At 52.9% G+C, this 57671-nt stretch carries 49 protein-coding genes and 3 pseudogenes (1 of these 52 running past the window's edge); 25 read left to right on the top strand and 27 right to left on the bottom strand.

Annotation, left to right across the window (positions count from 1 at the left end; translation table 11 throughout):
* Window positions 1–974, top strand: the 3' portion of a protein-coding gene (thiP, locus tag ACJHWK_RS06280; protein ID WP_170886333.1) for a thiamine/thiamine pyrophosphate ABC transporter permease ThiP. The gene continues 637 nt to the left of window position 1, outside the view; 974 of the gene's 1611 nt are visible here — the last part of the coding sequence; its start codon lies off the left edge, out of view; it ends in the stop codon at window positions 972–974.
* Window positions 958–1656 (top strand): thiamine ABC transporter ATP-binding protein ThiQ, encoded by a 699-nt coding sequence (thiQ, locus tag ACJHWK_RS06275; RefSeq protein WP_000916278.1) that lies wholly within the window; start codon window positions 958–960, stop codon window positions 1654–1656. Before thiP ends, thiQ begins: the two co-directional genes overlap by 17 nt.
* A 113-nt stretch (window positions 1657–1769) precedes the next feature.
* Here thiQ and ACJHWK_RS06270 read toward each other — a convergent pair whose 3' ends face one another.
* Window positions 1770–2534 (bottom strand): DedA family protein, encoded by a 765-nt coding sequence (locus tag ACJHWK_RS06270; protein WP_170886332.1) that lies wholly within the window; start codon window positions 2532–2534, stop codon window positions 1770–1772.
* 85 nt (window positions 2535–2619) lie between these two features.
* The gene (gene araC, locus ACJHWK_RS06265; protein ID WP_001300811.1) at window positions 2620–3498 is read right to left on the bottom strand and encodes an arabinose operon transcriptional regulator AraC; all 879 of its coding nucleotides are present in this window, start codon (window positions 3496–3498) and stop codon (window positions 2620–2622) included.
* A 338-nt stretch (window positions 3499–3836) separates the two neighbouring features.
* On the opposite strand from araC, the gene araB reads away from it, so the two are divergent.
* From araB to ACJHWK_RS06230, 7 genes and pseudogenes are all read left to right on the top strand, one after another.
* The gene (gene araB / locus ACJHWK_RS06260) at window positions 3837–5537 is read left to right on the top strand and encodes a ribulokinase (RefSeq protein ID WP_001520467.1); all 1701 of its coding nucleotides are present in this window, start codon (window positions 3837–3839) and stop codon (window positions 5535–5537) included.
* 10 nt (window positions 5538–5547) lie between these two features.
* The gene (gene araA / locus ACJHWK_RS06255; protein ID WP_001520466.1) at window positions 5548–7050 is read left to right on the top strand and encodes an L-arabinose isomerase; all 1503 of its coding nucleotides are present in this window, start codon (window positions 5548–5550) and stop codon (window positions 7048–7050) included.
* Between the two features lie 168 nt (window positions 7051–7218).
* Window positions 7219–7914, top strand: coding sequence for an L-ribulose-5-phosphate 4-epimerase (araD, locus tag ACJHWK_RS06250; protein ID WP_000888679.1), 696 nt, complete (start codon window positions 7219–7221; stop codon window positions 7912–7914).
* 74 nt (window positions 7915–7988) lie between these two features.
* Window positions 7989–10340 (top strand): DNA polymerase II, encoded by a 2352-nt coding sequence (gene polB, locus ACJHWK_RS06245; protein WP_001520465.1) that lies wholly within the window; start codon window positions 7989–7991, stop codon window positions 10338–10340.
* Between the two features lie 163 nt (window positions 10341–10503).
* Window positions 10504–13410 (top strand): RNA polymerase-associated protein RapA, encoded by a 2907-nt coding sequence (rapA, locus tag ACJHWK_RS06240; RefSeq protein WP_001117011.1) that lies wholly within the window; start codon window positions 10504–10506, stop codon window positions 13408–13410.
* Window positions 13411–13421: 11 nt separating this feature from the next.
* Window positions 13422–14081, top strand: a complete 660-nt coding sequence (rluA, locus tag ACJHWK_RS06235; protein ID WP_000525176.1) for a bifunctional tRNA pseudouridine(32) synthase/23S rRNA pseudouridine(746) synthase RluA — start codon at window positions 13422–13424, stop codon at window positions 14079–14081.
* 212 nt (window positions 14082–14293) lie between these two features.
* A pseudogene (locus tag ACJHWK_RS06230) lies at window positions 14294–14472 on the top strand (transposase DNA-binding-containing protein); the annotation flags it as partial.
* Window positions 14473–14488: 16 nt separating this feature from the next.
* Here the strand turns inward: ACJHWK_RS06230 and espY1 are convergent.
* Window positions 14489–15232: a T3SS effector EspY1 gene (espY1, locus tag ACJHWK_RS06225; protein ID WP_248520425.1), complete on the bottom strand. Its 744-nt coding sequence runs from the start codon at window positions 15230–15232 to the stop codon at window positions 14489–14491.
* A 294-nt stretch (window positions 15233–15526) separates the two neighbouring features.
* Window positions 15527–16342, bottom strand: coding sequence for a co-chaperone DjlA (gene djlA / locus ACJHWK_RS06220; RefSeq protein WP_001200573.1), 816 nt, complete (start codon window positions 16340–16342; stop codon window positions 15527–15529).
* Between the two features lie 254 nt (window positions 16343–16596).
* Here djlA and lptD point away from each other — a divergent pair, with 254 nt between their 5' ends.
* Genes lptD through apaH form a run of 6 tightly spaced genes read left to right on the top strand, consistent with a single transcriptional unit; the run spans window position 16597 to window position 23332 of the window.
* Complete coding sequence (gene lptD / locus ACJHWK_RS06215; RefSeq protein WP_000746156.1) at window positions 16597–18951, top strand: LPS assembly protein LptD; 2355 nt, start codon at window positions 16597–16599, stop codon at window positions 18949–18951.
* Between the two features lie 52 nt (window positions 18952–19003).
* Window positions 19004–20290 carry a peptidylprolyl isomerase SurA gene (gene surA / locus ACJHWK_RS06210; RefSeq protein ID WP_000800457.1) on the top strand — a complete coding sequence of 429 codons (1287 nt, stop codon included), beginning with the start codon at window positions 19004–19006 and terminating at the stop codon, window positions 20288–20290.
* Window positions 20290–21279: a 4-hydroxythreonine-4-phosphate dehydrogenase PdxA gene (pdxA, locus tag ACJHWK_RS06205; RefSeq protein WP_001520462.1), complete on the top strand. Its 990-nt coding sequence runs from the start codon at window positions 20290–20292 to the stop codon at window positions 21277–21279. Before surA ends, pdxA begins: the two co-directional genes overlap by 1 nt.
* A complete protein-coding gene (gene rsmA, locus ACJHWK_RS06200; protein WP_001065381.1) occupies window positions 21276–22097 on the top strand; it encodes a 16S rRNA (adenine(1518)-N(6)/adenine(1519)-N(6))-dimethyltransferase RsmA in 822 nt (273 codons plus the stop codon). Before pdxA ends, rsmA begins: the two co-directional genes overlap by 4 nt.
* A 2-nt stretch (window positions 22098–22099) precedes the next feature.
* Window positions 22100–22477, top strand: coding sequence for a Co2+/Mg2+ efflux protein ApaG (apaG, locus tag ACJHWK_RS06195; protein WP_000610901.1), 378 nt, complete (start codon window positions 22100–22102; stop codon window positions 22475–22477).
* Between the two features lie 6 nt (window positions 22478–22483).
* Window positions 22484–23332: a bis(5'-nucleosyl)-tetraphosphatase (symmetrical) ApaH gene (gene apaH, locus ACJHWK_RS06190; protein ID WP_000257196.1), complete on the top strand. Its 849-nt coding sequence runs from the start codon at window positions 22484–22486 to the stop codon at window positions 23330–23332.
* On the opposite strand, the pseudogene ACJHWK_RS06185 reads toward apaH, so the two are convergent.
* The 10 genes and pseudogenes from ACJHWK_RS06185 to ACJHWK_RS06140 form a co-directional block, all read right to left on the bottom strand.
* Window positions 23329–23643, bottom strand: a pseudogene (locus ACJHWK_RS06185) (CcdB family protein). The gene apaH and the pseudogene ACJHWK_RS06185 sit on opposite strands and share 4 nt — an antisense overlap.
* Before the next feature lie 2 nt (window positions 23644–23645).
* Window positions 23646–23879, bottom strand: coding sequence for a type II toxin-antitoxin system CcdA family antitoxin (locus tag ACJHWK_RS06180; RefSeq protein ID WP_410234806.1), 234 nt, complete (start codon window positions 23877–23879; stop codon window positions 23646–23648).
* Between the two features lie 85 nt (window positions 23880–23964).
* On the bottom strand, window positions 23965–24444 hold the full coding sequence (gene folA, locus ACJHWK_RS06175; protein WP_000624375.1) for a type 3 dihydrofolate reductase: 480 nt from the start codon (window positions 24442–24444) through the stop codon (window positions 23965–23967).
* Between the two features lie 191 nt (window positions 24445–24635).
* A complete protein-coding gene (kefC, locus tag ACJHWK_RS06170) occupies window positions 24636–26498 on the bottom strand; it encodes a glutathione-regulated potassium-efflux system protein KefC (protein ID WP_000377113.1) in 1863 nt (620 codons plus the stop codon).
* Window positions 26491–27021, bottom strand: coding sequence for a glutathione-regulated potassium-efflux system oxidoreductase KefF (kefF, locus tag ACJHWK_RS06165; RefSeq protein WP_000600723.1), 531 nt, complete (start codon window positions 27019–27021; stop codon window positions 26491–26493). Before kefF ends, kefC begins: the two co-directional genes overlap by 8 nt.
* Window positions 27022–27128: 107 nt before the next feature.
* Window positions 27129–28460, bottom strand: a complete 1332-nt coding sequence (locus ACJHWK_RS06160; protein ID WP_001520455.1) for an MFS transporter — start codon at window positions 28458–28460, stop codon at window positions 27129–27131.
* 58 nt (window positions 28461–28518) lie between these two features.
* On the bottom strand, window positions 28519–28806 hold the full coding sequence (gene fixX / locus ACJHWK_RS06155) for a ferredoxin-like protein FixX (RefSeq protein ID WP_000203747.1): 288 nt from the start codon (window positions 28804–28806) through the stop codon (window positions 28519–28521).
* Entirely contained in the window at window positions 28803–30089 is a 1287-nt protein-coding gene (locus ACJHWK_RS06150; protein ID WP_001520453.1) for an FAD-dependent oxidoreductase, read from the bottom strand. Before ACJHWK_RS06150 ends, fixX begins: the two co-directional genes overlap by 4 nt.
* A gap of 50 nt (window positions 30090–30139) precedes the next feature.
* Entirely contained in the window at window positions 30140–31081 is a 942-nt protein-coding gene (locus ACJHWK_RS06145) for an electron transfer flavoprotein subunit alpha/FixB family protein (protein WP_001091480.1), read from the bottom strand.
* 14 nt (window positions 31082–31095) lie between these two features.
* The gene (locus ACJHWK_RS06140) at window positions 31096–31866 is read right to left on the bottom strand and encodes an electron transfer flavoprotein FixA (protein WP_000692204.1); all 771 of its coding nucleotides are present in this window, start codon (window positions 31864–31866) and stop codon (window positions 31096–31098) included.
* A 472-nt stretch (window positions 31867–32338) separates the two neighbouring features.
* On the opposite strand from ACJHWK_RS06140, the gene caiT reads away from it, so the two are divergent.
* The 6 genes from caiT to caiE all read left to right on the top strand — a co-directional run bounded on the left by caiT (window position 32339) and on the right by caiE (window position 39478).
* Window positions 32339–33853 (top strand): L-carnitine/gamma-butyrobetaine antiporter, encoded by a 1515-nt coding sequence (caiT, locus tag ACJHWK_RS06135; RefSeq protein ID WP_000787109.1) that lies wholly within the window; start codon window positions 32339–32341, stop codon window positions 33851–33853.
* 30 nt (window positions 33854–33883) lie between these two features.
* Window positions 33884–35026, top strand: a complete 1143-nt coding sequence (gene caiA, locus ACJHWK_RS06130; protein ID WP_000347117.1) for a crotonobetainyl-CoA dehydrogenase — start codon at window positions 33884–33886, stop codon at window positions 35024–35026.
* A gap of 117 nt (window positions 35027–35143) precedes the next feature.
* A complete protein-coding gene (gene caiB / locus ACJHWK_RS06125; RefSeq protein ID WP_000349954.1) occupies window positions 35144–36361 on the top strand; it encodes an L-carnitine CoA-transferase in 1218 nt (405 codons plus the stop codon).
* 73 nt (window positions 36362–36434) lie between these two features.
* The gene (gene caiC, locus ACJHWK_RS06120; protein ID WP_170886342.1) at window positions 36435–37988 is read left to right on the top strand and encodes a crotonobetaine/carnitine-CoA ligase; all 1554 of its coding nucleotides are present in this window, start codon (window positions 36435–36437) and stop codon (window positions 37986–37988) included.
* A 108-nt stretch (window positions 37989–38096) separates the two neighbouring features.
* The gene (gene caiD / locus ACJHWK_RS06115) at window positions 38097–38882 is read left to right on the top strand and encodes a crotonobetainyl-CoA hydratase (RefSeq protein ID WP_020233797.1); all 786 of its coding nucleotides are present in this window, start codon (window positions 38097–38099) and stop codon (window positions 38880–38882) included.
* A 5-nt stretch (window positions 38883–38887) separates the two neighbouring features.
* Window positions 38888–39478, top strand: coding sequence for a carnitine operon protein CaiE (caiE, locus tag ACJHWK_RS06110; RefSeq protein WP_001520450.1), 591 nt, complete (start codon window positions 38888–38890; stop codon window positions 39476–39478).
* A gap of 118 nt (window positions 39479–39596) precedes the next feature.
* Here caiE and caiF read toward each other — a convergent pair whose 3' ends face one another.
* The 11 genes from caiF to ACJHWK_RS06055 all read right to left on the bottom strand — a co-directional run bounded on the left by caiF (window position 39597) and on the right by ACJHWK_RS06055 (window position 53110).
* Entirely contained in the window at window positions 39597–39992 is a 396-nt protein-coding gene (gene caiF, locus ACJHWK_RS06105; protein ID WP_000333125.1) for a carnitine metabolism transcriptional regulator CaiF, read from the bottom strand.
* A 260-nt stretch (window positions 39993–40252) separates the two neighbouring features.
* Window positions 40253–43474: a carbamoyl-phosphate synthase large subunit gene (gene carB, locus ACJHWK_RS06100; RefSeq protein WP_001126371.1), complete on the bottom strand. Its 3222-nt coding sequence runs from the start codon at window positions 43472–43474 to the stop codon at window positions 40253–40255.
* Window positions 43475–43491: 17 nt separating this feature from the next.
* On the bottom strand, window positions 43492–44640 hold the full coding sequence (gene carA, locus ACJHWK_RS06095; protein WP_000597260.1) for a glutamine-hydrolyzing carbamoyl-phosphate synthase small subunit: 1149 nt from the start codon (window positions 44638–44640) through the stop codon (window positions 43492–43494).
* A gap of 455 nt (window positions 44641–45095) precedes the next feature.
* Complete coding sequence (gene dapB / locus ACJHWK_RS06090) at window positions 45096–45917, bottom strand: 4-hydroxy-tetrahydrodipicolinate reductase (protein ID WP_170886329.1); 822 nt, start codon at window positions 45915–45917, stop codon at window positions 45096–45098.
* Window positions 45918–46083: 166 nt separating this feature from the next.
* The gene (gene rihC, locus ACJHWK_RS06085; RefSeq protein WP_001239142.1) at window positions 46084–46998 is read right to left on the bottom strand and encodes a ribonucleoside hydrolase RihC; all 915 of its coding nucleotides are present in this window, start codon (window positions 46996–46998) and stop codon (window positions 46084–46086) included.
* Window positions 46999–47063: 65 nt separating this feature from the next.
* Window positions 47064–48014, bottom strand: a complete 951-nt coding sequence (ispH, locus tag ACJHWK_RS06080; protein WP_001166395.1) for a 4-hydroxy-3-methylbut-2-enyl diphosphate reductase — start codon at window positions 48012–48014, stop codon at window positions 47064–47066.
* Window position 48015: 1 nt separating this feature from the next.
* Window positions 48016–48465 carry an FKBP-type peptidyl-prolyl cis-trans isomerase gene (fkpB, locus tag ACJHWK_RS06075; protein WP_000004655.1) on the bottom strand — a complete coding sequence of 150 codons (450 nt, stop codon included), beginning with the start codon at window positions 48463–48465 and terminating at the stop codon, window positions 48016–48018.
* Between the two features lie 124 nt (window positions 48466–48589).
* A complete protein-coding gene (gene lspA / locus ACJHWK_RS06070; protein WP_000083372.1) occupies window positions 48590–49084 on the bottom strand; it encodes a signal peptidase II in 495 nt (164 codons plus the stop codon).
* Window positions 49084–51900, bottom strand: coding sequence for an isoleucine--tRNA ligase (gene ileS, locus ACJHWK_RS06065; RefSeq protein ID WP_001286835.1), 2817 nt, complete (start codon window positions 51898–51900; stop codon window positions 49084–49086). Before ileS ends, lspA begins: the two co-directional genes overlap by 1 nt.
* Before the next feature lie 42 nt (window positions 51901–51942).
* On the bottom strand, window positions 51943–52884 hold the full coding sequence (ribF, locus tag ACJHWK_RS06060) for a bifunctional riboflavin kinase/FAD synthetase (RefSeq protein ID WP_000767329.1): 942 nt from the start codon (window positions 52882–52884) through the stop codon (window positions 51943–51945).
* A gap of 7 nt (window positions 52885–52891) precedes the next feature.
* On the bottom strand, window positions 52892–53110 hold the full coding sequence (locus ACJHWK_RS06055; RefSeq protein WP_001300728.1) for a DUF2575 family protein: 219 nt from the start codon (window positions 53108–53110) through the stop codon (window positions 52892–52894).
* Between the two features lie 102 nt (window positions 53111–53212).
* On the opposite strand from ACJHWK_RS06055, the gene rpsT reads away from it, so the two are divergent.
* From rpsT to ACJHWK_RS06040, 3 genes and pseudogenes are all read left to right on the top strand, one after another.
* Window positions 53213–53476: a 30S ribosomal protein S20 gene (rpsT, locus tag ACJHWK_RS06050; RefSeq protein WP_001274021.1), complete on the top strand. Its 264-nt coding sequence runs from the start codon at window positions 53213–53215 to the stop codon at window positions 53474–53476.
* Between the two features lie 306 nt (window positions 53477–53782).
* A protein-coding gene (locus tag ACJHWK_RS06045; protein ID WP_223566431.1) for an IS1-like element IS1A family transposase occupies window positions 53783–54480 on the top strand; the annotation gives its coding sequence in 2 pieces (ribosomal slippage) (window positions 53783–54032 and window positions 54032–54480; 699 coding nt in all).
* 15 nt (window positions 54481–54495) lie between these two features.
* Window positions 54496–54633 (top strand): annotated as a pseudogene (locus ACJHWK_RS06040) (fimbrial family protein); the annotation flags it as partial.
* A gap of 37 nt (window positions 54634–54670) precedes the next feature.
* Here the strand turns inward: ACJHWK_RS06040 and nhaR are convergent.
* Window positions 54671–55570 (bottom strand): transcriptional activator NhaR, encoded by a 900-nt coding sequence (nhaR, locus tag ACJHWK_RS06035; RefSeq protein ID WP_001338226.1) that lies wholly within the window; start codon window positions 55568–55570, stop codon window positions 54671–54673.
* A 65-nt stretch (window positions 55571–55635) separates the two neighbouring features.
* A complete protein-coding gene (gene nhaA / locus ACJHWK_RS06030; protein WP_000681354.1) occupies window positions 55636–56802 on the bottom strand; it encodes a Na+/H+ antiporter NhaA in 1167 nt (388 codons plus the stop codon).
* A 585-nt stretch (window positions 56803–57387) separates the two neighbouring features.
* Between nhaA and mokC the strand changes: the two genes are divergently transcribed.
* The gene (mokC, locus tag ACJHWK_RS06025; protein WP_000809168.1) at window positions 57388–57540 is read left to right on the top strand and encodes a type I toxin-antitoxin system toxin MokC; all 153 of its coding nucleotides are present in this window, start codon (window positions 57388–57390) and stop codon (window positions 57538–57540) included.
* The last annotated feature ends 131 nt before the right edge of the window (window positions 57541–57671 follow it).

Raw genomic sequence — 57671 nt, 5'->3', positions numbered from 1 at the left:
CCGTGCTGTCGCTGGGCGGCGGTCCGCAGGCGACCACTATCGAGCTGGCTATTTATCAGGCGCTGAGTTACGACTACGATCCTGCCCGCGCGGCGATGCTGGCGTTGATCCAGATGGTGTGTTGCCTCGGGCTAGTGCTGTTGAGTCAGCGATTGAGTAAGGCCATTGCGCCCGGCACTACTCTGCTGCAAGGCTGGCGCGACCCGGACGATCGTCTGCATAGCCGCATTTGCGACACGGTGTTAATTGTGCTGGCGCTGCTGCTGTTGCTACCACCGTTACTGGCGGTGATCGTCGATGGGGTAAATCGCCAGTTGCCGGAAGTGCTGGCACAACCGGTGCTGTGGCAGGCGCTGTGGACCTCGTTGCGTATTGCGCTGGCGGCAAGCGTATTATGCGTAGTGCTGACCATGATGCTGCTATGGAGCAGTCGCGAACTGCGGGTGCGGCAAAAAATGCTGGCGGGTCAGGCGCTGGAGATGAGCGGCATGTTGATCCTCGCCATGCCGGGGATTGTGCTGGCTACGGGCTTCTTTTTACTGCTCAACAACACTATCGGCCTGCCGCAATCTGCTGACGGCATTGTGATTTTCACCAATGCGTTAATGGCGATCCCTTATGCGCTGAAGGTGCTGGAAAACCCGATGCGCGATATCACCGCGCGTTACAGTATGTTGTGTCAGTCGCTGGGCATTGAAGGCTGGTCACGCTTAAAAGTGGTGGAGCTGCGCGCCCTGAAACGCCCACTTGCGCAGGCACTGGCCTTTGCTTGTGTGCTATCGATTGGTGATTTTGGCGTGGTGGCGTTGTTCGGTAACGATGATTTCCGCACCCTGCCGTTTTATCTCTACCAGCAAATTGGCTCCTATCGCAGCCAGGACGGCGCGGTCACCGCGTTAATTCTGCTGCTACTCTGTTTTCTGCTGTTTACCGTGATTGAAAAACTACCGGGGCGAAATGTTAAAACTGACTGATATCACCTGGCTTTACCACCATTTGCCGATGCGTTTTAGCTTAACGGTGGAACGGGGCGAGCAGGTGGCGATCCTCGGGCCAAGCGGCGCGGGTAAAAGTACCCTGCTGAATTTGATCGCCGGTTTTCTGACGCCAGCCAGCGGTTCGCTGACTATCGACGGCGTTGATCACACCTCTACGCCGCCGTCACGCCGTCCGGTGTCGATGCTGTTTCAGGAGAACAACCTGTTCAGTCACCTGACGGTCGCGCAGAACATCGGGCTGGGGCTTAATCCAGGATTGAAGCTGAACGCGGCACAACAGGAGAAAATGCACGCTATCGCCCGCCAGATGGGGATTGATAATTTAATGGCGCGATTACCGGGCGAGCTTTCTGGCGGTCAACGACAGCGCGTGGCGTTAGCGCGTTGTCTGGTGCGCGAACAGCCGATTTTATTGCTCGATGAACCGTTCTCTGCGCTCGATCCGGCGTTACGTCAAGAGATGTTGACGCTGGTGAGCACGAGCTGCCAGCAGCAAAAAATGACGCTATTGATGGTGTCGCACAGTGTGGAAGATGCGGCGCGGATCGCCACACGCTCGGTGGTGGTCGCCGACGGGCGCATCGCCTGGCAGGGTATGACCGATGAGTTGTTGAGCGGTAAGGCGAGTGCTTCGGCACTATTGGGGATTACGGGTTAGTATGCACTGTCGGATGCGGCGTGAACGCCTTATCCGACCTACGGACAGTGCGTTTTGTAGGCCTGATAAGACGCGGCAAGCGTCGCATCAGGCAACCCGCACAAGGCTATCCCCTAACCCCCAACCACTTTACGCAAAATATCGATATACATCGGCATCAACGGGTGGCGAATTAACACCACCAGCGCCACTACACCGACGGCAGAAATCAACGGCGTCAGCCACAACAAACGACCGCGCGACAAATAATGACTTAAACGATCGGTTGCTTTACCGCTGCGCCATAACCGCCAGCACAGCCAGCCACCAACCCACAAAAATACCGCCGTCGCCAGCAGCAACCATTTAAACTCGCCGCTCTGCATTCCGGCTGGAATATCGATCGCCGCACCCGCCAGAATCCCCGGCAGGAAGTAAAACGGTGGCCACAGCAGGCAGCCGATAATATTCGGCGTAATAAATTTTGCCACCGGGAGATCCAGCATTCCCGCCACCATTGGCACCAGCGGACGCGTCGGGCCAACAAAACGACCGACCAGAATGGTGAACATGCTGTGTTGATGCAACGCATGTTCAGTTTTATCAAGTAGTACTTTGTTTTTCTTCAGAAATGACCAGCGATGCAATGGCTTTTTAAAACGCCAGCCCAGCCAGAAGGAGATCCAGTCGCCCAGCAGGCAACCGACGATCCCTGCCAGCCAGGCGTGCCAGAAACTTAACTCGCCGCTGCCAATCAGCGCCCCCAGCCCCGCCATCAGCACCGTACCGGGTAGAATCAAACCGACCAGCGCCAGCGACTCCAGAAAGGCCACCAACACCACCGCTATCAATGAATACACGGTGGATTGGGTAATAAAGTGTTCCAGCAATGCTTGCATAATGTGCCTGTCAAATGGACGAAGCAGGGATTCTGCAAACCCTATGCTACTCCGTCAAGTCGTCAATTGTCTGATTCGTTACCAATTATGACAACTTGACGGCTACATCATTCACTTTTTCTTCACAACCGGCACGGAACTCGCTCGGACTGGCCCCGGTGCATTTTTTAAATACTCGCGAGAAATAGAGTTGATCGTCAAAACCAACATTGCGACCGACGGTAGCAATAGGCATCCGGGTGGTGCTCAAAAGCAGCTTCGCCTGACTAATGCGTTGGTCCTCGCGCCAGCTTAAGACGCTAATTCCTAACTGCTGGCGGAACAAATGCGACAGACGCGACGGCGACAGGCAAACATGCTGTGCGACGCTGGCGATATCAAAATTGCTGTCTGCCAGGTGATCGCTGATGTACTGACAAGCCTCGCGTACCCGATTATCCATCGGTGGATGGAGCGACTCGTTAATCGCTTCCATGCGCCGCAGTAACAATTGCTCAAGCAGATTTATCGCCAGCAGCTCCGAATAGCGCCCTTCCCCTTGCCCGGCGTTAATGATTTGCCCAAACAGGTCGCTGAAATGCGGCTGGTGCGCTTCATCCGGGCGAAAGAAACCCGTATTGGCAAATATTGACGGCCAGTTAAGCCATTCATGCCAGTAGGCGCGCGGACGAAAGTAAACCCACTGGTGATACCATTCGCGAGCCTCCGGATGACGACCGTAGTGATGAATCTCTCCTGGCGGGAACAGCAAAATATCACCCGGTCGGCAGACAAATTCTCGTCCCTGATTTTTCACCACCCCCTGGCCGCGTATGGTGAGATTGAGAATATAACCCTTCATTCCCAGTGGTCGGTCGATAAAAAAATCGAGATAACCGTTGGCCTCAATCGGCGTTAAACCCGCCACCAGATGGGCGTTAAACGAGTATCCCGGCAGCAGGGGATCATTTTGCGCTTCAGCCATACTTTTCATACTCCCGCCATTCAGAGAAGAAACCAATTGTCCATATTGCATCAGACATTGCCGTCACTGCGTCTTTTACTGGCTCTTCTCGCTAATCCAACCGGTAACCCCGCTTATTAAAAGCATTCTGTAACAAAGCGGGACCAAAGCCATGACAAAAACGCGTAACAAAAGTGTCTATAATCACGGCAGAAAAGTCCACATTGATTATTTGCACGGCGTCACACTTTGCTATGCCATAGCATTTTTATCCATAAGATTAGCGGATCCTACCTGACGCTTTTTTTCGCAACTCTCTACTGTTTCTCCATACCCGTTTTTTTGGATGGAGTGAAACGATGGCGATTGCAATTGGCCTCGATTTTGGCAGTGATTCTGTGCGAGCTTTGGCGGTGGACTGCGCCACCGGTGAAGAGATCGCCACCAGCGTAGAGTGGTATCCCCGTTGGCAGAAAGGGCAATTTTGTGATGCCCCAAATAACCAGTTCCGTCATCATCCGCGTGACTACATTGAGTCAATGGAAGCGGCGCTGAAAACCGTGCTTGCAGAGCTTAGCGCCGAGCAGCGCGCAGCTGTGGTCGGGATTGGCGTTGACACAACCGGCTCGACGCCCGCACCGATTGACGCGGACGGTAATGTCCTGGCGCTGCGCCCGGAGTTTGCCGAAAACCCGAACGCGATGTTCGTATTGTGGAAAGACCACACCGCGGTTGAAGAAGCGGAAGAGATAACCCGCTTATGTCACACGGCGGGCAACGTTGACTACTCCCGCTATATTGGCGGTATTTATTCCAGCGAATGGTTCTGGGCAAAAATCCTGCATGTGACTCGCCAGGACAGCGCCGTGGCGCAATCTGCCGCATCGTGGATTGAGCTGTGCGACTGGGTGCCAGCTCTGCTTTCCGGTACCACCCGCCCGCAGGATATTCGTCGCGGACGTTGCAGCGCCGGGCATAAGTCGCTATGGCACGAAAGCTGGGGCGGCCTGCCGCCAGCCAGTTTCTTTGATGAGCTGGATCCAATCCTCAATCGCCATTTACCTTCCCCGCTGTTCACTGACACCTGGACTGCCGATATTCCGGTGGGCACTTTATGTCCGGAATGGGCGCAGCGTCTCGGCCTGCCTGAAAGCGTGGTGATTTCCGGAGGCGCGTTTGACTGCCATATGGGCGCAGTTGGCGCAGGCGCACAGCCTAACGCACTGGTAAAAGTTATTGGTACTTCCACCTGCGACATTCTGATTGCCGATAAACAGAGCGTTGGCGAGCGGGCAGTGAAAGGCATTTGCGGTCAGGTTGATGGCAGCGTGGTGCCTGGATTTATCGGTCTGGAAGCAGGTCAGTCGGCGTTTGGTGATATCTACGCCTGGTTCGGTCGCGTACTCGGCTGGCCGCTGGAACAGCTTGCCGCCCAGCATCCGGAACTGAAAGAGCAAATCAACGCCAGCCAGAAACAACTGCTTCCGGCGCTGACCGAAGCATGGGCCAAAAATCCGTCTCTGGATCACCTGCCGGTGGTGCTCGACTGGTTTAACGGCCGCCGCACACCGAACGCTAACCAACGCCTGAAAGGGGTGATTACCGATCTGAACCTCGCTACCGACGCTCCGCTGCTGTTCGGCGGTTTGATTGCTGCCACCGCCTTTGGCGCACGCGCAATCATGGAGTGCTTTACCGATCAGGGGATCGCCGTTAATAACGTGATGGCGCTGGGCGGCATCGCGCGGAAAAACCAGGTCATTATGCAGGCCTGCTGCGACGTGCTGAATCGCCCGCTGCAAATTGTTGCCTCTGACCAGTGCTGTGCGCTCGGTGCGGCGATTTTCGCTGCCGTCGCCGCGAAAGTGCACGCAGACATCCCATCAGCCCAGCAAAAAATGGCCAGTGCAGTAGAGAAAACCCTGCAACCGCGCAGCGAACAGGCACAACGCTTTGAACAGCTTTATCGCCGCTATCAGCAATGGGCGATGAGCGCCGAACAACACTATCTTCCAACTTCCGCCCCGGCACAGGCTGCCCAGGCCGTTCCGACTCTATAAGGACACGACAATGACGATTTTTGATAATTATGAAGTGTGGTTTGTAATTGGCAGCCAGCATCTGTATGGCCCGGAAACCCTGCGTCAGGTCACCCAACATGCCGAGCACGTTGTTAATGCGCTGAATACGGAAGCGAAGCTGCCCTGCAAACTGGTGTTGAAACCGCTGGGCACCACGCCGGATGAAATCACCGCTATTTGCCGCGACGCGAATTACGACGATCGTTGCGCCGGCCTGGTGGTGTGGCTGCACACCTTCTCCCCGGCCAAAATGTGGATCAACGGCCTGACCATGCTCAACAAACCGTTGCTGCAATTCCACACCCAGTTTAACGCGGCGCTGCCGTGGGATAGCATCGATATGGACTTTATGAACCTGAACCAGACTGCACATGGCGGTCGTGAGTTCGGCTTCATCGGCGCGCGTATGCGTCAGCAACATGCCGTCGTTACCGGTCACTGGCAGGATAAACAAGCCCATGAGCGTATCGGCTCCTGGATGCGTCAGGCGGTCTCTAAACAGGATACCCGTCATCTGAAAGTCTGCCGTTTTGGCGATAACATGCGTGAAGTGGCGGTCACCGATGGTGATAAAGTTGCCGCACAGATCAAGTTCGGTTTCTCCGTCAATACCTGGGCGGTTGGCGATCTGGTGCAGGTAGTGAACTCCATCAGCGACGGCGATGTTAACGCGCTGGTCGATGAGTACGAAAGCTGCTACACCATGACGCCTGCGACACAAATCCACGGCGAAAAACGCCAGAACGTGCTGGAAGCGGCGCGTATTGAGCTGGGGATGAAGCGTTTCCTGGAACAAGGTGGCTTCCACGCGTTCACCACCACCTTTGAAGATTTGCACGGTCTGAAACAGCTTCCTGGTCTGGCCGTACAGCGTCTGATGCAGCAGGGTTACGGCTTTGCGGGCGAAGGCGACTGGAAAACTGCCGCCCTGCTTCGCATCATGAAGGTGATGTCAACCGGTCTGCAGGGCGGCACCTCCTTTATGGAGGACTACACCTATCACTTCGAGAAAGGCAATGACCTGGTGCTCGGCTCCCACATGCTGGAAGTCTGCCCGTCGATCGCCGCAGAAGAGAAACCGATCCTCGACGTTCAGCACCTCGGTATTGGCGGTAAAGAAGATCCTGCCCGCCTGATCTTCAACACTCAAACCGGTCCGGCCATTGTCGCCAGTCTGATTGATCTCGGCGATCGTTACCGTCTGCTGGTTAACTGCATCGACACGGTGAAAACACCGCACTCCCTGCCGAAACTGCCGGTGGCGAATGCGCTGTGGAAAGCGCAACCGGATCTGCCAACTGCTTCCGAAGCGTGGATCCTCGCTGGTGGCGCGCACCATACCGTTTTCAGCCATGCGCTGAACCTCAACGATATGCGCCAGTTCGCCGAGATGCACGACATTGAAATCACGGTGATTGATAACGACACCCGCCTGCCAGCGTTTAAAGACGCGCTGCGCTGGAACGAAGTGTATTACGGGTTTCGTCGCTAAGTAGCCGCATCAGGTGTGTAACGCCTGATGCGACGCTGACGCGTCTTATCAGGCCTACACGCTGTGAATTTGTAGGCCGGATAAGCAAAGCGCATCCGGCATTGTTTTCCCCCTCGCCCCTTTGGGGAGAGGGCCGGGGTGAGGGGAAACGACCTCTCAGGAGTCAACATGTTAGAAGATCTCAAACGCCAGGTATTAGAAGCCAACCTGGCGCTGCCAAAACATAACCTGGTCACGCTCACATGGGGCAACGTCAGCGCCGTTGATCGCGAGCGCGGCGTCTTGGTGATCAAACCTTCCGGCGTCGATTACAACGTCATGACCGCTGACGATATGGTCGTGGTCAGCATCGAAACCGGTGAAGTGGTTGAAGGAACGAAAAAGCCCTCCTCCGACACGCCAACTCACCGGCTGCTCTATCAGGCATTCCCGTCCATTGGCGGCATTGTGCACACACACTCGCGCCACGCCACCATCTGGGCGCAGGCGGGTCAGTCGATTCCAGCAACCGGTACCACCCACGCCGACTATTTCTACGGCACCATTCCCTGCACCCGCAAAATGACCGACGCAGAAATCAACGGTGAATATGAGTGGGAAACCGGTAACGTCATCGTAGAAACCTTCGAAAAACAGGGAATCGACGCAGCACAAATGCCCGGCGTCCTGGTCCATTCTCACGGCCCATTTGCATGGGGCAAAAATGCCGAAGATGCGGTGCACAACGCCATCGTGCTGGAAGAAGTCGCTTATATGGGGATTTTCTGCCGCCAGCTTGCTCCGCAGTTACCGGATATGCAGCAAACGCTGCTGGATAAACACTATCTGCGTAAGCATGGTGCGAAGGCATATTACGGGCAGTAATGACTGTATAAAACCACAGCCAATCAAACGAAACCAGGCTATAATCAAGCCTGGTTTTTTATTGGATTTTCAGCGTGGCGCAGGCAGGTTTTATCTTAACCCGACACTGGCGGGACACCCCGCAAGGGACAGAAGTCTCCTTCTGGCTGGCGACGGACAACGGGCCGTTGCAGGTTACGCTTGCGCCGCAAGAGTCCGTGGCGTTTATTCCCGCCGATCAGGTTCCCCGCGCCCAGCATATTTTGCAGGGTGAGCAAGGCTTTCGCCTGACGCCGCTGGCGTTAAAGGATTTTCATCGCCAGCCGGTGTATGGCCTTTACTGTCGCGCCCATCGCCAGTTGATGAATTACGAAAAGCGCCTGCGTGAAGGTGGCGTTATCATCTACGAGGCCGATGTGCGCCCGCCAGAACGCTATCTGATGGAGCGGTTTATCACCTCACCGGTGTGGGTCGAGGGTGATATACGCAATGGCGCTATCGTTAATGCCCGTCTGAAACCGCATCCCGACTACCGTCCGCCGCTCAAGTGGGTTTCTATTGATATTGAAACCACCCGCCACGGTGAGCTGTACTGCATCGGCCTGGAAGGTTGCGGGCAGCGCATCGTTTATATGCTGGGGCCAGAGAATGGCGACGCCTCCGCGCTCGATTTCGAACTGGAGTACGTCGCCAGCCGCCCGCAGCTACTGGAAAAACTCAACGCCTGGTTTGCCAACTACGATCCTGATGTGATCATCGGCTGGAACGTGGTGCAATTCGATCTACGAATGCTGCAAAAACATGCCGAGCGTTATCGTATTCCGCTGCGGCTGGGGCGCGATAACAGCGAGCTGGAGTGGCGCGAGCACGGCTTTAAAAACGGCGTCTTTTTTGCCCAGGCCAAAGGGCGGCTAATTATCGACGGTATCGAGGCGCTGAAATCCGCGTTCTGGAATTTCTCTTCATTCTCGCTGGAAACCGTCGCTCAGGAGTTATTAGGCGAAGGAAAATCTATCGATAACCCGTGGGATCGGATGGACGAAATTGACCGCCGTTTCGCCGAAGATAAACCTGCGCTGGCAACTTATAACCTGAAAGATTGCGAGCTGGTGACGCAGATCTTCCACAAAACTGAAATCATGCCATTTTTACTCGAACGAGCGACGGTGAACGGCCTGCCGGTGGATCGGCACGGCGGTTCGGTGGCAGCGTTTGGTCATCTCTATTTTCCGCGAATGCATCGCGCTGGTTATGTCGCGCCTAATCTCGGCGAAGTGCCGCCACACGCCAGCCCTGGCGGCTATGTGATGGATTCGCGGCCAGGGCTTTATGATTCGGTACTGGTGCTGGACTACAAAAGCCTGTACCCGTCGATCATCCGCACCTTTCTGATTGATCCCGTCGGGCTGGTGGAAGGCATGGCGCAGCCTGATCCAGAGCACAGCACCGAAGGTTTTCTCGACGCCTGGTTCTCGCGGGAGAAACATTGCCTGCCGGAGATTGTGACTAACATCTGGCACGGGCGCGATGAAGCCAAACGTCAGGGTAATAAGCCGCTTTCGCAGGCGCTGAAGATCATTATGAATGCCTTTTATGGCGTGCTTGGCACCACCGCCTGCCGCTTCTTCGATCCGCGCCTGGCGTCGTCGATCACCATGCGTGGTCATCAGATCATGCGGCAAACCAAAGCATTGATTGAAGCGCAGGGCTACGACGTGATCTACGGCGATACCGACTCAACGTTTGTCTGGTTGAAAGGCGCACATTCGGAAGAAGAAGCGGCGAAAATTGGTCGTGCACTGGTGCAGCACGTTAACGCCTGGTGGGCAGAAACGCTGCAAAAACAACGGCTGACCAGCGCATTAGAACTGGAGTATGAAACCCATTTCTGCCGTTTTCTGATGCCAACCATTCGCGGAGCCGATACCGGTAGTAAAAAGCGTTATGCCGGGCTGATTCAGGAGGGCGATAAACAGCGGATGGTGTTTAAAGGGCTGGAAACCGTGCGCACCGACTGGACGCCGCTGGCCCAGCAGTTTCAGCAGGAGCTGTACCTGCGTATCTTCCGCAACGAGCCATATCAGGAGTACGTCCGCGAAACCATCGACAAACTGATGGCGGGTGAACTGGATGCGCGGCTGGTTTACCGTAAACGCCTTCGCCGTCCGCTGAGCGAATATCAGCGTAATGTTCCGCCTCATGTACGCGCTGCACGCCTTGCCGATGAAGAAAACCAAAAGCGCGGTCGCCCCTTGCAATATCAGAACCGCGGCACCATTAAGTACGTATGGACCACCAACGGCCCGGAGCCGCTGGACTACCAACGTTCACCACTGGATTACGAACACTATCTGACCCGCCAGCTACAACCCGTGGCGGAGGGAATACTCCCTTTTATTGAGGATAATTTTGCTACACTTATGACCGGGCAACTTGGGCTATTTTGAGCAAAAAAAGAGTTCGCCAGATACCATTTTGATGCGTGACGAATGCTTTGCCATCCAGTACCATAGCGCCCTTTCCATTCCTGGACCTGAATAACACCACTACCTCATAAGCACGGTAGCGGGTGGTTATTGCCTGCAATTAAAGATATAGAGCCGAACACATATGCCTTTTACACTTGGTCAACGCTGGATCAGCGATACAGAAAGCGAATTGGGACTTGGAACCGTTGTCGCGGTGGATGCGCGAACTGTCACTTTACTTTTCCCATCTACTGGTGAAAACCGTCTGTACGCACGCAGTGATTCCCCCGTGACCCGCGTGATGTTCAACCCTGGTGATACCATTACCAGCCATGACGGCTGGCAGATGCAAGTCGAAGAAGTAAAAGAAGAAAATGGCTTGCTGACTTATATCGGTACTCGCCTGGATACTGAAGAGTCCGGCGTAGCCCTGCGTGAAGTTTTCCTTGATAGCAAACTGGTGTTCAGCAAACCGCAGGACCGTCTGTTTGCCGGGCAGATTGACCGTATGGACCGCTTTGCGCTGCGTTATCGCGCGCGTAAGTATTCCAGCGAACAGTTCCGTATGCCGTACAGCGGCCTGCGCGGTCAGCGTACCAGCCTGATCCCGCACCAGCTCAACATCGCTCATGATGTTGGCCGCCGCCACGCGCCGCGCGTCCTGCTGGCTGACGAAGTGGGTTTAGGGAAAACCATTGAAGCCGGGATGATCCTGCATCAGCAACTGCTCTCTGGCGCTGCTGAACGTGTGCTGATTATCGTCCCGGAAACCTTACAGCATCAGTGGCTGGTAGAAATGCTGCGCCGTTTCAACCTGCGCTTTGCTCTGTTTGATGATGAGCGTTATGCCGAAGCTCAGCACGATGCTTACAACCCGTTCGATACCGAACAGCTGGTGATTTGCTCGCTGGATTTTGCCCGTCGTAGCAAACAGCGTCTGGAACATCTCTGTGAAGCCGAGTGGGACCTGCTGGTGGTCGATGAAGCCCATCACCTGGTGTGGAGCGAAGATGCGCCGAGCCGCGAATATCAGGCCATTGAACAACTGGCAGAGCACGTGCCGGGCGTTCTGCTGCTGACCGCAACCCCGGAACAACTGGGGATGGAAAGCCACTTCGCCCGTCTGCGTCTGCTGGACCCGAACCGTTTCCACGATTTCGCGCAATTTGTTGAAGAGCAGAAAAATTATCGTCCGGTTGCGGACGCCGTTGCCATGCTGCTGGCAGGTAACAAGCTGAGCAATGACGAACTGAACATGCTTGGCGAGATGATCGGCGAGCAGGATATTGAGCCGTTGCTGCAGGCGGCAAACAGCGACAGCGAAGATGCACAGAGCGCCCGTCAGGAACTGGTTTCCATGCTGATGGATCGCCATGGCACCAGCCGCGTGCTGTTCCGTAACACCCGTAACGGTGTGAAAGGCTTCCCGAAACGCGAGCTGCACACCATTAAGCTGCCGCTGCCGACGCAGTATCAGACGGCTATTAAAGTCTCCGGCATTATGGGCGCACGCAAAAGTGCGGAAGATCGCGCTCGCGATATGCTCTACCCGGAGCGTATTTATCAGGAATTTGAAGGTGATAACGCCACCTGGTGGAACTTCGATCCGCGCGTTGAGTGGCTGATGGGCTACCTGACCAGCCATCGCTCTCAGAAAGTGCTGGTGATCTGCGCTAAAGCTGCCACTGCGCTGCAACTGGAGCAAGTACTGCGCGAACGTGAAGGTATCCGCGCTGCTGTGTTCCACGAAGGCATGTCGATTATCGAACGTGACCGCGCTGCCGCCTGGTTTGCTGAAGAAGACACCGGTGCGCAGGTACTGCTGTGCTCGGAAATCGGTTCTGAAGGACGTAACTTCCAGTTCGCCAGCCACATGGTGATGTTTGACCTGCCATTCAACCCGGATCTGCTGGAGCAGCGTATTGGGCGTCTGGATCGTATCGGTCAGGCGCACGATATTCAGATCCATGTGCCTTATCTGGAAAAAACGGCTCAGTCGGTGCTGGTGCGCTGGTATCACGAAGGTCTGGATGCATTCGAGCACACCTGCCCGACCGGACGCACTATTTACGATAGTGTATACAACGATCTGATTAACTATCTGGCTTCACCGGATCAAACCGAAGGCTTTGACGATCTGATCAAAAACTGCCGCGAGCAACATGAAGCGCTGAAAGCACAGCTGGAACAAGGTCGTGACCGCCTGCTGGAAATCCATTCCAACGGTGGCGAAAAAGCCCAGGCACTGGCAGAAAGCATTGAAGAGCAGGATGACGATACCAACCTGATCGCCTTCGCCATGAACCTGTTCGATATTATCGGTATCAATCAGGACGATCGCGGCGACAACATGATCGTGCTGACACCGTCCGATCATATGCTGGTGCCGGACTTCCCTGGCTTGTCGGAAGATGGCATCACCATCACCTTCGACCGTGAAGTGGCGCTGGCGCGTGAAGATGCGCAGTTTATTACCTGGGAGCATCCGCTGATCCGCAACGGTCTGGATCTGATCCTTTCTGGCGATACCGGTAGCAGCACGATTTCACTGTTGAAAAACAAAGCGTTGCCGGTAGGTACGCTGTTGGTGGAACTGATTTACGTGGTCGAAGCCCAGGCTCCGAAGCAGTTGCAGCTCAACCGCTTCCTGCCGCCGACGCCGGTACGTATGCTGCTGGATAAAAACGGCAACAACCTGGCGGCGCAGGTGGAGTTTGAAACCTTTAACCGTCAGCTTAACGCGGTTAACCGTCACACCGGCAGCAAACTGGTTAACGCCGTGCAGCAGGATGTTCACGCTATCCTTCAGTTGGGTGAAGCACAGATCGAGAAATCTGCCCGTGCACTGATTGATGCCGCACGTAACGAAGCCGACGAAAAACTGTCTGCCGAGCTGTCTCGTCTGGAAGCTCTGCGTGCAGTGAACCCGAACATTCGTGACGACGAACTGACCGCCATTGAGAGCAACCGTCAGCAGGTAATGGAAAGCCTGGATCAGGCAGGCTGGCGTCTGGATGCCCTGCGTTTGATCGTTGTAACGCATCAGTAACGGAGCCGAAAATGGGGATGGAAAACTACAATCCACCGCAGGAACCCTGGCTGGTTATCCTGTATCAGGATGACCATATTATGGTGGTCAACAAGCCGAGCGGTTTGTTGTCTGTGCCGGGTCGTCTGGAAGAGCACAAAGACAGCGTGATGACGCGCATTCAGCGTGATTATCCGCAGGCGGAATCGGTGCATCGTCTGGATATGGCTACCAGCGGCGTGATTGTAGTGGCGCTGACCAAAGCCGCGGAGCGGGAGTTAAAACGCCAGTTCCGCGAGCGCGAGCCGAAAAAGCAGTATGTGGCCCGCGTCTGGGGGCATCCATCCCCTGCGGAAGGTCTGGTAGATCTGCCGCTGATTTGCGACTGGCCAAACCGCCCGAAACAGAAAGTCTGTTACGAAACGGGTAAACCTGCGCAGACGGAATATGAAGTGGTGGAGTATGCGGCGGATAACACGGCAAGAGTGGTGTTAAAACCGATTACCGGGCGTTCGCATCAATTGCGTGTGCATATGCTGGCGCTGGGTCATCCGATTCTCGGCGATCGTTTTTATGCATCACCGGAAGCGAGAGCGATGGCACCGCGTTTGTTGCTACATGCAGAGATGTTGACGATTACCCATCCGGCGTATGGCAATAGTATGACGTTTAAAGCGCCAGCGGATTTTTAACCTTTCCTGTACGTTTATACCCTCATCCTAAGGGCTGCCTCTTGTACATAAATCCCCGAGTCCGGGGATTTTTTGTTTCTGCCAAACTGCTTTCAGTTGTTGCGTGTGGCTACGCTTTCCATTCGGTAATTCCCTTCCTGCTCCACAGCGAATTTTTGAACTTTTTCTTCACCCGTTGATCGTCTCTATTATTTCATTTTATCGGGTCTGTTATGGTCCTTTCTGATTGTTATTCATGGGCTAATTAGCAGTCTGGTTGGCGATGCCCATCTCGGTGATCCGCGTCGTGCACGACGCCTTGCATCACCAGCCTCTTCTCTAGCTCATCATGCAGGTCTTTCTAATTGTGAAATCATCCCACGCTACTGCTAAGGTTGAAGGGGCGTTCCAGCCCCTTCAACCTTAGCTTATTCTGGATCATTCAATAATTGCGTTGGCAATAATTTTTCAGCAGTACTTTGTTTAGTAGCAACTCCTTCAGTAACAATTTTTTTTGGGGTGATTTTATTAATAATAATTACCTCAGCATATAGGCGGGTAGCACCGTCCAGGATAGCACCGTCCAGGATAGCACCGTCCAGGTTAGCATTCCACCCAGGTTCCAAGTAAAGGGCTTTTTTATCTATTATTGTTTTTTTACCAAAGTAACAATCCCTCATGTCAACGCCGGGAAGGTAAGCCTCTCCAAGATCAACGCCCAAGTTACCTGGGCCTTTATGCAGCTGCAACGTCTGAGTACATATCTCCTTATTTTCAATGAAAAAAGTGACACTTAACTCGATATCACCGTAGATCTCGGCGACCCAGCGCATCTTGCCCTTTGCGACCATCTCATCCGGATTTTTTGCGCATGTTTTGAGTTCATTGAATAATTCCAGACTATGGATAAACTTTTCTTTCTCATTCTCGTCGACAGCCCCAGTAAAGTATTTTGAGGCGTTGATGTTGCCAGCCTTTTTATTCACGAAATTGAACAGAAGTTTATAAGCCTCAGTCTGTTTATCTGACCAGAACAGATGACGTAACGTCTCCCACAAGCGTTGAAAGATATTCATCTTCACGTCCATCTTGTCCCCGCTCACCATCTTATAAATATCGTTATTGCTCATATTTAAAAGTGTAGCCGGCATGCCTGGAACTGATACTTTCATGGTAATAGCCTCGCATTGAGTTAAAAACTCATGATGCGCGCTCTGAATAAATATACTTTCAAAAATCGCTCATTCAGATATGTGTTTTTAATTTTTAAGACGTAAAAATATAATTCCGCTCGTCGTAAAGTTCTCAACCTTAAGCAGGGTCAACGCGATAAAACCAACAGAAACCCTCCCGTAAACCGTGTATTGAGCCTGTCCACCACTCTGAGTAAACGCCTTTTCTCAAAGAAGTGACCGCCAGGGCGGCCACCTTTAATCGTGGGCAGTTACTCAGCATCATTTACAGGGTCATTTAAACCCTTTCTGCTGTTTTATCAGCTCATAGGCCTGCTGAATTTCCTGCGCTTTCTGCTTCGCCATCTCCATCATCTCTGGCGGCAAACCTTTCGCCACCAGCTTATCGGGATGGTGTTCACTCATCAGCTTACGGTAGGCACGTTTGATGGTGGTCGCATCATCCGTCGGCTTCACGCCCAGCACATTACAGGCATCTTCCAGCGTCGGGCCACGCTGCGCTTGCTGCCAGTTACCACCGCCAGATTGCTGCTGATAACCGCCGCCAAACTGCGCCCCGCCCTGCATCATGCGCAAAAACTGGTCAAACTGGGCGCGGGAGATCCCTAATTCTTCAGCAATGACATACAGCACCGCCCGTTCATTCGGGTGCAGTGAACCATCAGCAAACGCCGCCTGAATCTGGATCTCCAGAAACATACGAATTAAGTCAAAACGACCAAAGCAAACACTGCGAAACTGGCGCATCTTTTCGCGCAGCGGGTAATTGTCTGATTTTCCCACCCGGAACGCGTTTTGCGCCGCAGTACGGGAAGCGCCATGCAGGTTCATTCGGTCCATCAACTGGCTGGCGATATGAATATCAGCCTCCGTGACGCGACCTTTGGATTTGGTTAAATGCCCCATCACTTCAAAAGTGGTGGCAAAAAACAGCGCCTGACGCTCACGCTGGTTGGCGAACCACGCCATTTTACGGCTACGGGCTTTATCAAACATATGGCCAATTAACAGGCCTAACACTACGCCCCAAAAGCCGCCGCCCATCAGTAAGGCCACGGCCACGCCAATGATTTTTCCCCAATACTGCATATATTCCCCAAATCGACACACGGATATCAGGGCTATCTCCCACAATATAAAGGTGCTTTTACCGTTTTCCGGCTGCGGTCAATTGTGGGACATCGCCTATAATTTGCATTATCATACCTGTCATTCAATGCCGTGCCTAACACCACTGACGCTATTCGGACAGGATTAACACTAGCGTAGAGATGACGAGTACGTTAGTCTCTGACCGTTTGTCACGCGCAACGTTACCGATGATGGAACAATAAAATCAACGTATGAAAAAACGTATCCCCACTCTCCTGGCCACCATGATTGCCACCGCCCTTTATAGTCAACAGGGACTGGCAGCCGACCTCGCCTCACAGTGCATGTTGGGCGTGCCAAGCTATGACCGTCCTCTGGTACAGGGCGATACCAATGACTTACCCGTGACTATCAATGCTGACCACGCGAAAGGGGACTACCCGGATGACGCCGTGTTTACTGGCAGCGTGGATATCATGCAGGGTAACAGCCGTCTGCAGGCCGACGAAGTGCAGCTCCATCAAAAAGAGGCACCAGGACAACCGGAGCCGGTACGTACCGTTGATGCGCTCGGTAATGTCCATTACGACGATAACCAGGTGATCCTCAAAGGGCCGAAAGGCTGGGCGAATCTGAACACCAAAGATACCAATGTCTGGGAAGGTGATTACCAGATGGTGGGTCGTCAGGGCCGCGGTAAAGCGGACCTGATGAAACAACGTGGCGAAAACCGCTATACCATTCTGGATAACGGTAGCTTTACCTCCTGTCTGCCGGGTTCTGACACCTGGAGCGTGGTAGGTAGCGAAATTATTCATGACCGCGAAGAACAAGTGGCGGAGATCTGGAACGCCCGCTTTAAGGTGGGTCCGGTACCGATCTTTTATAGCCCCTATTTGCAGTTGCCGGTGGGTGACAAACGTCGCTCTGGTTTCTTGATCCCGAACGCCAAGTACACCACCACCAACTACTTTGAGTTCTACCTGCCATATTACTGGAACATCGCGCCAAATATGGATGCCACCATCACGCCGCATTATATGCATCGTCGTGGCAACATCATGTGGGAGAACGAATTCCGCTACCTCTCCCAGGCGGGCGCTGGCTTGATGGAACTGGACTATCTGCCTTCAGATAAAGTCTATGAAGATGAACATCCGAACGATGACAGTTCACGTCGTTGGTTGTTCTACTGGCAACACTCCGGGGTCATGGATCAGGTGTGGCGTTTCAACGTCGACTACACCAAGGTCAGCGATCCTAGCTACTTCAATGATTTCGATAACAAGTACGGTTCCAGTACTGACGGCTACGCAACGCAAAAATTCAGCGTTGGCTATGCGGTGCAAAACTTCAATGCCACCGTTTCAACCAAGCAGTTCCAGGTCTTCAGCGAGCAGAACACCAGTAGCTACTCGGCAGAGCCGCAGTTAGACGTTAACTACTACCAGAATGATGTTGGTCCGTTTGATACACGTATTTACGGCCAGGCAGTGCACTTTGTTAACACCAGAGACGACATGCCTGAAGCAACCCGTGTTCACCTGGAACCGACCATCAATTTGCCGCTCTCTAATAACTGGGGCAGCATCAATACCGAAGCGAAGTTGCTGGCAACCCATTATCAGCAAACTAATCTTGACTGGTATAACTCCAGAAACACAACCAAGCTGGACGAATCCGTTAACCGCGTAATGCCGCAATTCAAAGTTGACGGCAAAATGGTCTTTGAACGCGATATGGAAATGCTGGCTCCGGGTTATACCCAAACGCTGGAACCGCGCGCGCAGTATTTATACGTGCCGTATCGCGATCAGAGCGACATCTATAACTACGACTCGTCTCTGCTGCAATCTGACTACTCTGGCCTGTTCCGGGACCGGACTTACGGCGGTCTTGACCGTATTGCCTCCGCTAACCAGGTGACGACCGGTGTCACATCTCGCATATATGATGATGCTGCCGTTGAACGTTTTAATATTTCCGTTGGTCAAATCTACTATTTTACGGAGTCTCGCACTGGCGATGACAACATAACATGGGAGAATGACGACAAAACGGGCTCACTGGTGTGGGCAGGCGATACTTACTGGCGTATCTCCGAGCGTTGGGGATTGCGTGGCGGGATTCAGTACGATACACGTCTGGATAACGTAGCGACCAGTAACTCCAGCATTGAATACCGTCGGGATGAAGACCGTCTGGTACAGCTGAATTACCGTTACGCCAGCCCGGAATATATTCAGGCTACGCTGCCTAAGTACTATTCCACAGCTGAGCAATATAAGAATGGTATTTCGCAGGTAGGTGCCGTCGCCAGCTGGCCAATTGCTGATCGTTGGTCAATTGTTGGGGCCTACTACTACGACACCAATGCGAACAAGCAAGCCGACTCTATGTTAGGTGTGCAATACAGCTCCTGCTGCTATGCAATTCGCGTCGGTTACGAGCGGAAGCTGAACGGTTGGGATAACGATAAACAACATGCGGTATATGACAACGCAATCGGCTTTAACATCGAACTTCGCGGCCTGAGCTCCAACTACGGTCTGGGTACGCAAGAGATGCTGCGTTCGAACATTCTGCCGTATCAAAACACTTTGTGATTTGTTGATTTACCACGTAATCCGCAGTGCGGTTAATTGAAATGGAAAAAGTATGAAGAACTGGAAAACGCTGCTTCTCGGTATCGCCATGATCGCGAATACCAGTTTCGCTGCCCCCCAGGTAGTCGATAAAGTCGCAGCCGTCGTCAATAACGGCGTCGTGCTGGAAAGCGACGTTGATGGATTAATGCAGTCGGTAAAACTGAACGCTGCTCAGGCAAGGCAGCAGCTTCCTGATGACGCGACGCTGCGCCACCAAATCATGGAACGTTTGATCATGGATCAAATCATCCTGCAGATGGGGCAGAAAATGGGAGTGAAAATCTCCGATGAGCAGCTGGATCAGGCGATTGCTAACATCGCGAAACAGAACAACATGACGCTGGATCAGATGCGCAGCCGTCTGGCTTACGATGGTCTGAACTACAACACCTATCGTAACCAGATCCGCAAAGAGATGATTATCTCTGAAGTGCGTAACAACGAGGTGCGTCGTCGCATCACCATCCTGCCGCAGGAAGTCGAATCCCTGGCGCAGCAGGTGGGTAACCAAAACGACGCCAGCACTGAGCTGAACCTGAGCCACATCCTGATTCCGCTGCCGGAAAACCCGACTTCTGATCAAGTGAACGAAGCGGAAAGCCAGGCGCGTGCCATTGTCGATCAGGCGCGTAACGGCGCTGATTTCGGTAAGCTGGCGATTGCTCATTCTGCCGACCAGCAGGCGCTGAACGGCGGCCAGATGGGCTGGGGCCGTATTCAGGAGTTGCCGGGGATCTTCGCCCAGGCATTAAGCACCGCGAAGAAAGGCGACATTGTTGGCCCGATTCGCTCCGGCGTTGGCTTCCATATTCTGAAAGTTAACGACCTGCGCGGCGAAAGCAAAAATATCTCGGTGACCGAAGTTCATGCTCGCCATATTCTGCTGAAACCGTCGCCGATCATGACTGACGAACAAGCCCGCGTGAAACTGGAACAGATTGCTGCCGATATCAAGAGTGGTAAAACGACTTTTGCTGCCGCAGCGAAAGAGTTCTCTCAGGATCCAGGCTCTGCTAACCAGGGCGGTGATCTCGGCTGGGCTACGCCAGATATTTTCGATCCGGCCTTCCGTGACGCCCTGACCCGCCTGAACAAAGGTCAAATGAGTGCACCGGTTCACTCTTCATTCGGCTGGCATTTAATCGAACTGCTGGATACCCGTAATGTCGATAAAACCGACGCGGCGCAGAAAGATCGTGCGTACCGCATGCTGATGAACCGTAAGTTCTCGGAAGAAGCAGCAAGCTGGATGCAGGAACAACGTGCCAGCGCCTACGTTAAAATCCTGAGCAACTAATGGTTAAAACCCAACGTGTTGTGATCACTCCCGGCGAGCCCGCCGGGATTGGCCCGGACTTAGTTGTCCAGCTTGCACAGCGTGAGTGGCCGGTCGAACTGGTTGTTTGTGCCGATGCCACTCTCCTTACCGACCGGGCAGCGATGCTCGGTTTGACGCTCACCCTCCGCCCTTATTCCCCCACCTCCCCTGCACAACCGCAAACTGCGGGCACATTAACGCTACTTCCTGTCGCGCTACGTGAATCTGTCACTGCGGGGCAGTTAGCGGTTGAAAATGGGCATTATGTGGTGGAGACGCTGGCGCGAGCGTGTGATGGCTGTCTGAACGGTGAATTTGCTGCGCTGATCACAGGCCCCGTGCATAAAGGCGTCATTAACGACGCAGGCATTCCGTTTACCGGTCATACCGAGTTTTTCGAAGAGCGTTCGCAGGCGAAAAAAGTGGTGATGATGCTGGCGACCGAAGAACTTCGCGTGGCGCTGGCAACGACGCATTTACCGCTGCGCGATATCGCAGATGCTATCACCCCTGCGCTTTTGCACGAAGTGATTGCTATTTTGCATCACGATTTGCGGACCAAATTTGGTATTGCCGAACCGCGCATTCTGGTCTGCGGGCTGAATCCGCACGCGGGCGAAGGCGGTCATATGGGTACGGAAGAGATAGACACCATTATTCCGGTGCTCGACAAGCTGCGGGTGCAGGGGATGAAACTCAACGGGCCGCTGCCTGCCGATACCCTGTTTCAGCCGAAATATCTCGATAACGCCGACGCCGTGCTGGCGATGTACCACGATCAGGGTCTTCCCGTGCTAAAATACCAGGGCTTCGGGCGCGGTGTGAACATTACGCTGGGCCTGCCCTTTATTCGCACATCAGTGGACCACGGCACCGCGCTTGAACTAGCGGGACGTGGTAAAGCCGATGTCGGCAGTTTTATTACGGCGCTTAATCTCGCCATCAAAATGATTGTTAACACCCAATGAATAATCGAGTCCACCAGGGCCACTTAGCCCGTAAACGCTTCGGGCAAAACTTTCTCAACGATCAGTTCGTGATCGACAGCATTGTTTCTGCCATTAACCCGCAGAAGGGCCAGGCGATGGTCGAAATCGGTCCCGGTCTGGCGGCATTGACCGAACCGGTCGGCGAACGTCTGGACCAGCTGACGGTCATCGAACTTGACCGCGATCTGGCGGCACGTCTGCAAACGCATCCATTCTTAGGCCCGAAACTGACGATTTATCAGCAGGATGCGATGACCTTTAACTTTGGCGAACTGGCCGAGAAAATGGGTCAGCCGCTGCGTGTTTTCGGCAACCTGCCTTATAACATCTCCACGCCGTTGATGTTCCATCTGTTTAGCTATACTGATGCCATTGCCGACATGCACTTTATGTTGCAAAAAGAGGTGGTGAATCGTCTGGTTGCAGGACCGAACAGCAAAGCGTATGGTCGATTAAGCGTCATGGCGCAATACTATTGCAACGTGATCCCGGTGCTGGAAGTTCCGCCGTCAGCCTTTACACCACCACCCAAAGTGGATTCCGCCGTCGTGCGCCTGGTTCCTCATGCAACGATGCCTCACCCGGTTAAAGATGTTCGCGTGTTGAGCCGCATCACCACCGAAGCCTTTAACCAGCGTCGTAAAACCATTCGTAACAGCCTCGGCAACCTGTTTAGCGTCGAGGTGTTAACCGGAATGGGGATCGACCCGGCGATGCGAGCGGAAAATATCTCTGTCGCGCAATATTGCCAGATGGCGAACTATCTGGCGGAGAACGCGCCTTTGCAGGAGAGTTAACGATGATCAATTCGCCCCGAGTGTGTATTCAGGTTCAAAGCGTCTACATTGAGGCACAATCTTCACCTGATAATGAACGTTACGTTTTTGCTTATACCGTAACCATACGCAATCTGGGGCGAGCGCCAGTGCAGTTGTTGGGGCGTTACTGGCTGATCACCAATGGCAATGGCCGTGAAACCGAAGTCCAGGGCGAAGGAGTGGTTGGCGTCCAGCCACTTATCGCGCCTGGCGAAGAGTACCAGTACACCAGCGGTGCAATCATTGAAACCCCGCTGGGCACCATGCAGGGTCACTACGAAATGATCGATGAAAATGGCGTCCCTTTCAGCATCGACATTCCCGTATTCCGACTCGCCGTTCCCACACTCATTCATTAAAAGAATATGGCGACATACCTTATTGGCGACGTTCATGGTTGTTACGATGAACTGATCGCATTGCTGCATAAAGTAGAATTTACCCCTGGGAAAGATACCCTCTGGCTGACGGGCGATCTGGTCGCGCGCGGCCCGGGTTCGCTGGATGTTCTGCGCTATGTGAAATCCTTAGGCGACAGCGTACGTCTGGTGCTGGGCAATCACGATCTGCATCTGCTGGCGGTATTTGCCGGGATCAGCCGCAATAAACCGAAAGATCGCCTGACACCGCTGCTGGAAGCGCCGGATGCCGACGAGCTGCTTAACTGGCTGCGTCGCCAGCCTCTGCTGCAAATCGACGAAGAGAAAAAGCTGGTGATGGCCCACGCCGGGATCACGCCACAGTGGGATCTGCAGACCGCCAAAGAGTGCGCGCGCGATGTAGAAGCGGTGCTGTCGAGTGACTCCTATCCCTTCTTTCTTGATGCCATGTACGGCGATATGCCAAATAACTGGTCACCGGAATTGCGGGGGCTGGGAAGACTGCGGTTTATCACCAACGCCTTTACCCGTATGCGTTTTTGCTTCCCGAACGGTCAACTGGATATGTACAGCAAAGAATCGCCGGAAGAGGCCCCTGCCCCACTGAAACCGTGGTTTGCGATTCCTGGCCCTGTCGCTGAAGAATACAGCATCGCCTTTGGTCACTGGGCATCGCTGGAAGGCAAAGGTACACCGGAAGGTATTTACGCGCTGGATACTGGCTGCTGCTGGGGTGGTACATTAACCTGCCTGCGCTGGGAAGATAAACAGTATTTTGTCCAGCCGTCGAACCGGCATAAGGATATGGGCGAAGGAGAGGCGGTCGCGTCTTAAATCCCGTCGAGCATAAAATCTAATGCCCCTTCAATCAACGTTCGGTGCGCGCTGGCATCTCAAAATTTCGTTCCCAGCGCGTTAACTGGAACAGTTGCAGTCTCATGCGTCATGAGCACATATTCTTTGCCATCTACCAGTAAAAGAATTGGGTTAAGCCGTTCTGGTGGGCGAATACGGCTAAATCGTTCAATAGGTGTTAATGGAATAACAATACGGCGATTAATCTCACCAATAATGTCGCTGGTAACATCGATAACAAAGGGAAACGCGGCGTTCCTGCCGCGACTGCGGTATACCGTAAATTGCATCGCTAGAAGCTCCGGTACTCATCAGAGAAACATCCGGTTTCATCAGCCAATTGATTTAACGCAGCGATAGCTTCTGCGTTCTCTTCACGCCAACGTATTGCTGCATGTTTTTTAAGTTCAGCATTGAGCGCAACCATAAGGGTGGCGCTCATATTTAAGCCTGCATCACGAGCGCGATTGACTAACTCACGGTCGACGGTGACGGTCACACTTTGTGTGGTACGTTTTGCAGTCATGATATCGTGCTCCTGTACAATTTATACGTCTAGTAAACACGGATATCTGCACGTATCAGTGATGCCGGAATTCTAATATACAAACTTACCGCCGCTCCAGAATCTCAAAGCAATAGCTGTGAGAGTTCTGCGCATCAGCGTCGTGGAATTCGCTGAATACCGATTCCCAGTCATCCGGCTCGTAATCCGGGAAATGGGTGTCGCCTTCCACCTCTGCGTCGATATGCGTCAGATACAGTTTTTGCGCTTTTGGCAGGAACTGCTCATAAACGCGACCACCGCCAATCACCATGATTTCTGGTACGTCACCACACGCCGCGATGGCTTCATCCACCGATTTCACCCACGTTACGCGATCGTCCGTACCCGGTTGACTGCTGAGGATAATATTTTTGCGTCCTGGCAGCGGACGACCGATGGATTCCCAGGTATGGCGGCCCATAATTACGGGTTTATTTAAAGTGTTGCGTTTAAACCAGGCGAGATCGGCAGGCAGGTTCCACGGCATGGCGTTTTCCATGCCGATAACGCGATCTACAGCTAACGCCGCAATCAGACTGATCATTGAGATTTCCCGATAAAAAAAATTGTCGCCACTATACGTAAAGCGTAAACCGTCGTCGACTGGTGCGAGGATGATGTTGAGGAAAATTTTATATTCTGCTGGCGAGTCCACGCTCTCTCCCTGGACTCGCCGCATTACAATGAAACAAAAACAAACAGTTAGCTGTAAAGTGTGATTTACGTCACTCTTTATTAGGATGAGGGTTTCGTTTCCGGTTCATCCGCCATGTTGCCGGTATGTTTACCTTCTTCGGTTCCCTGCCAGCCATGTCGTTGAATTAATGACAGATGTTCGCGGTCCTCGGTAATGATCTCACTTAACATCGCGCTAGTGCGTTTATAGACCGCCGCGCGGGCTTTGGTGTCGTTCTCAACCATTGCCATCTCTTCCACCATCTGAATATTAAAGCGGCGGAACACATCGGCACGTTCTCGCGCTTCATACGGCCCCAGACCTAAACTTTCCAGTGCCAGACGCCCGGTTTTCAGCGCACCTTCGAAGGTTTCACGCTCCGGCTTTTCAACGCCTGCCTGACGCAAACGAATGTAGTGGTCGACATCGCGGGCGCGGGCAATAATCTGCAAATGCGGGAAATGTTCTTTCACCATCTCCGTCAGTTGCAGGTTGGTTTGCGGATCGTCGATGGCGTTAATCAGCACTTCCGCTTTCGCCGCTCCCGCAGATTCCAGTAAATCCATCCGCGTGGCATCGCCGTAAAACACTTTCATACCAAATTTACGCAAGGTTTCGATATGGTCCGGATCGTGATCGAGCACCACCATTTTCACCCCGCTGGAGAGCAGTAAACGTCCGGTGATCTGCCCAAAACGACCGAATCCGGCGATGATTACCCGCGGCTGTTCTTCGTCGATCTCATCGGCTTCACGCGCCTCTTCACTAGAAGATTGCTCAAGGCGATTGAGGATCACCAGCAGAATCGGCGTTGCCGCCATCGACAGCGCCACCGCCAGGGTCAGCGATTTCGCCCACTCCGGCTCCAGCACATTCGCCATCTGCGCCGCACCAAATACCACAAAGGCAAACTCACTACCCTGCCCTAACAACACCGCAAACCAGCGACGCTGTTTATTTGGCACCTGCAACGGTCGGGCAATCAGCCACAACATGGCGATTTTGATGATGAGGAAACCGAGCAGCAAAATGACAATGCGCAATGGGTTTTCAATCAGCGTGCCAAAGTCTATCGACATGCCAACGCCAATGAAAAACAGCCCCAGCAGCAAACCTTTAAAGGGTTCGATATCGCTTTCCAGCGCATGACGATATTCCGAGCTTGCCAGCAGTACGCCCGCCAGAAACGCGCCCATCGCCATCGACAAGCCAACCTCTTCCAGCAGCAAACCAAAGCCAAACACGAGGAATAACGCCACGGCACTAAACACTTCCCGCAAGCCAGAGCGGGCAACAAAACGCAGCGCCGGACGCGTGACATAGCGCCCCAGCAATACCACCAGCACCAGCGCACCCGCCACTTTTAACGCCGAGAGAGCAAATGCGCCCATCGTCGTCGAGGCACTGCTCGCTGCCAGTAGCGGAATCATCGCCACCAGCGGGATCGCCGCGATATCCTGGAACAGCAGCACCGCAAAGGCACTGCGGCCCATTTGCGTCACCATCAGATTGCGTTCATTCATCGCCTGCATGGCAATCGCCGTTGATGAGAGCGCCAGCGTCATGCCGATCAATTCCGCGACCTGCCAGCGCAGCCCAAGCAACATACAGAACAGCCCCAGCAGGCCGCCGCAAATCACCATCTGCAATGCGCCACCACCGAACACCGCCGCACGCAGCTTCCACAGCCTTTGTGGATCGAGTTCGAGGCCGATAATAAACAGCATCAGCACCACGCCAATCTCGGCAAAGTGCAGAATAGATTCGGCATCGGTCACCAGTCGCAGCCCCCACGGGCCAATAATGCAGCCAGCGATCAGGTAGCCAAGTACCGATCCCAGACCAAGGCGCACCGCAATGGGTACAATCAGCGCCGCCGAACCGAGATAAATCAGCGCCTGAATCAAGGTATGACTATCCATGATGTGCCTCCTGCCATTCCAGCAGACGTTGCTTATAGTGGCGCGCCTGCCCTTCGAGGGTTTCGTCGTCACAAATAAAGGTGCAGTGCATGGCAAACGGTGGCAGCCAGTTCAGCCCGCAGTAGATTGCCGTCGCCTGTAGCGGCTGTGACAGCACATCAAAGCCCGGATGCGCACCAATCTCAAAATGGCTTTCCCCACCGCCGGTCGTCACCGCCCACAGTAAATGTTTGCCATGCAGCGCCGTGCCGCCGTGACCGTAAGCCCAGCCGTGCGAGAAGACTTTATCGATCCAAAGTTTAAGAAGCGGAGGAATGCTGTACCACTGCATCGGGTGCTGCAAGACGATCAGATCGGCGCGAGACAGCGCCTCCTGCTCGGCGGCAATATCGATATTGAAGTCAGGATAGAGTTGATAAAGAGAGCGAATTTCGACGCCTTCCAGCGTCCTTGCCTGTTCAAGCATCCGTTTATTCGCATGGGAATGATGCGGATATGGATGCGCATAAATTATAAGAATCATAGGTAGCCCGCGTGATTACGCCTTTGTTTTCCCACAAAGTGTAGTCATATATTCACGCAGCTTATAGTCAATAATATTGATTCAGAAAAGAGAGAAATCTGAACAAATTACCCCATTCTCTGCCCGCGGATCGTCATATTGCTGGTCTGCGCCAGTGACATCCCTCGAGTCTCCGGGGCAAACGCTACGGAAATCAACAAGCCAAACAGCGAGATACCCGCCCCCATTAGCATCGTGTTACTGATACCGTAATTATTGATAAAGATCGGCAGTGCCCAGGTCGAAACAATAGTGCCAATACGGCTTAAGGACATAATCACGCCCACGGCAGAGGCGCGGATATCCGTCGGGAAGAGCTCATTAGGATAGAGCCACTGCAAATTACCCGGCCCGCCAGAGAAAAAGGCATATACCGCAAAGGCCATCACTACCAGCCAGATCCCCATATCCGGGATCAGCCCCAAAACCGCCAGCGCCAGCGTCATCATGGCAAAGCTGCCAATCAACAATGGACGCCGTCCGGCAGTGTTTAACCACAGCATCGGCGGAATACAGCCGAGCATAAAGAACAGGCTAATCACCACGTTCCCCAGTGCCGCGTTTTTGCCAACACCCAATCCCAACAAACCAACGATTTGCGGGCCAAAGGTGTAAATGGCGAACATTGGGATCACCTGGCAGGTCCAGATGGCGGCAACAAACAGAACAAAAGGAAAATGGCGGCGATTAAACAGATCGCGAAAACGGGTTTGCTGCGCCTGCTCTTCATCGAAAGCCACCGGTTCGCCAAACAGTTTGATCATCATCTCTTCGCACTCTTTTACTCGCCCTTTGCGTAACAACCAGCGGGGAGATTCAGGCAGTTCGAATCGACCAATCAAAATCAACAAACAGGGGATCGCTGCGCTACCCAGCATCCAGCGCCAACCACCTTCCACATCATAAAGCCAGTAACCGACCAGATCGGCGCAGGTCGCGCCGACATACCACATGGCGGCGATAAAGCTGATGGAAAATGCCCGCTGACGGGTACTGGAGAACTCAGTGATCATCGAAGTGGCGATGGGATAATCTGCACCGATGACAATGCCGATGAGTACCCGCATCACTAACAGTTCGACGGGGGATGAGACAAACATCGTCGCCACCGATATCACGCCGATGGCGATGATATCGATGAGGAACATTTTGCGCCGTCCGACTTTATCAGAGATATAGCCAAACAGCGATGTGCCAACGAACAGCCCGGCGAGCGTTCCCGCGCCCAGCAAGCCAATCCAGTCAGCGTCCAGTTTCAGCGCCGGAGTCAGTTGCTCCAGCGCCACGCCAATCATTACCAGTACATAACCATCCAGAAACGGACCACCGCTTCCCCACAGCAAAATGCGGCGGTGAATAGAAGAGAATTTAAGATCGTCAAAGTTTCTGGACGGTTGCATGGGTTATTCCTGTTTTTTTGCAATGAGAGTCAGTACGGCGTTACGTATCAAACCAACATCAGCCGTAACGGAACTCCACACCAAAGGTGCCGCGCGGGTATTCCCACTGTTCCAGCGCCGACCCCAGCCCCAGAATGCGACAGGTGCCGCACTCCAGACATCCGGCGTAATCGAAACGCACGCTTCCGTCATCCTGCTTCTTGTACAGACCTGCGGGGCACGCTTTCACCAGCAGCTCCAGCACCTGTTTATCAGCATCGGCCTTCACAACAATGTGCGGATGCTCTTCATCGACATTGAATTTATTGACGCCCAGTTTGACGTCCACATTGACGGGAGAAGTCATAAAACGGTCACTCCTTTCATGCCATCCTTGATTAGATTGATGAAGCCCACTTTCTTACCGTGGCGGAGGATTTTCTTGCGCATCAGTTCCGGCACACTGCCGTCAATGGTGAACAGGTCACGCGCCACGCCCACCGCCAGTTCCGGGTAGCCGCTAAACATGCGTGGGTTATCAAGGAACGCCGGTAGTTTCTGATACATACGCATATCGCGCAGCGGACCACTCTCAAGATGCTGACGATATTCCGCCAGTTTTTGCTTACTGAAATCGTCGCTTTTCATCGCTGAAAGCACGGTTTTTGCTGCGGCTTCCCCGGCGGCAATCGCCAGATCCATACCGCGAATGGTAAAACCGAGGTTCATACACATTCCGGCGGCATCACCGGCAATCAGTACGCCGTCACCGACCAGCTCCGGCAGCATGTTGATGCCTGCTTCCGGCACTACGTGAGCGGAATATTCCACCAGCTTGCCGCCTGCGATCAGCGGTGCAACGGCCGGATGTTGTTTGAAATCTTCCAGCATTTGCGGCACCGATTTTTTCGCGTCATGTAGATGATGGAGACCACAAACCAACCCCAGCGACAGAGTGTTTTCATTGGTATAAAGAAAGCCGCCGCCCATCAGGCCATCGGTGGGGGAACCCGCAAACAGGCAAGCCGCACCCTGATTACCCTGCAACTGAAAACGGTCTTCGATAACCGACTTCGGTAACTCGATCAGTTCCTTCACGCCAACCGCCACATCCGTCGGTTTGACGCGTTTTGCCATCCCCAACTTTTCGGCAAGGATGGAGTTCACCCCATCAGCAAGGATCACCGTTTTCGCTTCAATCACATCGCCATCGGCTTCTACACCGACAACTTTGCCATCGCGCTGTACGAGGTTATCGACGCGGATCCCGGTAATTAACTGTGCGCCCGCTTCTTCGGCCTGCTCCATCAACCAGGCATCAAATTTACTGCGCAAAACGGAGTAAGAACGCTGGGATGGCGAGGTTTCGTCACCGTTGCAGTAGTCCATAGTCATCGCTGACTTTTCCGTCATAAACGCGAGTTTTTCATGGGTGATCAGGCGTTCTACGGGGGCGGATTCGGCGAAACCTGGAATAATGTGTTCCAGACTGTGGGCATAGAGACGCCCGCCAGTAACGTTCTTGGCACCTGCGGAATTGCCACGCTCGATAACTAACACTTGCGCCCCTGCGCGGGCGAGCACCAGTGCGGCAACCGAACCGGCAAGCCCAGCACCGACGATGATGGCGTCAAAGATATCTTCGGACATAAGAGCTCCCTGTCAGCGGCAGGGCCAAAATGCAGCCCTGCCAGAGTGGATCAACGCGCTAAAGCTGCGGTCAGTGCCGGAAGGATCTTCACGGCGTCGCCAACAATGCCGTAATCCGCGTACTGGAAGATCGGCGCATTTTTATCTTTGTTGATGGCGAAAATGGTTTGCGACGCGTTAGCGCCAACCATGTGCTGGATCTGCCCGGAGATCCCCACCGCCAGGTACAGTTCAGGTTTCAGCATCAGGTTGGAGATACCGACATAGCGTTCGTGCTCCATCCATTTTTCGTTTTCTGCCACCGGACGAGAACAGGCCAACTCCGCACCTATCGCCTTACAAAGCTGTTCTGCCAGCGCAATGTTCTCTTTGCTGCCAATGCCGCGACCGACGCTGACCACCAGACGGGCTTTGTCGAGATCGACGCTGTTGCTCTGGCGCGCCTGGGTTGCCGTGCGGGTAATCGCCACAGCCGGAGCCTGCCACTCCACGGTGTGCGTTTCGCCAGTGCGTGACGCGTCTGGCTGAGCCGCATCAAACGTGCCGCTGCTGATGGTCAGTACCGCATACGGCGTGGCAATGCGTTCTTCGCCAATCGCCAGACCGCCGTAAACCATGTGTTTCACTGTCGCTTTACCGTCCTGTACGCTGACGGTGCTGGCATCGTTAGACACCGCCGCTTTAAGGCGATAACCCAGTTTTGCCGCCAGTAATTTGCCGCGACGGGTGTTTGGCAGCAGCACCAGACCGTCTGCGCCGTGCTGGCGAATAGTGTCAGCCATGACACCGGCGTAATCTTCGATCATCCGATCGTCCGGTTTGCCGTTTAATTTCCAGACATGATTAGCGCCTAGCTGGATTGCCTGTGCGCCGTCGGCATCATTGAGGACAAAGGCATTGATTTGATTAGCTAAAGCCTGCGCACCGTTCATCAGTTCCGGCAGACGAGAAGGGGTATCGCTGAATACCCAGACTTGAGAAAACGTGTTCATAGCATCCCCTGTAATTAAATGACTTTGCGAAGATTTTCAGCAAATGCGGCGATCTGTTCTTCGCCGTCGCCTTCAATCACGATGCGCTGCCGCTCGCGCTGTTTCGGCGCGGCAACCTGTTGTTCTGACCAGGCTGCCTCTGCGTTAAAACCGATATCCGCCGCCGACCATACCTGGACTGGCTTTTTCGCCGCGCCGAGAATGGCTTTCATCGAAGGAATTTGTGGGGAGTTGATATCAGTGGAAACAGCAACAACCGCAGGCAGCGGAATGCTTAAGGTTTCTGTTTCATCTTCCAGTTCGCGCTCAACGGTGAGGGTATCTGCCGTCAGGGAGATAATTTTGCTGACGCCGTTAACTGCCGGAATATTGAGGATTTCGCCTACCAGCAAACCAACCTGCTGGGCATAAAGGTCGGAAGAACCATCGCCACAGAGGATCAAATCAAAGCCTGCTTTCTGGGCGGCGGCAGCCAGTGCGCTCGCCGTTTGTTGCGGCAGTGCCTGCTCGAACTGGTCATCAATCACCACAATCAGTTCATCCGGACCGCGCGATAGCACATCTTTACGCCCTTTGGCGTTGGTCAGGGCTTTACCGCCCACACTTAAGGCCGTCACCTGCGCCTCTGCTGCCTGTTGCTTTAGCTGACAAGCCGCTTCAATAGCGTTGAGATCGTATTGGCTTATTTTGGCATCGGCTTTACTGAAGTCTAACGAACCATCAGCATTATTGACCGCAATATCCTGTTCATCAGGCACGCACTTATAGCAAGTAATAATCTTCATTGCATCTCCAGAAATCATGAAGGAAACGTCGTTCATATCGGTGGTGTTAATTACAGATATCACGCCCTTTAATTTGGAAATAAAACTTTAATCACCAATATTGAAAATGTCACACGCAGATAAATCCAACTTTCAATATTGTTAAGTCCCTCACCAATATTGAAAACATGGCGTAGCAAAAAGAAATTTTCAATATTGCTTTATGGATCACCAATATTGAAAGTCAGATGCTATTTTTTTACTCACAATCAAACTCATCACATTGATAAACAATGAATATTTACACAAAGACGCCCTGTTTTTACCCGATAAAAAACTGTGACTAACATCACAGAACGCAGCCAATTGAATACCCATTATGAGTTAGCCATTAACGCGTCCACGAGGTTAATAATAATTATATTAAATGTTAACAAAAATAAAACAAACGGGAACGCAAAATAAATATTCGTTTTCACAGTGGAATTAACTCATGAAGAATGAAAAGAGAAAAACGGGAATAGAACCGAAGGTTTTCTTTCCGCCGTTAATAATCGTCGGCATACTTTGTTGGCTTACAGTAAGAGATCTGGATGCGGCGAATGTCGTTATTAATGCTGTATTCAGTTACGTCACCAATGTATGGGGATGGGCATTTGAATGGTATATGGTGGTGATGCTTTTCGGTTGGTTCTGGCTGGTGTTTGGCCCGTATGCCAAAAAGCGTTTAGGTAACGAACCACCAGAATTTAGTACCGCCAGTTGGATCTTTATGATGTTCGCCTCCTGTACGTCTGCTGCCGTACTGTTCTGGGGATCGATTGAGATCTACTACTACATCTCCACCCCGCCGTTTGGCCTAGAACCGAACTCGACAGGAGCGAAAGAGTTGGGGCTGGCTTACAGCTTGTTCCACTGGGGACCTCTGCCGTGGGCCACTTACAGCTTCCTTTCAGTCGCCTTCGCTTACTTCTTCTTTGTCCGCAAAATGGAAGTGATTCGCCCCAGCTCCACACTGGTGCCGCTGGTAGGTGAAAAACACGCCAAAGGGTTGTTCGGTACCATCGTCGACAACTTCTATCTCGTCGCCTTGATCTTCGCGATGGGTACCAGTCTGGGCCTTGCCACGCCGCTGGTGACCGAGTGTATGCAATGGTTGTTTGGCATTCCGCATACCCTGCAACTGGACGCTATCATCATTACCTGCTGGATTATCCTCAACGCCATTTGCGTCGCCTGCGGTCTGCAAAAAGGGGTACGTATCGCCAGTGACGTGCGTAGTTACCTGAGCTTCCTGATGCTGGGTTGGGTGTTCATTGTCAGCGGTGCCAGCTTCATCATGAACTACTTCACCGATTCGGTGGGGATGTTGCTGATGTATCTGCCGCGCATGTTGTTCTATACCGATCCCATCGCTAAAGGCGGCTTCCCGCAGGGGTGGACCGTGTTCTACTGGGCATGGTGGGTGATTTACGCTATCCAGATGAGTATCTTCCTCGCCCGCATCTCCCGTGGTCGTACCGTGCGTGAACTGTGCTTCGGCATGGTGCTGGGGCTGACAGCGTCAACCTGGATCCTGTGGACTGTGCTCGGTAGTAACACTCTGCTGTTGATGGATAAGAACATCATCAACATTCCAAATCTGATCGAACAGTACGGTGTGGCGCGCGCCATCATCGAAACCTGGGCCGCTCTGCCACTCAGCACCGCCACCATGTGGGGCTTCTTCATCCTCTGCTTTATTGCCACCGTTACGCTGGTTAACGCCTGCTCTTATACCCTGGCGATGTCCACTTGCCGCGAAGTACGCGATGGTGAAGAACCACCGCTGCTGGTGCGTATCGGCTGGTCAATTCTGGTTGGCATTATCGGTATTGTTCTGCTGGCGCTCGGCGGCCTGAAACCGATTCAAACCGCCATTATCGCCGGAGGATGCCCGCTGTTCTTCGTCAACATTATGGTGACGCTCTCCTTTATTAAAGACGCGAAACAGAACTGGAAAGATTAATTAACCCCCAAAATATCAAGAGGTTGAAAGATGGATTTTAATTTAAATGATGAGCAGGAACTGTTTGTCGCCGGTATCCGCGAACTGATGGCCAGCGAAAACTGGGAGGCCTATTTTGCCGAGTGCGACCGTGACAGCGTCTACCCGGAACGTTTTGTCAAAGCACTGGCGGATATGGGTATCGACAGTCTGCTGATCCCTGAAGAGCACGGTGGTCTGGACGCGGGGTTTGTTACTCTCGCCGCCGTGTGGATGGAGCTGGGACGTCTGGGGGCACCAACCTATGTGCTGTACCAGTTGCCGGGCGGGTTCAATACCTTCCTGCGCGAAGGCACACAAGAGCAGATCGACAAGATTATGGCTTTCCGCGGCACCGGTAAGCAGATGTGGAACTCAGCGATTACCGAGCCGGGCGCGGGCTCCGACGTGGGTAGCCTGAAAACGACTTATACCCGTAGAAATGGTAAGATTTATCTTAATGGTAGTAAGTGTTTTATTACCAGCAGCGCCTACACCCCGTACATCGTGGTGATGGCGCGCGACGGGGCTTCTCCGGACAAACCTGTCTACACCGAATGGTTTGTTGATATGAGCAAACCGGGCATCAAAGTGACCAAACTTGAAAAGCTCGGTCTGCGTATGGATAGCTGCTGTGAAATCACTTTTGACGACGTGGAACTGGACGAGAAAGACATGTTCGGTCGGGAAGGTAACGGCTTTAACCGCGTCAAAGAAGAGTTCGACCATGAACGTTTCCTGGTAGCCCTGACCAACTATGGTACGGCGATGTGCGCCTTTGAAGATGCGGCGCGCTACGCCAACCAGCGCGTGCAGTTTGGCGAGGCGATTGGTCGTTTCCAGTTGATTCAGGAAAAATTCGCCCACATGGCGATCAAATTAAACTCCATGAAAAACATGCTGTATGAAGCAGCGTGGAAAGCAGACAACGGCACCATCACCTCTGGCGATGCGGCAATGTGCAAATACTTCTGCGCCAATGCGGCATTTGAAGTGGTGGATAGCGCAATGCAGGTGCTGGGCGGTGTCGGGATTGCGGGCAACCACCGCATCAGCCGCTTCTGGCGTGACCTGCGTGTAGACCGCGTCTCCGGGGGATCTGACGAAATGCAGATCCTGACGCTGGGTCGCGCGGTGCTGAAGCAATACCGCTAAGTCCGTGCGCTGCCTGATGCGACGCTGACGCGTCTTATCAGGCCTACGGTCGGCCGGATAAGGCGTTTACGCCACATCCGGCAGTCATGCGCTACATAAATTTTTCAGGAGCTAATAATGGATCATCTACCCATGCCGAAATTCGGGCCGCTGGCCGGATTGCGCGTTGTCTTCTCCGGTATCGAAATCGCCGGACCGTTTGCCGGGCAAATGTTCGCAGAATGGGGGGCGGAAGTTATTTGGATCGAGAACGTCGCCTGGGCCGACACCATTCGCGTTCAACCTAACTACCCGCAGCTCTCCCGCCGCAATTTGCACGCGCTGTCGTTAAATATCTTCAAAGATGAAGGCCGCGAAGCGTTTCTGAAATTAATGGAAACCACCGATATCTTCATCGAAGCCAGTAAAGGTCCGGCCTTTGCCCGTCGTGGCATTACCGATGAAGTCCTGTGGCAGCACAACCCGAAACTGGTTATCGCTCACCTGTCCGGTTTTGGTCAGTACGGCACCGAGGAGTACACCAATCTTCCGGCGTATAACACCATCGCCCAGGCCTTCAGTGGTTACCTGATTCAGAACGGTGATGTTGACCAGCCAATGCCTGCCTTCCCGTATACCGCCGATTACTTTTCTGGCCTGACCGCCACCACGGCGGCGCTGGCAGCATTGCATAAAGTGCGTGAAACCGGTAAAGGCGAAAGTATCGACATCGCCATGTATGAAGTGATGCTGCGTATGGGCCAGTACTTCATGATGGATTACTTCAACGGCGGCGAAATGTGCCCGCGCATGACCAAAGGTAAAGATCCCTACTACGCCGGTTGCGGTCTGTACAAATGCGCCGACGGCTACATCGTGATGGAACTGGTGGGCATTACCCAAATTGAAGAGTGCTTTAAAGATATTGGCCTCGCACATCTGCTCGGTACGTCGGAAATCCCGGAAGGCACTCAGCTTATCCACCGTATCGAATGCCCTTACGGCCCACTGGTAGAAGAGAAACTCGATGCCTGGCTGGCTGCACATACCATCGCAGAAGTTAAAGAACGCTTTGCCGAACTGAATATCGCCTGTGCCAAAGTACTGACCGTACCGGAACTGGAAAGCAATCCACAGTATGTGGCTCGCGAATCAATCACTCAGTGGCAAACGATGGATGGTCGCACCTGCAAGGGGCCGAATATCATGCCGAAATTCAAAAATAACCCCGGAAAAATCTGGCGCGGAATGCCCTCACATGGCATGGACACGGCTGCCATTTTGAAAAATATCGGCTACAGCGAAAACGACATTCAGGAGTTGGTCAGCAAAGGTCTGGCCAAAGTTGAGGACTAAACGCGTGGCGTCAGTCGGCTTGCCTGACTAGCGCCCGCCCAATAACAAACGAACAACAATGGATAGAGGTGCGATGGATATCATTGGCGGACAACATCTACGTCAAATGTGGGACGATCTGGCGGACGTTTACGGTCATAAAACGGCGCTGATTTGTGAATCCAGCAGCGGAGTCGTTAACCGGTATAGTTATCTTGAGTTAAATCAGGAGATTAACCGCACGGCAAACCTGTTTTATACGCTGGGGATTCGCAAAGGCGACAAGGTTGCTCTACATCTCGACAACTGCCCGGAATTTATCTTTTGCTGGTTCGGGTTGGCAAAAATTGGCGCGATTATGGTGCCGATTAACGCCCGCCTGTTGCGCGAAGAAAGCACGTGGATCCTGCAAAATAGCCAGGCATGCCTGCTGGTGACCAGTGCACAATTTTATCCTATGTATCAACAGATTCAGCAGGAAGATGCCACTCAGTTGCGGCACATTTGCCTGACAGATGTGGCACTTCCCGCTGATGATGGCGTGAGTTCGTTTACTCAACTGAAAAATCAACAACCTGCCACCTTGTGCTATGCACCGCCGCTATCGACTGACGATACGGCGGAAATTCTCTTCACCTCCGGCACCACCTCCCGACCGAAAGGGGTGGTGATTACCCATTACAACCTGCGCTTCGCTGGATATTACTCCGCCTGGCAATGTGCACTGCGTGACGATGACGTCTACCTGACGGTAATGCCTGCGTTTCATATCGATTGCCAGTGTACTGCGGCGATGGCGGCGTTTTCTGCCGGGGCCACCTTTGTGCTGGTCGAGAAATACAGCGCCCGCACCTTCTGGGGACAGGTGCAGAAGTACCGTGCCACCATTACCGAATGTATTCCGATGATGATTCGTACGTTGATGGTGCAGCCGCCTTCAGCGAACGATCGGCAACACCGCCTGCGGGAAGTGATGTTTTATCTCAACCTGTCGGAGCAGGAAAAAGACGCGTTTTGTGAACGCTTCGGCGTTCGCTTGCTGACGTCTTATGGGATGACGGAAACCATTGTGGGCATTATCGGCGATCGCCCTGGCGATAAACGACGCTGGCCGTCGATTGGTCGGGCGGGGTTTTGCTACGAAGCGGAGATCCGCGACGATCACAATCGCCCGCTCCCGGCAGGTGAGATCGGTGAAATCTGTATTAAAGGCGTACCAGGGAAAACCATCTTCAAAGAGTATTTTCTCAACCCGAAAGCCACTGCGAAAGTGCTGGAAGCCGATGGCTGGCTACATACCGGCGATACCGGATACCGCGACGAAGAGGGCTTTTTTTATTTCGTCGATCGCCGCTGCAATATGATCAAACGCGGTGGCGAGAATGTCTCCTGCGTGGAGCTGGAAAATATTATCGCCGCGCACCCGAAAATTCAGGACATCGTGGTTGTGGGTATTAAAGATTCGATTCGCGATGAAGCCATCAAAGCATTTGTGGTGCTGAATGAAGGTGAAACATTGAGCGAAGAGGAATTTTTCCGCTTCTGCGAACAAAATATGGCGAAATTTAAAGTGCCCTCTTATCTGGAGATCAGAAAAGATCTGCCACGTAATTGCTCGGGGAAAATAATTAGAAAGAATCTGAAATAAATGAAACGGCAGGGAACTACCCTGCCAGCTAATAATCACGCTCTAAAACAATATGCATTTTTTGCAGGGATGTTGTCGTCCCTGAAAAAGCAAAAATGGAGAAAAGGAATGAGTGAATCATTACATCTGACCCGCAATGGATCAATTCTGGAAATTACCCTTGATCGCCCAAAAGCGAATGCTATTGATGCAAAAACCAGCTTTGAAATGGGCGAAGTATTTCTAAATTTCCGTGACGATCCGCAATTACGTGTCGCCATTATTACCGGTGCCGGAGAGAAATTCTTTTCCGCGGGCTGGGATTTAAAAGCGGCAGCAGAAGGCGAAGCACCGGATGCTGACTTTGGCCCGGGTGGTTTTGCAGGATTAACCGAAATTTTCAATCTCGACAAACCGGTTATCGCCGCTGTGAACGGCTATGCCTTTGGCGGCGGCTTTGAACTGGCGCTGGCGGCAGATTTTATTGTCTGTGCCGATAATGCCAGCTTCGCCCTGCCGGAAGCCAAACTGGGCATCGTTCCTGACAGCGGCGGCGTGCTGCGTCTGCCGAAGATCCTGCCGCCTGCCATCGTCAATGAAATGGTGATGACCGGCAGACGAATGGGCGCAGAAGAGGCGCTGCGTTGGGGGATAGTCAACCGCGTGGTTAGCCAGGCGGAACTGATGGATAACGCCCGCGAACTGGCGCAGCAGCTGGTTAACAGCGCTCCGCTGGCGATTGCGGCGCTGAAAGAGATCTACCGCACCACCAGCGAAATGCCGATAGAAGAAGCGTATCGCTATATTCGCAGCGGCGTGTTGAAACACTATCCGTCGGTTCTGCATTCGGAAGATGCCATTGAAGGGCCGCTGGCGTTTGCCGAGAAGCGCGATCCAGTGTGGAAAGGACGTTAACAACCGTGAGCTATTACGCCTTTGAGGGGTTAATTCCGGTGGTTCACCCGACGGCGTTTGTCCATCCCAGTGCAGTATTGATTGGCGATGTGATTGTGGAAGCCGGTGTCTACATCGGCCCACTCGCCTCACTGCGTGGTGACTACGGGCGGTTGATCGTGCAAGCGGGAGCCAATATTCAGGATGGCTGCATTATGCATGGCTACTGCGACACTGACACCATCGTTGGGGAAAACGGCCATATCGGGCACGGAGCGATCCTGCATGGTTGTGTGATTGGTCGCGATGCATTGGTCGGGATGAACAGCGTGATTATGGATGGCGCGGTCATTGGCGAAGAGAGCATTGTTGCCGCCATGAGCTTTGTCAAAGCAGGCTTTAGCGGCGAGAAACGCCAGTTGTTGATAGGTACGCCAGCCCGCGCTGTACGCAGTGTTAGTGACGACGAGTTACACTGGAAACGGTTGAATACCAAAGAGTATCAGGATCTTGTCGGGCGCTGTCATGCATCGTTGCATGAAACGCAGCCACTGAGGCAAATGGAGGAAAATCGCCCCCGTTTGCAGGGGACGACGGATGTGACGCCGAAACGGTAATCTTGCCGGATGCGGCGTAAACGCCTTATCCGACCTGGCTGGAAAGGAACCGTAGGCCGTATAAGATGCACCAGCATCGCATCCGGCGACCAGGTCGCACGGTATCAACGAAACGACATTAACGACGCATACTCTTTGACAACATCATCTGCCACTTCTGCTCGCGGTTAAGTTCCGTGAGCGGAACGGCAGGAATACGCGGTGTCTTTCTTACGCCGACTAATTTTTCCCGACTGTTATTGCGCAGGCGCGCGTAAATTTGCTCATCGATATCGACCACTTTAACCAGTCGCTGACACTGGCATCCCCGCCCTTCCAGCTTATTAGGGATCATCTTAACTTCGCAGCTTATTTCTGTGACTTCCGACAGAATATAAGTCAGGGTATTAACCGCCTTGCTGTGTTCAATATCGAAATGAATAGAGATCTCTCTTGCTATCACCCACCGATTTTCAGCCATCATCCATTCGGCGATTAACAAGTAGAGTGGTTTTTCAACATATCCTTCACACATACGAACTCCAGTTTCACAAATTAAAAGTCTGGCTATGACTCGTTTTGAAGCAATTAAACAAGGCCATATTAAAATTGTGGATATATCGATAGTATGCAACTTCACCGTCGATAAGTGTGAGCTAAATCCTGCTTATGTCATCAAAAATATCGATTCCCCAAAAGATTTACTTAATGGGCAAAAAAAACGGTCCTCATCAGAGAACCGTATTAGTTATTCGATCAAATTAGCGGATGAAAAATATCCGCCATGACACGCTATTATTTGATCTGCGCGTGCATTTCCTGCACCGAAATTACTTTTTCAGTCGCATCGGCATTCAGCGCCATCGCGGTAGCGAAACCACCGTTCAGGGTGGTGTCGTAATGCACTTTATATTGCAGCGCACTGCGACGAATCACGCGGGAGTCTTCAATCGCGCGACGACCTGAAGTGGTGTTGATGATGTAGGTATATTCGCCATTCTTGATGCGGTCCTGAATGTGCGGACGACCTTCATGCACCTTGTTCACCAGACGCGGATTGATACCCGCTTCGCCCAGCACAATCGCCGTGCCGTGGGTCGCATCCAGCTCGAAACCCTGTTTCAGCAGTTTTGCCGCCAGGTCCACCACGCGTTCTTTGTCGCCTTCGCGCACGGAAAGCAGCGCACGACCGTGTTTCTTCATGGTGGAGTTGCTGCCCAGCTGCGCTTTGGCGAACGCTTCAGCGAAGGTGCGGCCCACGCCCATGACTTCCCCGGTAGAGCGCATTTCTGGCCCTAACAGCGGGTCAACGCCCGGGAATTTGTTGAACGGCAGCACCACTTCTTTCACCGAGTAGTACGGCGGGATAACTTCTTTGGTTACGCCCTGCTCAGCCAGCGATTTGCCAGCCATCACACGCGCCGCCACTTTTGCCAGCGGTACGCCGGTGGCTTTGGAGACGAACGGAACGGTACGCGCCGCACGCGGGTTAACTTCAATCAGGTAGACTTCGTTGTTTTTAACCGCAAACTGTACGTTCATCAGGCCGCGCACCTGCAATTCGAAGGCCAGTTTCTGCACCTGCTGGCGCATCACATCCTGAATTTCCTGACTTAAAGTGTAGGCTGGTAGCGAACATGCAGAGTCACCGGAGTGCACGCCCGCCTGCTCGATGTGCTCCATGATGCCGCCAATCAGCACCATTTCACCGTCGCAGATGGCATCCACGTCAACTTCTACTGCGTCATCAAGGAAATGATCCAGCAACACTGGCGCATCGTTAGACACGCTGACCGCCGTCTGGAAGTAGCGACGCAGGTCAGCTTCGTCATAGACGATTTCCATCGCCCGACCGCCGAGAACGTAAGACGGACGTACCACCAGCGGGTAGCCAATCTCTTTCGCCTTCTCTACCGCCATTTCAATAGCGGTAACGGTGGCGTTCGCCGGTTGTTTCAGTTTCAGACGGTCAACCGCATGCTGGAAGCGTTCACGGTCTTCTGCACGATCGATAGCATCCGGGCTGGTACCGATAACCGGTACGCCAGCCGCTTCCAGCGCGCGCGCCAGTTTCAGCGGGGTCTGACCGCCGTATTGGACGATAACGCCTTTCGGCTTCTCAATACGCACGATTTCCAGCACATCTTCCAGAGTTACCGGCTCGAAGTAGAGGCGATCGGAAGTGTCGTAATCAGTGGAGACGGTTTCCGGGTTACAGTTAACCATAATGGTTTCGTAACCGTCTTCGCGCAGCGCCAGCGAGGCGTGTACGCAGCAGTAGTCGAATTCGATACCCTGACCGATACGGTTCGGGCCGCCGCCAAGCACCATGATTTTTTCACGGTCGGTAGACGGATTCGCTTCGCACTCTTCTTCATAAGTGGAGTACATGTAAGCGGTGTCGGTGGCGAACTCTGCCGCACAGGTATCCACGCGCTTATAAACCGGGTGCAGGTCATACTGGTCGCGCAGCTTGCGGATTTCTGCTTCACGCACGCCCGCGAGTTTTGCCAGACGCGCATCGGCAAAGCCTTTGCGTTTCAGCTGGCGCAGGAATTCAGCGTTCAGGCCAGTGATGCCCACTTCTGCGACTTTCTCTTCCAGACGCACCAGCTCTTCAATTTGTACCAGGAACCAGCGGTCAATGTTGGTCAGGTTGAACACGCCGTCTACGGACAGGCCCGCGCGGAAAGCATCGGCGATATACCAGATACGCTCTGCGCCTGCATCTTTCAGTTCGCGGCGGATTTTGGTCAACGCTTCCGGGTCGTCCAGGCTCACTTTCGGGTCGAAGCCAGTCGCGCCCACTTCCAGGCCGCGCAATGCTTTTTGCAGGGATTCCTGTTGCGTGCGACCAATCGCCATCACTTCGCCAACAGATTTCATCTGAGTGGTCAGACGGTCGTTAGCACCGGCGAATTTCTCGAAGTTGAAGCGAGGAATTTTGGTAACCACGTAATCGATAGACGGCTCGAAGGAGGCCGGAGTACGCCCGCCGGTGATGTCGTTCATCAGCTCGTCGAGGGTGTAACCTACCGCCAGTTTCGCCGCTACTTTGGCAATCGGGAAGCCGGTGGCTTTCGACGCCAGCGCGGAAGAACGCGACACGCGCGGGTTCATTTCGATAACAATCAGGCGACCGTTTTTCGGGTTAACCGCAAACTGGACGTTGGAACCGCCGGTTTCAACGCCGATTTCACGCAGCACCGCCATCGAGGCATTACGCATGATTTGATATTCTTTATCGGTCAGCGTTTGGGCTGGCGCGACAGTGATGGAGTCACCGGTGTGGATGCCCATCGCATCGAAGTTTTCGATAGAGCAGACGATGATGCAGTTGTCGTTTTTATCACGCACCACTTCCATCTCGTACTCTTTCCAGCCGATCAGCGACTCATCAATCAGCAACTCTTTGGTTGGGGAGAGATCCAGACCGCGGGCGCAAATTTCTTCAAACTCTTCGCGGTTATAAGCGATACCGCCTCCGCTACCGCCCATGGTAAAGGATGGACGAATAATGCATGGGAAGCCCACGTCAGCGGCAACCGCCAGCGCTTCTTCCATGGTGTGCGCGATACCGGAACGCGCGGTTTCGAGACCAATTTTCTTCATCGCTACGTCGAAACGACGGCGGTCTTCTGCTTTATCAATCGCGTCGGCGGTGGCACCAATCATGGTGACGCCGAACTCTTCCAACACGCCCTGACGTTCCAGCTCCAGCGCACAGTTCAGCGCCGTCTGACCGCCCATCGTTGGCAGCACCGCGTCCGGGCGCTCTTTTTCAATAATCTTGCGTACCACTTCCCAGTGAATCGGCTCGATGTAGGTCGCATCAGCCATTTCCGGGTCGGTCATGATGGTCGCCGGGTTAGAGTTCACCAGAATGACGCGGTAACCTTCTTCACGCAGGGCTTTACATGCTTGCGCGCCAGAGTAGTCAAACTCACACGCCTGACCGATAACAATCGGGCCCGCACCCAGAATCAGGATACTTTTTATATCTGTACGTTTTGGCATGGCTCTTTTACTCCTGATTACTTAGCGGTTTTACGGTACTGCTCAATTAACTCGATAAAGTGGTCGAACAACGGCGCGGCGTCGTGTGGACCAGGGCTGGCTTCCGGGTGCCCCTGGAAGCTGAACGCCGGTTTATCGGTGCGATGAATGCCCTGTAACGTACCGTCGAACAGGGATTTATGCGTGACACGCAGGTTTGCAGGTAATGTTGCTTCATCCACCGCAAAACCGTGGTTCTGGGCGGTGATCATCACCACGTTTTTCTCCACATCTTTAACCGGATGGTTGCCGCCGTGGTGACCAAATTTCATTTTGACAGTCTTCGCACCGCTCGCCAGCGCCAGCAGCTGATGACCGAGGCAGATGCCGAAGACCGGAATATCGGTTTCGAGGAATTTCTGGATGGCGGTAATGGCGTAATCGCACGGGGCCGGGTCGCCAGGACCGTTGGAGAGGAAGATGCCGTCTGGATTCATTTTCAGCACATCTTCCGCAGAAGTTTGCGCCGGAACGATGGTCAGGCGACAGCCTCTATCCACCAGCATCCGCAGGATGTTGCGCTTGGCACCAAAATCATAAGCCACGACGTGGAACGGCAGCTCGTCTTCTTTTTTCGCTTCTGGCAGGCCGCCGGTCAACGTCCAGCTCCCTTGTGTCCAGCTATAGGCTTCTGCGGTGGTCACTTCTTTTGCCAGATCCATGCCGTTCAGACCTGGGAACGCGCGGGCTTTTTCTAACGCCAGCGCCGCATCCGGGTTATCGCCTGCGATAATGCAGCCATTCTGTGCGCCTTTCTCGCGCAGTAAACGCGTCAGCTTACGGGTATCGATATCGGCAATCGCCACGATGTTATGGCGTTTCAGGTAAGAAGAGAGGTCTTCGGTATTACGGAAGTTGCTGGCAATCAGCGGCAGGTCGCGAATCACCAGACCTTGTGCATGTACCTGAGAAGATTCTTCATCGGCGTCATTAGTGCCGACATTGCCAATATGGGGATAAGTAAGAGTAACGATTTGGCGAGAATAGGAAGGATCAGTGAGGATTTCTTGATAACCGGTCATTGAAGTATTGAAAACGACTTCCCCAACCGCCGAACCTGTTGCCCCTATGGCCCGACCGTGAAACTGGGTTCCGTCTTCCAGAACCAATAGCGCTGACTTAATCAAAACACCCTCCAGAGAATATTCACTCACTTTATTTGCATATTAATTCACAATGATGACGTAAATCAATGCAAATCTGCTTACCGACGAATTTCTGGCAAACGGCGGCATTCTGGAGATATGGGCGCTAAAAGTCAACTTAATGGCGGGATTTTTTATATTATTTTGTGGCTCATGCATGTTTTACAGACATTAAGCGACAAAAAGATCATATAACCCGTTCTGGAAAACGCTTGCGCAGCAAGAAGATTGCATGAAATAAAAATGAGCAGAAAAAAGTGGACCAGATGGTCAAAATTTACATTAAAACAACAAAAACAGAAGACAAAACGTGTAATTTTTAGCACTTACATGAAATTTAAAAACATAATACCAAAAATAAAAGGGCTAAAAATTAAAGCCCTTTATGATCAATAAATTAAATGTGTTATTTTTGCATCATCATAAACATTTTGTGGTTACAAATTATTGAGATCAAGCACATCTCGCATATCAAAAAGACCACTTTCCTTACCACTCAACCACAAAGCCGATCTTACCGCACCGTTAGCAAATGTCATGCGGCTGGACGCCTTATGGGTGATCTCCAGACGCTCGCCAATATCGGCAAACATCGCGGTATGTTCGCCAACGATGTCACCTCCACGCACGGTGGCAAAACCAATGGTGCCAGGCACACGTTCACCGGTATGGCCTTCACGACTGTAGACCGCGCAATCTTTCAGATCTTTATCAAGGGCGTGGGCGATCGCCTCTCCCATTGCCAGTGCGGTGCCTGACGGCGCATCAACTTTATGTCTATGATGTGCTTCAATAATTTCGATATCGGTGTAGTCACCCATCACTTTGGCTGCTTTCTCCAGCAGCTTAAGCATGACGTTAACGCCAACGCTAAAATTGGCGGCAAAGACAATCGCAATATCGGCGGCGGCGTCACGAATCGCCTGTTTACCGGCTTCGTCAAACCCCGTAGTGCCGATCACCATCCCTTTGCCATGCTGGCGACAAAAAGCGAGATGGTTCAGCGTACCTTCCGGACGGGTAAAATCGATAAACACATCAAAATCATCTTTTACCGCATCGAGGCTGCTTTGCACGGTAACGCCTGTTTTCCCGGCTCCGGCCAGCTCACCGGCGTCGCTGCCCAGTAAAGAAGATCCTTCACGCTCCAGCGCAGCGCCCAACTGCACGCCCTCTAATGCCAGCGCCGCCTGAATCAACTGGCGGCCCATACGCCCCCCGGCTCCCGCGATGGCAACGCGGATGTTTGCATCATGCATAGCTATTCTCTTTTGTTAATTTGCATAGACCGTTTTCAGAGTAACCAGCGCATCGCTACGCCGCCAGCCAAAAACGCTGATAATTAGAAATTAATGATAAACAGGGAGGGATATCAGTGAAAGGCATGAGTCGATGAATGACTGCATGCCAATAACATGTGACAGGTTACGACGCCAGAGCCAGCACCTCAGCCACCCACTGCTGGAAGCCTTTCACATCCAGATCCAATGCCACCTGTACATTGGCTGGCTTGCCCAGGCAACCGTCGATATCAACCACCGTCGTGCCTGAGGTAAATTCGCCCTGAGTTTCCACTGCCACAAAACAGGGTTTGAGAGTGAACAGGTCCGGGCGCACCAGCCAGGCGATGGCGCAGAGATCGTGCATTCGCAAGCCGCTTTGCATACTGCCGCTACGGTAGTGGCTAAACAGGGCGTGAAGCATTTTCCCGGTACGGTTTAACTGCGGCAGTGTAGAGAGATAGTCAGGAGTTAATATTGCCTGATTGGTGACATCCAAACCGCACATGACGATTTCAATACCACTGCGGAAGACACAGGCAGCAGCTTCTGGATCGGCAGCAATATTAAACTCGGCGTTTGGCGTACAGTTGCCGCGTCCGGCAGAACCACCCATGATCACCAGACGGCGAATATACGGCTTGCATTCCGGGCATTGTGAAAGTAACAGCGCAATATTGGTTAACGGGCCGATGGCCACCAGGGTAACAGGCTCTGGTGCACGCATCAGGGCATCCCGAATCGCCAGAAACGCCGGTATCCCGAGCGGCTTTCGGTTGTGCTCAACAAAGTCGTAGCCAGCCATTCCCGATTCGCCGTGCACAGATGCCGCATCACGCGGTGCGCGTACCAGTGGCACAGCGGCCCCTTGGGCGAGCGGAATCTCCGCATTCCAGAAATGCAGCAGTTGCAGGGCATTGCGGGTAGTTTTCTCAACCGAGACATTACCCGCGACGGTGGTCATCAGTTGCAGGTCGAGTTCGGGTGCAAAAATCGCGGCGGCAATGGCGACGGCATCGTCAATGCCGGGGTCAGTATCGAGGAAGATAGGTAAACGCATGTTTTCTCCATAAAAAATGCCGGTAACAAGACCGGCATTTTCGCATAACTTAGGCTGCTAATGACTTAATCGACTTCACGAATATCGACACGCAGCTCTTTCGGCACTTCGAAAACAATGTTTTCTTCACGGCCTTCCAGCGGAATGGCTTCACCACCGCCCAGCTGCTGCAAACGTGCCACCACATTCTGCACCAGAATATCCGGAGCCGATGCGCCCGCAGTCACGCCGACGCATTTAACCTCTTTCACCCACTCTTCCTGGATGTCTTTCGCATCGTCAATCAAAAACGCGCGTTTGCCCATACGCTGGGCCAGCTCCGCCAGACGGTTGGAGTTGGAGGAGTTTTTCGAACCGACCACCAACACAACTTCCGCCTGTTCTGCCAGGGCGCGTACCGCTTCCTGACGGTTAGTCGTGGCGTAGCAGATGTCATCTTTGCGCGGACCGACAATTTTCGGGAAGCGTTTACGCAGCGCGTCGATCACATCAGACGTGTCATCCACCGACAGCGTGGTCTGGGTCATAAAGGAGAGCTTCTCTTCGTTTTTGACCGTCAGTTTCCACACATCGTCCGGCGATTCGACCAGATACATTCCCCCTTCCGGGTTACTGTACTGGCCCATTGTCCCTTCCACTTCCGGGTGCCCGGCGTGACCGATGAGAATAGATTCTTCGCCACGGCGACTGGCGCGGGCGACTTCCATATGCACTTTGGTCACCAGCGGACAGGTGGCATCAAACACCGTCAAATCGCGACTTTTTGCTTCGTTACGTACCGCCTGAGAAACACCGTGTGCGGAGAAAATCAGGATCGCGCCGTCCGGTACTTCGCTAATCTGCTCAATAAAGATAGCCCCACGCTCACGCAAGCTATCGACCACATAGCGGTTATGTACCACTTCGTGACGGACATATATCGGTGCGCCGTAAATGGCCAGCGCGTTTTCAACAATGCTGATAGCGCGGTCTACCCCGGCACAAAAACCACGCGGGTTGGCCAACAGGATCTGCATGTTACGCCTCCAGTGCCGGATCGATTTCCAGCACTTCAATATCAAAATGAACGGTCTGCCCGGCCAGCGGATGGTTGAAATCAACGGTAATGGAGTCGCCGTTAATTTCGCGGATCACGCCAGGCATCTCACTGCCATCCATTGCGGTAAAAAGCATGATTGCGCCAATTTCTGGCTCGCCTGCATCCATAAATTCACGGCGGGAGAAGTACTGAATCAGGTCCGGTGACGGCACGCCAAACGCCGCATCTGGCTCCAACGAGAAGGTGGTTTTATCGCCCACTTTCAGCCCCAACAGGTGTTGCTCCAGCCCTTCAGAAAGAGAAGCATCACCCAGGCGGAACAGCGCCGGTTTACCGTTGTTGCGGGTAGACTCGGCGGTGGTGCCATCGTCGAGTTTTAGCGTGAAGTGCACCAGGACGGCGCTATTGCTCTGTACAGATTCAGACATGCAGGTTTGCTCTTATATTTAAGGATTTTTGCCGGATGCGGCGTAAACGCCTTATCCGGCCTACGATTTCGCAGCAATCTGTAGGCCGGATAAGATGCGTCAGCATCGCATCCGGCAGGGTTTATTATTGTTTTTTCGCTCTAGAAGGCAAAAAACCTTCCAGCACAATCAGTGCCGCACCGACACAGATGGCAGTATCGGCAAGGTTGAAGGTGGCGAAGTGCCAGTCGCCGACGTAGAAGTCGATCATATCGACAACGAAGCCGTGCCACAGGCGGTCGAACAGGTTGCCCAGCGCGCCGCCAATAATCAGCGCGTAAGCGATATTGTTTAGCTTCTGCGTGGCCTTCGAGCGATACATCATCACTGCCAGGATCACGCTAATACCAATCGCAATACCGGCAAAGAACCAACGCTGCCAGCCGCCGCTATCGGCAAGGAAACTAAACGCCGCGCCATAGTTACGCGCATAATGCAGATTAAGCGACGGGAACAGCGGGACCGTATCCCCCAGAGCAAAGTTCTGGAGGATCAGGTATTTGCTGCCCAGATCGATAATCAGCACGACTACCACCAGCCACAGCCAGCGTAGCCCTGTTGAACAGATCGATTGACTCATCAGGCAAACTTACGTTTTTCACCGTCACCGGCGACGTTGCTGACACAGCGGCCGCAGATTTCTGCGTGTTCCGCCACCTTGCCGACATCCTGGGTGTAGTGCCAGCAGCGTGGGCACTTCTCACCTTCGGCTTTACTCAACGCGACTTTCAGCCCTTTGAGTACTTCGCTCTGCTGAGCATCAGCAGGTGCGTCGTTATAGTCTGCAACGGTAGCGCCGGAGGTCAACAGGACAAATCGTAATTCATCGCCCAGCGCGGTCAGTTTCGCCGACAGTTCCGGTTCTGCATACAAGGTTACTGCCGCTTCCAGCGAGCCACCCACTTTCTTGTCGGCACGCGCTTGCTCAATGACTTTGTTCACTTCGCCACGCACTTTCAACAGCTCGTCCCAGAACGCATCGTTCATCGCTTCACTGTCTGCCAGGCCAAACAGGCCTTCGTACCACTCACCGGTGAAGACGTATTTTTCACGTTCGCCCGGCAGGTAGCCCCACACTTCATCAGCGGTGAAGGAGAGGATTGGTGCCATCCAGCGCACCAGCGCTTCTGCGATGTGATATAGCGCAGTCTGGCAGCTACGACGCGCCACACTGTCCGCTTTGGCGGTGTACTGACGGTCTTTGATGATGTCGAGGTAGAAGGAACCCATCTCAACGGAGCAGAAGCGCATCAGACGCTGTACCACTTCGTGGAAATCGTATGCTTCGTACGCCTTGAGGATGTCTTCCTGTGCCGCTTTCGCACAACCTACGGCCCAGCGATCCAGTACCACCATCTCTTCCGGTTTCACCATATCTTTTGCTGGATCAAAACCGTTCAGGTTTGCCAGCAGGAAGCGCGCGGTGTTACGGATACGACGATAGCTATCGGCAGCACGTTTCAGGATCTCGTCAGAAACGGCCATTTCACCGGTGTAGTCGGTTGATGCCACCCACAGACGCAGAATATCCGCGCCCAGTTTGTTCATCACATCCTGCGGCGAAACGGTATTGCCGATGGATTTAGACATCTTGCGGCCCTGACCATCCACGGTAAAGCCGTGGGTCAGTACCTGACGATACGGCGCTTTACCCTTCATCGCGGTGGAGATCATTAGGGAAGACATGAACCAGCCGCGGTGTTGGTCAGAACCTTCCAGATACATGTCCGCTGCGTGACCGGCAAATTCCGGACGCACGTCAACAACAGAAGAGTGGGTAGATCCGGAGTCAAACCATACATCCAATGTGTCCGGCACTTTCACGTACTGATCAGCTTCGTCGCCGAGGATCTCTTTCGCATCGAGATCCCACCACGCCTGGATGCCATCGACTTCAACGCGTTTTGCCACTTCTTCCATCAGTTCAAGGGTACGCGGATGCAGCTCTTCCGTGTCTTTGTGCACGAACAGTGACATCGGTACACCCCAGGTGCGCTGACGGGAGATACACCAGTCAGGACGGTTAGCAACCATCGACTCGATACGCGCCTGGCCCCAGTCCGGGATCCACTGCACGCCTTTGATCTCTTTCAGTGACTGCGCACGCAGACCTTTCTGATCCATGCTGACGAACCACTGCGGCGTCGCGCGGAAGATGATCGGCGTTTTGTGACGCCAGCAGCACGGATAGCTGTGCTGCATTTTCTCAACGTGCAGCAGCGCGCCTTTTTCCTGCAGCAGCGCAACGACGATGTCGTTCGCTTTGAAGACGTTCACGCCATCCAGCGTCGGATAAGTGCCCGGCAGATAAGTGCCGTCCGGGCCAACCGGGTTAGCGGTTTCCAGGCCGTATTTCTGACCGATCACATAGTCGTCCGGGCCGTGGCCAGGCGCGGTGTGAACGGCACCGGTACCGGCATCCAGGGTAACGTGATCGCCGAGGATTGCCGGAACGTCGAAGCCCATAAACGGATGGGTAAAGCGCAGCAGCTCAAGCTCCGCACCTTTTACCGTGCCGAGAATGGTGTAATCGGTCACGCCGATACGCTGCATTACGCTTTCAACCAGATCTTTCGCCAGAATCACGGCCTGACCGTCGATCTGCACCAGCGCATAGTCGAAATCTGGTGCAATAGAGATTGCGCGGTTGGCAGGCAGAGTCCACGGCGTGGTGGTCCAGATTACCAGCGAGATTGGGCCGTTAACGTTGCTTACGGCAAATTTTGCTTTCAGTGCATCCTGATCGACTGCCTGGAAAGCAACGTCGATGGACGGAGAAGTTTTGTCGTAATACTCAACTTCCGCTTCCGCCAGCGCAGAATGGCAGTCAACGCACCAGTGAACTGGCTTCGCGCCTTTGTGCAGGTGACCGTTGCCGATGATTTTGCCCAGCGCGCGGATGATGTTGGCTTCAGTTTTGAAGTCCATGGTCAGGTACGGGTGCGACCAGTCGCCCAGCACGCCCAGACGGATAAAGTCTTTGCGTTGACCGTCAACCTGGGTCGCCGCGTATTCGCGGCACTTGGCGCGGAACTCGGCGGCGGTGAATTTCTCACCCGGCTTACCGTATTCTTGCTCGACTTTCAGCTCGATCGGCAGACCGTGGCAGTCCCAGCCAGGCACATACGGCGAGTCATAACCGGAAAGCCCTTTGGACTTCACGATAATGTCTTTCAGAATCTTGTTAACCGAGTGACCAATATGAATGCTGCCATTCGCATAAGGAGGGCCATCATGCAGAATGAAGGTTTTTTTGCCTTTTTTAGCCGCACGGATGATGCCGTACAGATCATCATCAGTCCAACGCGCCAGCATTCCGGGTTCGCGCTTGGCGAGATCGCCACGCATCGGGAACCCTGTTTCCGGCAAATTCAGGGTTGATTTATAGTCACTCATCAGATTCTCGGTTCCGTATTTCGGTTTGATTACATAACAGGCTTAAGCCGGTTTTGTTAGCCCAAAAAATTCGCGGGCGGTTAATTCATCACGCGCAATCTGCGCTTTCAGTTCGTCCAGCGACGCAAATCGCTGCTCATTGCGTATTTTTTTACGCAGCACTACTTGTATATGGCGACCGTAAAGGTCCATTGCAACATCTAACAAATGCACTTCCAGCTGCTGGCGAATACCGGCAACCGTTGGGCGTGTTCCGATGTTTGCCACGCCGGGTAACGGCTTTTCACCGAGGCCCAGCACTTCTACCGCATAAACCCCTTTCACCGGGGAAACCTGACGGCGCAGCGGTACATTCGCCGTCGGGAAACCTATAGTGCGCCCTAATTCATCACCGTGGACTACACGCCCGGAGATGGCAAACGGGTGCCCCAGTAAACTCTCTGCCAGAGCCAGATTGTCATCCGCAAGGGCCTGACGCACGGCGGTGCTGCTGATGCGCACGCCACCTTCGCAAAAAGTTTGCGTACTGGTGATATCGAAGCCGTATTCCATGCCAGCTTTCTGTAATAACAAGAAATCGCCTTCACGACCAGCGCCAAAGCGGAAATCATCACCTACGGCAAGAAATTTTACGCGCAAATGCTTCACCAGAAGATCGCTGATGAAATTTTGCGCGGTTAACGCCGCGAAACGCCTGTCGAAACGCACGCACAGCACGTAATCAACGCCACACTCTGCAAGGTAACGCAGTTTTTCCCGCAGCCGGGTCAGTCTTGCCGGGGCTTTATCGGTAGCAAACAGTTCCAGTGGTTGAGGTTCAAAAAGCATCACCATCACCGGTAAGTTGCGCTTGCGCCCTTCTTCCTGCAAGCCCTGTAACAGCGCGCGATGACCGCGATGCACGCCGTCGAAATTACCAATAGTCAGCACACACCCTTCTTGCGGGGCCTGGCTGAGATTATGTATGCCGCGTATCAGCTTCATGTCTGGCTCAAAACAGTGAAAATCGTCCGAGTATACCTTGTACAGCGGTCAAGGTTAACCGGCGATTGAGTACCGAAATCAGAAAGAAGTGGCTTTTCATTGCCATGGCGCAAATCACGGGAAGAAACTGACCGCCTGCTGCAATTTTTATCGCGGAAAAGCTGTATTCACACCCCGCAAGCTGGTAGAATCCTGCGCCATCACTACGTAACGAGTGCCGGCACATTAACGGCGCTTATTTGCACAAATCCATTGACAAAAGAAGGCTAAAAGGGCATATTCCTCGGCCTTTGAATTGTCCATATAGAACACATTTGGGAGTTGGACCTTGGCTAATATCAAATCAGCTAAGAAGCGCGCCATTCAGTCTGAAAAGGCTCGTAAGCACAACGCAAGCCGTCGCTCTATGATGCGTACTTTCATCAAGAAAGTATACGCAGCTATCGAAGCTGGCGACAAAGCTGCTGCACAGAAAGCATTTAACGAAATGCAACCGATCGTGGACCGTCAGGCTGCTAAAGGTCTGATCCACAAAAACAAAGCTGCACGTCATAAGGCTAACCTGACTGCACAGATCAACAAACTGGCTTAATCGCCAATTTGCTGAAGCTTTGTGAAAAAGCCCGCGCAAGCGGGTTTTTTTATGCCTGCTGCTTTTGTGATGCGTGAGAGAACACACTGCCGGTTGCCAGATAGTCAAAAGAGACATGCCGTTGTACTATCTGAACTCTTCGTGGCTTAAGAATCGTAGAACCATCGGCTGATACATTCTGAACAAGAATATCTACTCAATCTCCAGACTCCCCCACAAAGAATATGGATATTGTGATACACATTGAGGTAGGTGATGCTGCCAACTTACTGATTTAGTGTATGATGGTGTTTTTGAGGTGCTCCAGTGGCTTCTGTTTCTATCAGCTGTCCCTCCTGTTCAGCTACTGACGGGGTGGTGCGTAACGGCAAAAGCACCGCCGGACATCAGCGCTATCTCTGCTCTCACTGCCGTAAAACATGGCAACTGCAGTTCACTTACACCGCTTCTCAACCCGGTACGCACCAGAAAATCATTGATATGGCCATGAATGGCGTTGGATGCCGGGCAACAGCCCGCATTATGGGCGTTGGCCTCAACATGATTTTACGTCACTTAAAAAACTCAGGCCGCAGTCGGTAACCTCGCGCATACAGCCGGGCAGTGACGTCATCGTCTGCGCGGAAATGGACGAACAGTGGGGCTATGTCGGGGCTAAATCGCGCCAGCGCTGGCTGTTTTACGCGTATGACAGTCTCCGGAAGACGGTTGTTGCGCACGTATTCGGTGAACGCACTATGGCGACGCTGGGGCGTCTTATGAGCCTGCTGTCACCCTTTGACGTGGTGATATGGATGACGGATGGCTGGCCGCTGTATGAATCCCGCCTGAAGGGAAAGCTGCACGTAATCAGCAAGCGATATACGCAGCGAATTGAGCGGCATAACCTGAATCTGAGGCAGCACCTGGCACGGCTGGGACGGAAGTCGCTGTCGTTCTCAAAATCGGTGGAGCTGCATGACAAAGTCATCGGGCATTATCTGAACATAAAACACTATCAATAAGTTGGAGTCATTACCAGCAATTACTACTCTTTTCAGCATCCCCATGAAGGAAGTAATCAGATTCCTCTATTTATTCGCCCGCGTACATATGGAAACAATGTCTCAAGCGGGCAAATAATGAGCCGAGTCAAAATCGTGGTAATGTACAACTAATCTATCTCCCCCACCTTAACTTTGGGGGAGCTGCCGATTAACGCACCGCTGGACTAAAAAGCGCAGAATAATCCGTATTGCAGATTCGCTGTACCGCCGGGTGCTGAATCATCCGCTCAGCAAAAATAGCATGGTACTCTTCCATCACATTCTCGACGCGACCAATTTCTACGACAGTTTTATCGGCATAAAAGTCATATGCATAAAGCGTTGGGGCAACGAAGATTGCATTGTGCATCGCACCAAAAGCTTTCATCAAAGCGGCATCATCAAACTCGCCGAGGATTTCTACGTTTAATCCCTGGGAGTTAAACCAGTTAAGCAATTTGCGCCCTAACATTGAACGTCGCCCAGGAATCAAAAGTCGCCGTTCTTCCAGACAAGCCGGGAACGGTTTTTCTGGTGGTGGATTTGTACACCAGAAACTCACGCCACATTCGCCAATTCTCACGGAGAACAGGCCTTCCTGCTGCGTAGAGTCTATCGGACAGTCAGAAATGATCATATCCAGTTTATGCTGACTTAATTGCTCCAGCAGCATTTCGTGGGTGGATTCGAAGCAGCGAAGATGAATGGGCTCGCCTTCTACCACTGCGGCGTTAAGTACGCTACTGACCAGGCGTTTGGAAAGTGCATCAGCCACGCCAACGTCAAACAATAAATTGGATTCTTTGCGATAGTTCACAATATCCAGCATTTCCTGGCTTAAGGTGAACATTTTATCGGCATAGCGATAGACCAGTTCTCCCAGCTCGCTGGGTTCGAGACCACGTCCCTTGCGTTTAAATAATTTGCCTTGCAGGCGCTCTTCCAGCGCTCGAATCTGTCCGGTAATGGTTTGTGGAGTTAAATAAAGCGCCTCCGCTGCGCCAACCACGGAACCTTCTTTATAGACATGCCAGAAGTAATACAAGTGGTTGTAATTGATATGAGACATGCTCATTTCTCTCCCTGATAACAATGAAAAGGGAGCCGTTTATGGCTCCCCGGTAAACCGTCCTGTCAAACTGATGGACGCAAACGAACGCGTAACCAGCTGTATCCAATTACCGCCGAAGAGATAGAACCGACCAGGATACCGAGTTTCGCCCAGTTAATCAGTTCTGGATCTACGCTACCAAAGGCCAGGCTGGCAATAAAGATAGACATAGTAAAACCGATACCGCACAGGATCCCCACCACCATAATTTGCTGATAAGTCGTTCCCTCAGGCAGATGCGCCAGTTTCAAACGCAGCGCCAACCAGCAGAACAGACTAATCCCCAGCGGTTTGCCAATCAGCAAGCCAGCGATGATCCCCAATGGCAGAATGGAGGTCAAGCCATCCAGCGTGACGCCTTGCAGTGAAACGCCAGCATTAGCAAATGCAAACAGCGGCAAAATCAGATACGCCACCCACGGGTGCAACACATGCTCCAGTCGCTTCGCTGGAGAACGCCCATGCTTCTCTTTCAAAGGAATAAAGAAGCCGACAATTACCCCCGCCAGAGTTGCGTGAACCCCCGATTTCAACACCGCAGTCCACAACACCACGCCAACAAGAATATAGACGCCCGTGCGGCGTGCACCACACAGATTCAATACCGCGAGTACCGCAATTGCTACAGCCGCGACGCCAAGAGAGGCCATCGATAAGTCATTAGTGTAGAACAATGCGATGATAATGATGGCCCCAAGATCGTCGATAATAGCCAGAGCCATCAAAAAGATCTTCAGCGCTAACGGAACACGACTTCCCAACAGCGCCAGTACACCAAGTGCAAAAGCAATGTCAGTAGCCGCCGGGATCGCCCACCCTTCGCGGGTAATCGGATCGGCATAGTTAAAAGCCAGATAGAGTAATGCCGGCACAATCATCCCACCAATAGCGGCGATAACTGGAAATGCGGCCTGGCGTAAGCTGGCTAGCGATCCTTGCATCAGTTCACGTTTAACTTCCAGACCGACTAACAGGAAAAATACCGCCATCAGCGCGTCATTTATCCATAACAGCATGTTTTTGTTGATTTCGAGTGAACCAACCCGGAGCTGAACCGGCGTCTCCAGAAAGTCGTGATACCATCCACTGGTTGCGCCGCTGTTGGCCATAATCATCGCCAGGATAGCGGCAATGATAAGAATAATGCCTCCCGAGGCATCACTGCTAAAGAATCGATGCAGATGTTTCACTTTTTATTTCTCTTTCAGGTGAATAGATCGTTTTTACTATTTTACCCCGCACGAATCATCGTTAAAATCAGATTATAGTGTAGGAATAATTCGTTTTTTACGAGTTATTGAAGAATTTGCGCCATCAGCGGTGAGATGCGTTTTTGACGGCTGTAAGCGCTCACGAGTGACCCTAAGCCTAGATAATCATAGCTTAAGGTGAGGATTCCTGAGGGATTAATTAGGAAAAGTAATAATTAATTTGTTGTCAGTCGGCGATGCTTGTTAGGCCAATATTTCAAAAATAATCCAGCTTGTCGTCAATAATTGCGATGAAGAGATAAATTAAAGTTAAATAATTAAATCATTAAAAAATTACGCCACAAAAATGCGAGGCGTCTTCAGGATTAGAATCGATAAAACAAAATGGGTTAAAGAGAGCGATATAATAGCGGCGGGTGCTTGAGGCTGTCTGTCTCAGGCATTAGCTGAACGGCAGATAGAGAAAAGCCCCGAGTGATATTTTACCATCAACCCGAGGCCTCCTATATGCTGAACACATGTAGAGTGCCTCTTACTGACCGTAAGGTCAAGGAGAAGAGAGCAATGAAGCAGCATAAGGCGATGATTGTCGCCCTGATCGTCATCTGTATCACCGCCGTAGTGGCGGCGCTGGTAACGAGAAAAGACCTCTGTGAGGTTCACATCCGAACTGGCCAGACGGAGGTTGCTGTTTTCACGGCTTACGAATCCGAGTAAGAGCAACGGCGGGGAGTGATCCCATAAGCGCTAACTTAAGGGTTGTGGTATTACGCCTGATATGATTTAACGTGCCGATGAATTACTCTCACGATAACTGGTCAGCAATTCTGGCCCATATTGGTAAGCCC

Origin of the sequence: Escherichia sp. WS547, assembly GCF_046486065.1 — a bacterium.
Taxonomy (GTDB): Bacteria; Pseudomonadota; Gammaproteobacteria; order Enterobacterales; family Enterobacteriaceae; genus Escherichia; species Escherichia coli.
The sequence above is the reverse complement of the archived record's forward strand: the minus strand, read 5'-3'. Positions and strand labels throughout refer to the sequence as shown.

Excerpts from the sequence above, each read along its gene's own strand:
- thiQ (WP_000916278.1), top strand. The coding sequence starts at position 958 with ATGTTAAAACTGACTGATATCACCTGGCTTTACCACCATTTGCCGATG.
- ACJHWK_RS06270 (WP_170886332.1), bottom strand. The coding sequence starts at position 2,534 with ATGCAAGCATTGCTGGAACACTTTATTACCCAATCCACCGTGTATTCA.
- araC (WP_001300811.1), bottom strand. The coding sequence starts at position 3,498 with ATGGCTGAAGCGCAAAATGATCCCCTGCTGCCGGGATACTCGTTTAAC.
- araB (WP_001520467.1), top strand. The coding sequence starts at position 3,837 with ATGGCGATTGCAATTGGCCTCGATTTTGGCAGTGATTCTGTGCGAGCT.
- araA (WP_001520466.1), top strand. The coding sequence starts at position 5,548 with ATGACGATTTTTGATAATTATGAAGTGTGGTTTGTAATTGGCAGCCAG.
- araD (WP_000888679.1), top strand. The coding sequence starts at position 7,219 with ATGTTAGAAGATCTCAAACGCCAGGTATTAGAAGCCAACCTGGCGCTG.
- rapA (WP_001117011.1), top strand. The coding sequence starts at position 10,504 with ATGCCTTTTACACTTGGTCAACGCTGGATCAGCGATACAGAAAGCGAA.
- rluA (WP_000525176.1), top strand. The coding sequence starts at position 13,422 with ATGGGGATGGAAAACTACAATCCACCGCAGGAACCCTGGCTGGTTATC.
- espY1 (WP_248520425.1), bottom strand. The coding sequence starts at position 15,232 with ATGAAAGTATCAGTTCCAGGCATGCCGGCTACACTTTTAAATATGAGC.
- djlA (WP_001200573.1), bottom strand. The coding sequence starts at position 16,342 with ATGCAGTATTGGGGAAAAATCATTGGCGTGGCCGTGGCCTTACTGATG.
- lptD (WP_000746156.1), top strand. The coding sequence starts at position 16,597 with ATGAAAAAACGTATCCCCACTCTCCTGGCCACCATGATTGCCACCGCC.
- surA (WP_000800457.1), top strand. The coding sequence starts at position 19,004 with ATGAAGAACTGGAAAACGCTGCTTCTCGGTATCGCCATGATCGCGAAT.
- pdxA (WP_001520462.1), top strand. The coding sequence starts at position 20,290 with ATGGTTAAAACCCAACGTGTTGTGATCACTCCCGGCGAGCCCGCCGGG.
- rsmA (WP_001065381.1), top strand. The coding sequence starts at position 21,276 with ATGAATAATCGAGTCCACCAGGGCCACTTAGCCCGTAAACGCTTCGGG.
- apaG (WP_000610901.1), top strand. The coding sequence starts at position 22,100 with ATGATCAATTCGCCCCGAGTGTGTATTCAGGTTCAAAGCGTCTACATT.
- apaH (WP_000257196.1), top strand. The coding sequence starts at position 22,484 with ATGGCGACATACCTTATTGGCGACGTTCATGGTTGTTACGATGAACTG.
- ACJHWK_RS06180 (WP_410234806.1), bottom strand. The coding sequence starts at position 23,879 with ATGACTGCAAAACGTACCACACAAAGTGTGACCGTCACCGTCGACCGT.
- folA (WP_000624375.1), bottom strand. The coding sequence starts at position 24,444 with ATGATCAGTCTGATTGCGGCGTTAGCTGTAGATCGCGTTATCGGCATG.
- kefC (WP_000377113.1), bottom strand. The coding sequence starts at position 26,498 with ATGGATAGTCATACCTTGATTCAGGCGCTGATTTATCTCGGTTCGGCG.
- kefF (WP_000600723.1), bottom strand. The coding sequence starts at position 27,021 with ATGATTCTTATAATTTATGCGCATCCATATCCGCATCATTCCCATGCG.
- ACJHWK_RS06160 (WP_001520455.1), bottom strand. The coding sequence starts at position 28,460 with ATGCAACCGTCCAGAAACTTTGACGATCTTAAATTCTCTTCTATTCAC.
- fixX (WP_000203747.1), bottom strand. The coding sequence starts at position 28,806 with ATGACTTCTCCCGTCAATGTGGACGTCAAACTGGGCGTCAATAAATTC.
- ACJHWK_RS06150 (WP_001520453.1), bottom strand. The coding sequence starts at position 30,089 with ATGTCCGAAGATATCTTTGACGCCATCATCGTCGGTGCTGGGCTTGCC.
- ACJHWK_RS06145 (WP_001091480.1), bottom strand. The coding sequence starts at position 31,081 with ATGAACACGTTTTCTCAAGTCTGGGTATTCAGCGATACCCCTTCTCGT.
- ACJHWK_RS06140 (WP_000692204.1), bottom strand. The coding sequence starts at position 31,866 with ATGAAGATTATTACTTGCTATAAGTGCGTGCCTGATGAACAGGATATT.
- caiT (WP_000787109.1), top strand. The coding sequence starts at position 32,339 with ATGAAGAATGAAAAGAGAAAAACGGGAATAGAACCGAAGGTTTTCTTT.
- caiA (WP_000347117.1), top strand. The coding sequence starts at position 33,884 with ATGGATTTTAATTTAAATGATGAGCAGGAACTGTTTGTCGCCGGTATC.
- caiB (WP_000349954.1), top strand. The coding sequence starts at position 35,144 with ATGGATCATCTACCCATGCCGAAATTCGGGCCGCTGGCCGGATTGCGC.
- caiC (WP_170886342.1), top strand. The coding sequence starts at position 36,435 with ATGGATATCATTGGCGGACAACATCTACGTCAAATGTGGGACGATCTG.
- caiD (WP_020233797.1), top strand. The coding sequence starts at position 38,097 with ATGAGTGAATCATTACATCTGACCCGCAATGGATCAATTCTGGAAATT.
- caiF (WP_000333125.1), bottom strand. The coding sequence starts at position 39,992 with ATGTGTGAAGGATATGTTGAAAAACCACTCTACTTGTTAATCGCCGAA.
- carB (WP_001126371.1), bottom strand. The coding sequence starts at position 43,474 with ATGCCAAAACGTACAGATATAAAAAGTATCCTGATTCTGGGTGCGGGC.
- dapB (WP_170886329.1), bottom strand. The coding sequence starts at position 45,917 with ATGCATGATGCAAACATCCGCGTTGCCATCGCGGGAGCCGGGGGGCGT.
- rihC (WP_001239142.1), bottom strand. The coding sequence starts at position 46,998 with ATGCGTTTACCTATCTTCCTCGATACTGACCCCGGCATTGACGATGCC.
- ispH (WP_001166395.1), bottom strand. The coding sequence starts at position 48,014 with ATGCAGATCCTGTTGGCCAACCCGCGTGGTTTTTGTGCCGGGGTAGAC.
- fkpB (WP_000004655.1), bottom strand. The coding sequence starts at position 48,465 with ATGTCTGAATCTGTACAGAGCAATAGCGCCGTCCTGGTGCACTTCACG.
- lspA (WP_000083372.1), bottom strand. The coding sequence starts at position 49,084 with ATGAGTCAATCGATCTGTTCAACAGGGCTACGCTGGCTGTGGCTGGTG.
- ileS (WP_001286835.1), bottom strand. The coding sequence starts at position 51,900 with ATGAGTGACTATAAATCAACCCTGAATTTGCCGGAAACAGGGTTCCCG.
- ribF (WP_000767329.1), bottom strand. The coding sequence starts at position 52,884 with ATGAAGCTGATACGCGGCATACATAATCTCAGCCAGGCCCCGCAAGAA.
- ACJHWK_RS06055 (WP_001300728.1), bottom strand. The coding sequence starts at position 53,110 with ATGTGCCGGCACTCGTTACGTAGTGATGGCGCAGGATTCTACCAGCTT.
- nhaR (WP_001338226.1), bottom strand. The coding sequence starts at position 55,570 with ATGTCTCATATCAATTACAACCACTTGTATTACTTCTGGCATGTCTAT.
- mokC (WP_000809168.1), top strand. The coding sequence starts at position 57,388 with ATGAAGCAGCATAAGGCGATGATTGTCGCCCTGATCGTCATCTGTATC.